This window comes from Roseimicrobium gellanilyticum, assembly GCF_003315205.1.
GTDB classification, from domain to species: domain Bacteria; phylum Verrucomicrobiota; class Verrucomicrobiia; order Verrucomicrobiales; family Verrucomicrobiaceae; genus Roseimicrobium; species Roseimicrobium gellanilyticum.
Genome location: NZ_QNRR01000015.1, coordinates 1 through 57514 on the forward strand (window position 1 = coordinate 1; position 57514 = coordinate 57514).

Here is a 57514-nt window from a genome sequence, read left to right on the forward strand (position 1 = left end):
GCCCAACGCACCTTTGAAGGTTTGGAAGCAGCCGTCGCGCAAGCACTGGACACGTTCTCACCAGAGCACTGCGCCAACTTTCTTCGTCATGCCAACTATGCGACAAATTAAATAGAAAATGCTCTAGAATTCCCTGCTCACCAGATATGCGCCTGTTTTGACTCACTACGACAAATTATTTCGAGCTATAAAATTTCAACTTGGTTTCCCCAGCATCAGTCTACGACGACCAAGGTGCGATCGGCATCGTATCGACACCCATGACCGACTTGTTGGATAAAGGAACGCACATCACGCATGCAAGTTGAACCTAAGCTTATATCCTTGATGAGAGACAACGTCTCAAAACGGGGTTACAGAGGGAGGAATGGTGCATCGATGGAGCAATTTGCACGAAAACTTTGTTTGCGAAGGCGCACTTGGTGCTATCTTCCCGGCAATGGAGCTGGCAACGGACCAGAGTGACACATCCGTACACACGAGTGTCTCCGATACAAAGTCGGCAACGACATCGACGGTTCTGGCATCCATCTCCGGACGCAGAATGCTCGATTTGGTGCCAGCACTACGTGCGTCAAAAATCATGGCACATTCCGAGTGGAAGCCCACAGGAACGGCCCGCCTCTCAAAGGTCAACCCCTGAAGCCAACATGATTGTCTCGTTCCTTTTTCGTCCATTCATTTTCAGGATTGAAGAAGGGCAAAGGAAGTGGCGCAAGCCCCGGGCAAAGCCATCATTTAGCCAGGCAGGGAAAAACTTTACCGACATGGTATTTGGACTTTACTTCACAAGGCTACCGAGCAAAATGCGCGCTCGAACCACTCCCCGCTGCGCCTTTGTGACTCCTGAAATCGACATCGAGAAAGTAGAGAATGCGATCAAAAAAATGAGCCTCGTGCGTTTTTCGATCTTCCTCGCCAAACTAGGCTTAGATGAGGATGAATTTTGTGATTCATGGGCGCCAGCGGAACGCCTGCGAGTGTTTAAAAAACTAAGGGCGAGTGGCGAGATCACATGGGAACAAGTGGTATCCAAATTGACCAACCCGAAGTCTTTCATAAAACAGACCCCTCAGGGGCCGGGGACCAGCCCAACATGCGTGAACGTGCTCGCAGATCTTCAGCGCTCTCATTCGTTGCTCGATGCAGCCATGTTCGCGCTGAAAAATCTGCAGAAGGGCTGCAACCTGAATATGCCCCCCGGACATGTGTAGCGCTGGAGAAAAACATTTTCCTTGCGCCCCGCCCCAGTCTCTTTACGCTGCGCGCCGCTTTTTTAACCACTCCTATGTAACCCCTCGACATGCAAGCTTCTGAAACCCCACAACAAAAATACCTCCGTACTGAGGCTGTGGAGAGCTTGTATTTCATAGGTGGCCCTCCTCAGGACGAGCAGAACATGTGGGAGGATCTCCTGGATATACTCAGGGGCGGTGTGTGGTTGGATATTGAGATAGTTCTCAGCGCACTCGAACACGAGCTGAATCTGCTCAGAGAAGGTACCGGCCAGCGTGACACCCGCAAGCGGGCAAGCTGCCTCGCCAAGCTGAGGCTCGCGATGATCTACGGGCAAATTCAATCCGCTCCCGAGATCAACCGCAATGATCCCGATACCGCCCTCTGGGAGTGGGTCAATGAAACGGCCCCGGTTTTTCCACTTTTCAGTGCACCAGGCCGCACTTTGGTAGATCTAGCCGTACTTCTGGAGTACGAGTTCGATTATATCCGGGACACCATCATCCCTGAGATAGTGAGGAAGACGAAGGCATTAAAGCGAGACGCCATTGAGATGGCAGTTGCCCGCCTGGCCACGCCCTATAGACAAATCAGGAGGGCCAAGCCAAACGTGCGGCGTCTCTTTGTCAGTTCAGTGCTTGTCCCCAAGAATACGCCTGCCAACGGAAGACCTCTTGCTGACGAGGTTCTACGGGACATGTACCCAATGTTCCAGAACTTCGGAAAACGCCGGTCACGGGAGCATTCACGCGACACAGTGGAGCAATCGTCAGATATTCAGTCTGCCTGAGCAGCATTTCTTTTGCAGCCTGACTACGGGCTCAATGGACGACACTCCCTTCCGGGCAGTTTGGTGCGTTCCATGATGCATCCATCCCGCTTGCGGCCATATGTGCCGCCGCCATCAGGGTGAGATACATCTTGGTATACCACCCAAGGTGCCTGTTGCTGAGCCCCCACTCGTCCCTGGAGTTTGCTGCCGTGCCCTGAAGGGGGCACGGCAGCTAAATTCACATGCAGCGTTTACTCACGGCTTCACGGCTGGCGAGATTTACCGCGAGAGCGATTGCTTCAGAAGGGCCTCCAACCGTCGCGACTTGTTGCGGGAGGCCGTATGCCAGAATGTCTTGAGCAGGGCAATCTGGCGCTGCAGACGCTGCCTGCGTTTCTGGGGACGGCAGCAGAACAGGAAGCTGTCCTTTGGACGAATAAGATAGTCGCTGTACCTGACACCCGGATCTCTCTCGGGATCGAAGAGAATCTTGCCCGAGTTTGGATCCATGGGCACGTGGATTTCTGTCTTTTGATCATGACCGAGTGCAGCCATGCGCAACCGGACTGCGACACCGATGGCGATGGTCAGCAGATAAAAGGGCTCCACCCCAAAGTTGGTGCGCTTGTCACTTGGAGTCTGCGGGATCTTCCCGTTGATATCTTCGATCACGTGAACCACAGGCATGCCGAGACACTCGTCTTCCTTCAGTTCCTCATAGGAACGCGTCTCCAACTGGCGCATGCGCTTATGCAACTCATTGATGATTTCGGGAGTTGCCACGCTTCCACTCTCCCCTGCCTCCATCCCTACGTCCTGATAGTTGTGCATGCGGGCAACGAAACGCATGTAGACAGTCGTGACATTCGCCATGAGAAACGGCAGCGAGTGGCGTGAACAGGACCAGAAGTACTCGAAGATAGAGTCGAGGAACCTGTTGTCAGGGTCGTTGCTGATATAAATCCTCTGCTCATAGCAGACGCGCCCCTCCTCCCTGCAAAAGTCACGGTAGCGCTGCGCCAATTCATCAGCATCCAGGGAGCGGATGGCATCGCGGGTCACGCTCTCGTTCACGAACACGCCCCAGCCCTTCTCCTCAGCGATACCCTTCAACTTGGTGAGGCATTCCACGACAATGAATACTTCAAAACAGAAGGCGAGATAACCCTGGTAACGGCTGCTCAAATCTGCACCGTGTCTGGTGGCGAGAGCGAAGCCCAGCATGGAGTGACGGGCAAAGACCTTGGGGTCATCACGACAGACCAGCAACGTGGTCAGCGCGTGGGTGTAGATTTCATTGAGCAAATCTTCCGTAGGCGTCTTCAAGGGCACCAGCGGGAGAAGCGGAGGGACATCTTTCCCCCGCGGCGTGCGGTGCTCCGCGAAGACGATGTGCCCCACCTCATGGATGAAATCCAGGTACGAAGCCACCACGCAGAGATGCGGCACATCCGACCGGATGATGGCAAGGCGGGAGAGATTCTCCGTGCCAAGCCAGAGTGAAGTCGCCACAATCTCCGGCTCGAAGTCGATGCGGTTGACCACGCCAAACACGTCAAACCGCGGCATCTCATCAGCGGGATGCTCGGCCTCATCGCTAAAGGTGTTTCGCGGAAGCGCGAAGCGTTTCACGAAACCCATGGCCGATTTCACCAGAGCATCGGCGCCTGAAATCAACTGGTTCAGACCGCCACGAAAGTCGACATCCATATCACGATGCGACTCCTCTGGGAACGCGTGATAAAGGCGCTGCTCCATGGCCCGGTGGAGAGCACTGACGTAGCGGGAGATCTGCGCCACGACTTCCGCCGGCACCTGCCGCAAAATCGGCGGCTCATCTCCGTCGGGATAGGGACCACCGAACAACTCGGGAATATGGTTCATCAGCGTCTGGTAGAGGCTGGAAAAGCAGTCATGCAGATCCAGCACCGTATCAAACACAAACGGATTGGCGAGGAGCGTGGAGTAATTCTGAAACAGATACTGCACGGTGCGAACCAATGAATTGGGCAGCAGATAGCTCTTGGGTCTATGGCTCAGGGCGCAGGGGCAAAAGCCATGCTTCTCCAGTTTACGGTCTCCAAGTACCTGCTGCCTGAACTTGATGATGGCGATCTGGTCCTCTGCTTCGCCACGCAGTACCTCCGGCGCATGATGGACCAGATTGTCGGTGTCGACCATGCGCCAGCGAATGATCGGCAGAATCTTTTGCAGGACCGGAAAATGTTCATGCAATTCACGCCTGAAAGCACCCCTGTCAGGGACAGGCACTGTGGGCCACGAGGTCAGGCCAACCAGATGGCGCGGCATCATGCCTCCCGCCCCCGCGGAGCTCATACTCATAATGAGCGACCGAATCTGCAAAAAGGCATCCCCAGTGCGCAGCAGACGCTTCGAATCTGCTGATGGGGAGCACTGGTGGATGAGGAGATCCGCATGACCCATGAGCTGCTGGTAGTATTTCTTGGGCCGGGGTGGAGAGCCGCCTTCCGCGTCGCGTCGCTCATCCATCTTCTTTTGCAACTCCTTCAGCGCTTCATCCAACTTCTGCTGATGTCCCACCGCGATGTTGGTAGACGACACCAGGTCAATGAATCCCCGAATGCCGCTGGACGCAGGCTCCATGAAGGCATCCGCCCTGACAGCCAAGGTCGTTCTCGTCCAGCGCAGGGCATGGCTGAAGACCACGCTCTCATCAAAATTGGCAGGGGCGCCTTCCTTCGTGTCGTTCAGAAGCTCCTTCGCCCCCTGAAGCCAGCGCTGTGACTGAATCTTCGTCTTGGACATGACGCCCAGGCGATCCAAATCTTCAAGTGTCAGGCCCTGGACCCTGGAGAGGATGGCGGCAGCGATGGTGAAGTTGTCGGTGGCGATGAGCATCCCAATCTCCTCCTGCCCCTGGAGATCCAGCAGAGTGATCCGCGTCGCCTTGACGGAACTGTCTTCGATTTCAAACTCGGCCAGATGCCCACCCTTGGCCTCGCTGTACAAGACATCCAATGCCGCCAGGCAATCCTTCACAATGGCACGGAAGATGGCCGTTTGGAATTCAATGCTCTGCCCCAGCAGACCAAGAACGCCAAGCTTGATGCGGCTAAAAAGAAGGAGTGGCGGAAGCCTCCGCGGCGCCTCCTGTGGCACAGGATTGTCCTGCGTCTCCAGCGCCTCTGTCCCATCCTTTGACTTGGGAAGCCCCTGTTTGACGAAGTCGATCACATCCACGATGCAATCGTCAAATTCCGATGGGGCATCACTGGTGTCTTTCAGGCTTTCCATCGTGGGAGCAAAGCCCACCGCGACTTCCTCCACGGTCGTTGAGCACTGCGCCGTAATAAAGTGGATCGGGTCCAAATCATCCAGCAGTGTCATAAGCAAAACATCCGCGTGACCCACCGGCAAATAGCCCAGAGGCTCAAAGAGGCAGGGCTCCACCTTTTCCCGCTCATCAGGATACGCGGCCGCTGAGTACTCATTCACCCGGCTTTTGAAGGTGTGGCAGATGTGCGCAATCTCCTTATGCACGCGCTCGAACGATTCATCGAGCCCATCACCGCCCTTGGGGGTATCCAGAACCGCCTGCCGTCGTGACCATTCTGCGTCATGGCCTGTGATTAGACAAACTACATCAGAATATTTGATCGAGCTGGCTTGTGGGGAGGTACGACTGGACATGATTGAGCGACCCGAGATGTGGCAAATTATTTTGCCGAATCAAGCATTAAACTCGCCCTTCCGTCTTGCACTGGACCATCGACCAACTCCAGCGGGAGCACGTCGCCAGTTTCACTGGCCACTCCTCGGCGCGCGCCAGGCCATTACACGGCATTTTCGGAGCAAAACGTGGATTCAGTTTCATCCGACTGGTGAGTAGAACATTTAACATCAACCGTGACCACAGGAGCCCTCCAGCATCTCGATGAGGTGGTCCAGTGTGGCGCGCTGACACTCTGCCCTGAGAGCCGTATAGTCGCGCAGCGCCACCTCGGCTTCCGGGCTCATGCCCGGTCCGTTTTTGGCAAGGCTTCCCTTCGCATGCTCCGCCCGGGCTGCGAACACTGATGCATGTCGGTGCTGCAGCCGGCATGGCACGGCGATTGAAGCATCCTCCCTGAGCGCGGGAAGCAGGCGTTTAAGTTCCTCTGCAGCCGTTTTCACGGGATCTTTGAAATGCGCAGGCAGCTTGCTGCCGTGAAGCCAGACGTGAGGTGACTGTCTCCCAGTGAATTCTACATCGTGGACAGCTTCACGCAGAGCAAGCTCAGCTCCTGAAGCTGCCCCGCATGCGGGATCCAGCACTCCAGATCTGCCGCCTCCTCATGCCACATGGCCCGCGCGGAAGGTCCTCTGGACATCTCGCGAGGGACATGGATGAGTGGGCTCCCACCATGGATGCGGACAAGGCCCCTGAGGACGACAGCTCTCCCGACTTCAGCGATCCCCAGGCCGGGTGGGATGAGGAAAAGCGCGCGCGATTGGAGCGTGTGAATGATGAGGCGATGCGCGCTGCGGTGGCCACGATTCAAAACTCCGGACGTGAGGGCAGAGTCGGCCGGATGGACTTCATGGGTGACCGGCACCGCATGTACATGGGCATGTACATCAAGCGTGATACCGGAGACCTGGAGCCATGGGCGGTCATCGGGGACCATTGGGACAAGTTCGGGAAGCTCGCACCCGAGGTGGTGTTCCTGGCGGAGGAGCGCTCGTGGACACTCGGAGCGGTGATTGGACCCCGCCTGGGTCTCCGCTTGTGGCCTTTGCTGAGCCCGCGAGCCAAGGCGAACTACCTCGCAGGCACATCGCTGCTGACTGAGATAGAAAAGCGACTCGTGCTGATGCCTGAATACTCGGACATGGAAGTGGATTGGGATGCGGACAGCCTTGCGGCCTTTGTCTGCAATGCGATCTACTACGAGAAGAATGATCGCTTCCTGCGCGCCGTGAGTGGCCGGGACCTGCGAGCCATGACCATTACACGCAACCGCGATGGCCAGCATGGGTGGGTAGCAGAAGACATCCCCGAGCCGGAGCGCAGGCTGGTGGATGTCTTCTACGAGTGTGCGCTCCGCTCCATGAATGTGCCGGTCTTGAAATACTGCCTGCAGCATGGCGCAGAGCCCAATCCCCTGCTGGAGACCCGGAAATACACCACCAGGTGGTCGACCGCCTTGTCCTATCTCATGGACAAGTACAACGACTCCACGGGTTACCGCACTCATCCCAAAGGATTGGTGGACCTCATCCTCCAGCACCACCCCGCCGGTGAGGGGCACCCTCTGGAGGGGCTGAACCGGCCACTGTATATGGCGTGGAGTAACAAAAGGCTGGATGCGGTGGACCGTCTTCTGGATCTGGGTGCGAAGTTCGAAGGTGGATTTTTCGCCCGCACACCTCTATCGCCCGAAGTGAAGGCACAGGTGCTGCCACCGTCTGTCTCCCGAATGGCGGTGAGCAACGAGTTTGGACTCTCCATCAGGGATCGAGCAAAGCTGAATGAGCTGTGGGAGGCGGTGAGCGATGCGATTCCCCTGAGCCCATGGCATGAGGTGCCCTGGTACGAGGGCGGCTGGTGCGCCTATAAGATGTTCGGCAATTTCATGGGGACCGTGCTGTATCGGAATGATCCCACCTACCTGCAACGCTTTCTGTCCAGGGGGATGCCGCTGAAGCTGACACTGCCGGATGTGGTCTACGCCATGCATCGCGATCCCAGAGAAGCCTTCTCTGCGGTGCTGCGAGCGAAGGGGCTCAACCCTGATGCTACCATCGCCCGCCTGCGGAGATGCATGTCGGTGCTGCGTCCGGCATGGCACGGCGATTGAAGCATCCTCCCTGAGCGCGGGGACCGGGCGGATTGCGATTCGTGGGGTGAGGTCTGCAACCCGGCCTCCTGGTCTTATCCCATGAAAACGCATGTACTCCAATCCCGTTCTGCGGCGCCGCTGATGCTGGTCATCACCGCGTGCCTGTGGGTGTGCATGAGTCTGCTGTCTCCCTGTGCGGCGGCGGACCCGGCGAGAAACTTCTGGTACACGGTGACCATCAGCAAGGTGAATACCACGGAGTCCTTTACCGGCTCCAGCGACCTTTCACCGGAAGAGTTCGCCGTGCGCGTGGCAGGCTCCACACCGGTGCTGCTGGAGAATCTGCGGGTGGAGGCGCTGATACCGGGCGATGACGCAGTGAAGTGGCACGCGGTGGTGGAGAATCCGAATGTGTACCTGATGCCACGCGCCGTGCTCTTCTTCCAGGAACTGCGCCGGGACCCACTGCTGGAGAGACCGGTGACGCCAGCAACGTTCCGCTCGGTGAGATGATGATGCGATGCGAGGGAAACGCTCGACGCTGGCGGAGTGGGGCTTGAGGTGAAACGCAAAGCAGCGAAGCAGCACCAACGGATGCGGAAAGGCATGCGCGAGACATGTCCTGGGTGTGGTGCTGAGAATTGTCTTTCCTGAAGAGGACGGTTTTGGTTTTCTAAGGACTGAGGCGCATCTCGCGCCCCCGCATGTCATGGATAAGGAAAGTGCTCCAGAAAACCATGCCGATATGGCTGCGGTGGCAGCCGCCATGGAGTTGCGGGACCGGAAGGAGTGGGCACTCATCCTACTGGTACTCAGTGTCGTCACGGCGCTGCAGCATCCTTTGGTCATCACCTTCCCGATTGCCGTCGCGTTCTTTATCGCAGCAGCAGTGATGCGCTTCCGGCGCCGGCGGGCACACCTCGTCACGGCTGCCGACGGCACCGTCTTTGTAATATTCAAGTGACGCGCGTCTACTGACTACTCCCCTCCCCTCACCCTGCCTTGTCGCGGCTCTGCATTTCAAGGTCCTCTTCCGCGGCGGTGAGACGCAGGAGGAGGTCCGCTTCTTCCGCCCACCAGGATTCCCGGCTGGTGTCCACACAGTGCTGATGGACGTCCAACAAGCTTTTCACAAACCTCACACGCCAGCGGGCGTGGTCGAGGTTGTCCTTGAGATGGAGACGGGGGTCCATCAGAGAGCACAGGGGTTCTGAGTGGGTTCGCGCGTGGAATTTCGTATGGTCTCCAGAGGGGTGATTATTTTTAATAAATATTGATAGTGCACATGTGTGCGGGAGTTTGGCGGGGGCGTGAGGAGGGCGCTACAGAAGCGCACAGGTCGTGCAAATTGCCACGGAGAATGGAGGCGATGCGCGTAGTCGCACGTGTGGGATGCAACACAGACGCAGGGGATCTTCGGAGAATGAGGTTGCCCGGTTCAAGGGCACAGTCATGCCAAGAGCATCTTAAACAAATCTGTGGCCGCATTTACGCCGAAGGCGTTGCACACTGTCCAGCCCAAGGTCAGGCCGCGAAGCGGGCGCCACCTTGGGTTAGCTGGCTAGCATTCGAACCCTGAATGGGTTCCACAGAAAAGCGGCTGACCAAGATGACCTTTCCACATGGCGCGGCGCTTTTGTGGAACGCTTTCAGCGTTCGGCATCTTGATTTCATCTCCCAAGGTGGCGCTTGCTTCGCAAGCGCCACCTTGGGCTGTACGATGTACAACGCCTTCGGCGTAGAGACGGCTATGCCAAAACTTAAATCGATCTAATGCGCAGGGGCGTCAGGTTCATCCTGCAAAGGACATGGAAACCGTGACGCACAGCATCTGGATCATGCGTGGGATACCTCCTTCGCGCCACCCGGCATCCCACCGCTACGGCCATGCTGGCGAGGAAGGGCGAACTTTGTATGACCACTTTACCGCGAGATGATTTCCTCCATGCCGCCTGTTTCAATTTCCTGGGCGCCATCGCCTCCGCCTTTCCCATGGAGGACATGGACTGACAGGACTTGATACACCACATCATGCCACATCATCCGCAGAAGACGACAGCACACGCCTCCCCCGCCCCTTCTCCAAACACCTTGCACCTTTCAAATGGAATCCTGTCATGAGCACGCGGCTGGGGAAATGGAAATGGGCGGTCGCACTCGCGGTGGTGCTCGCCGTGGCGGTGGTGCTGGCGCGGGACATCCCGGTGGTGGACTGGCTGGAGGAGATCGCACAGCCACTGCGGAATCTCGGCTGGCTGGGCGTGTTGATTTACATGGGCATCTATTTCGTCGTGGGCATGCTGTGCCTGCCCTGCCTGCCGCTCACGCTCACGAGCGGGTACATCTTTGGCCTGGCCGGTGGCTTTGTCGCCGTGCACACCGGGGCCACGCTGGCCGCGGCGGGTGGTTTCCTGGTGGGGAGATTCGCCGGGCGCAGGCATGCGGCGGATGCGCTGCGCCGCAGCAAGCGCTTCCACTTTCTGGAGAAGGCGATCTCGAAGGAAGGGTGGAAGATTGTGGCACTGCTGCGCATGCACGCGGTGCCCTTTGGCCTGAGCAATCTGCTCTATGGGATGACTTCGCTGCAGTTCCGCCAGTACCTGCTCGCCACCACGCTGGCGATGATTCCCGGCCACATCATCTATGTGTATCTCGGCAAAGTGGGCGGCCGCTACCTGGAGAAGGCGGAGCTGGAGAACATGGGCCCCGCGGAGTGGACAGCCGCCGCCTTGAGCATCGGCAGCGCGCTCCTGCTGGCCGTGGTGATCACGCGCATGGTGAAGCGGTATGGGAAGGTGAAGCCGATGGAGGAGCAGGAGCAGGAGCAGGCCGGCACGAGAGAGCACTCCGTGCCTCACTCGTGATGGAAGTGCGCGGCACGTGCCTGGCACAGGGCGGACTCGGCAGCGGCACACACGGTGACTTCCAGCTCAGCCATGTTCCCGGGAATCTCGAAGGGCCAGGCTTTTGCGATCACGATGCAGCCTTCATGCTCCGTGTAGGTGGACTCATCGAGCCCACATTCGAGGATGAAGTCCCGGAACAGCACAAAGGTCTCGTGACTCATGGGAGGGTCTGTCCGCACCACGAGATGCTTCCCATCGCGCTCAACCGAGATGACTTTCATGACGATGCGGCACCGCAGATGGTGGCGAGGCCGCGAGTAATGACGGGGGGTTGCTCCCCGTATCGTAAGATATTCTTTAGCGGAGCGCTAGCTCTGGATGAGGTGAAATTTGGAGCCGCAGAGACCGGCATGCACGATCTGGTCCGTGGCGCTGAGGTGCTCCCAAGCGCCCGGCAGGAGATCCAGCATGTCCGGCGAATGGAGTTCCACCGCCTCCACCACCTCCTGAAGCGTGAAAGGGGGCGGGAGAAGCGCGCATATTTCCAGAAGCCTGTCCGCGAAAGGGTCCTGCACCGGGACCGGAGTGGAGAGATTGGTCAGCATGGCGGGAGCTGGTGAATCATCCGGAAAAAAATTTCCAGACAATTAGTTTCTTCAGAAACGAATCACTAAGTACATGGTTGTCAAGCTCTCAGAATGCCCGACGGACCCGTCGTACTCCGAACAGCAAAGGGCACCCGCCTATTTAATTTGCAATGCGTAATATTGTAGTCGAAACCACCTTGCTTTGTCCAGCCCCCTTTGCGTTCAGGGAACTGGCACAGTGGGAAGAGTGGCCGTTTCTGGTTCCTGGATTTTTTTCCGAAACACCCGAACAAACCAGTGACAAGACTTTGCATGTGAGCACGATAGTCACAGGGCGAAAGCGAACCTTCCATGCGAAACTGGTGTCTGTGGAGTGGGACAAAGGCGCGAGCTGGATTTCCGCCGATGGACTATTTGCTTCAGGGGAGGTCTTCACGGAGGCGCTCCCTCACGGCGGGACGCACTTCATCCTCATCCTCCACTACCAGCCACAGGGGCTCACGGAAATCTGCCACGACTTGCTGGGGCTGGTGCATCGCCGGATGAGGGACAGCGTGGTCCGGCTCAAGGGGCAGCTGGACCATCAGTGGAGCATGATGATGGCGGCGCCGGGCGGTCACGCCACGGCCTGAAGCGGTCCCCAGCGCATCAGGGTAATCCGCGCAGTCAGCCTGCACATCAGTCGCCCTGGGCTTCCGAGCTGAAGAAGCTGGTCATCTCGGGGAGACGATCCACCTCCGCGATTTCCTCGACGAGGTCACCGGAATAGTGGGCGAAGATTTCCTCATCCCGGTAGAGCAGCAGATTCTCCCCCTGCTCATACCTGTCTGCCTCAATAAAAACCGGACCCGCCACTTTCAGGACCACTCGAAAGAATCTCATCAAGGCATGGAGTTTACACCCATTGCAATTCCAGGCAACGCTCTTCCTATGTCATCTCTGCGCGAGCATCCATCGAAAAGCCGAGCTGAATCCGTTGTACGCCCCGCGCTGCACCGCCCCTTTGCAATTCCGGCAAATCTGCCCACCCTGAACCCACGTTTATGTTATCTAAAGATTTCTAGGTATTGTGTCGATAAGGCCTGCCCGAAGCGAGTTGCAACTTGCACGTTGCGCCCTGTCATCTCATGATATGGACCATGAAGGTCTACCGGGTACTCCTCTGCAGCATGGGCGCCACCCACGTGGAGGCGACCCGTTTTGAGAGAGACACCATCGTGCGGTTTTTCCGTGGCGATGTGGTGATTGCAGAGTATCCCGCCTCTCTGGTGAAGGAGGTGGCTGAGACCGACCTGCCACCCTCAGGCGGCTGGCTCGTGGCCTCTGCGAGCTCAGACGACTGAGGCACAGGCCCTTCCCACTCCCGGCGACAGGGAAGCCGGGCACGAGCGTGAACTTCCGACACCCGTGGTGAATGGCTCGCAATTGCATCCACATCGACCAAAAATGTTATTGCCAATAACGATGCATATCGGTAGAAAAGCGCAAAGCGGAGTTTTGCCATGGACACCCCTGCAAAAAAAGCCGTGGACCTGCCACACGACGCCTGGCGCGTGCAGTTCCTGAAGCAGTTGCTGAGCGTGCATCGTCACACTCCCCAGCCCCACGGTGAAGCGTGGCAGATGCAGGAGGCGGCCTACCTTCAGCAGCTCGCCCTGGCGGAGGCGCGACTCATCCGCACCCCGGCCCGTGATGTGCCACGGTAGCGTGTGCCTGCCGGGTGAGCGATCCGGCTCGCAGGCCTGACGGATTCTCCGGCCGCTCGTGCACCGGGGCATGTCCATTCCCATCCCCTCCTGATGCTTCATGATGCGCCTGGGAAGGGAACGCGGGCACGCATGCAAAACGCCGTCCCCCTGCCTGCGCGCGGGCATCCGCCATGCCATGGTGCAGGAGGAGCGGCGCCGTTCACCTCATGTCGGGAGGGATGCCGGGGCTGAGGTACTCCGGCTGTCGAGGCAGGCCGCTCGTGCAATCTTCAATTTTCTCCACGGAGGCGGCGTAGTATTTGGCGACTTCCGTCCCATTTTTGAGGAACTCGATGGTGTTCCCCGCCTTGAGCCAGCGATCCGCCTTGATGAAGGATTGTACTCCGATGGTCAACGTCACTCTGTATGTCTTCATCCCCTTGCCACAAGTCCACTACGATTGATGTGCTGCTCTATTGCCCTGATTTGCAAAAGAAAGCAATTCCCTGATGCTCATATCAGGGTATACCCCTACGGGAAAAGTGACATTTTTTTCTCAAAGAGGTCACCGGCTGGCTCTTTTTCCACGCTCGCGTCGATTTCCCCTCACCTGCTGCCGCGTCCCCTAATCCCGGGAACGACTTTACTTTAGTTCAGATTCAGGTCGATTCCTGATGGCAAAACCAAGGACTTCGGTCAGTATGCCCGCCCGGATTTTTTCATGGAAAGCATTGTCATTGAGGTTCTGGTCTACTCTTCCCCCACCCTGATCTTCACGACCTTGGAGAAGTTTGGTGAGTGGCCACTCTTCGCGCCTGAGACCGTTTCTGAAACGCCGGAGCGCGTGCAAGGAAACCGCCTGAAACTGAAAACCCGCATCACCGGCAGCGAGCGCTGCTTCGAGGCGACCCTGCTACAGCGCACGGAAAAAAGCCTGAGCTGGGCCACGGAGGAAGGCACGCCCACCTCCGGCTCGGTGGTGGTGGAGACGCTGGCCGCCGGAAACCTGCGCGTGACATTCACCTTTCAGTACACGCGGGAGGGCATCGTGGAGAGTTTCTACGCGTCCACAGGGCTGGTGCAGCGAAGGCTGGAGATGGACCTGGAGCGATTCAAGCACGCGGTGGAGCGTGAGCACGAGCAGCGCGGTCTGTCGTGACTGGTGGTGGTTTGTGGATCCAGTCGCGGAGCGCCCAAGCTTCAGAATGGCTACGGTGTGAATCAAAGCTCCAGAGTCCGCAGCCCTGCTGCAGCGATGGCGACACTCGCTCGCGGGATGGCGCTTCCAGTAGAGCTTGGCGACTGCGTCGCGGTGCGGCGTGCAGCAGGCTGCACTTGAGGAAAGCGGCAGCAGGGCTTCCGCAGTCCAGGGCCTGCGGCACAGCTTCCACATCGCGACGCTGACGTTCAGGCGCACTACGGACCCAGATCAAAAGAGCAGCGCTGCGCCAGAGAATGACGGCACTACACACGAATGATCCGGACGCTGTGACGCGCAGCGTCCCTGGACTGCGCGCAGCCCTGCTGCCGCTTTCCAGAGTCTGCAGCCCTGCTGCAGCGATGGCGACACTCGCTCGCGGAATGGCGCTTCCAGTAGAGCTTGGCGACTGCGTCGCGGTGCGGCGTGCAGCAGGCTGCACTTGAGGAAAGCGGCAGCAGGGCTTCCGCAGTCCAGGGCCTGCGGCACAGCTTCCACATCGCGACGCTGACGTTCAGGCGCATGGGAGGCCGACTTGCGAAACATTCCCCCGTGCCATTTTGGTGTGAGAGGGTGCATCATCACTGCAGACGCCGACCGGAGGCCGGCGCTCCCAGGGCTCGGGGGTGGAACGTCAGGCCCAGCCGGATGGCCATGCTGGATGCGGGTGGACGAAGGCCCTTCGGGCCATCCGGATCATCGCTCCAGAGCAAAGCAGAGGCGGCGGGAGGTATCCTTGTCCGTGGATGTCATCCACCCTATGAACCATATGAGTGAGCCCATGACTCCCCCATCTATGAGATTCCATGATGCATCTGGGTATGCTGTCTCACACCAGTCATCACCCATCTTCATAGGCAGATGACTCTCCCGTCCCTCTCCTCTCCTCTCTGCAAAGGTGCCTGCACTCCTCACATGACCCGCCGCTCGGCCCAGTCGGGCGAGGGGCTGTCGAGGGTGTTGCGCTCGAGGGGCCGGTGGATGGAGGCGGCGGCTTCGAGGTCTGAGAGGGCGGTCTCGGCACGGGCGAGGTGGTCGCGGTAGCTGGCGTCTTCGCTGGCCCAGTGTTCATCGCGTGTCTCCGGATAGGGATGGCCGCGATGCTCCTCCACCAGATGACGGAAGAAGCGTACCCGCCACCTCGCGTGGGCGAGATCCTCGGGTGGTTCGACGGGCATTTCGTAGAGTGGTTTCACGACATTCAATCTTCGCATGTCACGCCTTGTGTGGACCTAGCGTTGCAAGATGAATGGACCCTCTTCATGGGTGATGCAGCGTACGGGAGGGGTGGCTATGCGGGATCATTTATTCTGGTTTACGCCCATGCGGGATTGGGACTACACTCCCGACATGAAGATCCCCTGGTGCCCTGTCTGCCTATTGAGGTCGTTCATTCTCACCAGCTCGATAGCCCTGTCATGGTTCCCGCTGGTAACCCAAGCCGCAGACGAAGCAAATGCCGCAGGCGCCATACCTGGTGAGGCAACACCCGCCGCACCATTACCACTTGCGAGTAGCGATGTGAAATCTGCCGGGGAACGCGAGCGCGTGGCAGCCCTGGAGGCGCGCGTGGAGAAGCTGGAGCAGGAGGTGCTCCGGCTGCGCACCGCAGTGCAGTCCGCCGCATCCACCCTGGCAGCAGCCGCAGGCAGTGATGAGAAGAAGAAAATCCCGCCGCCACCGGTAGTGCTCGACGAAAACGCAGGAGTGAAATCATCGGGCAGTACGCCATCGCTCATGACCGAGTTTGATCGTGAGCAGTTCCTCTCCCTGTCTGATGAGGGGCGCGCAAACTACCTGAATGAACTGCGCATGCGCAGTGAAGAGCTCCGCACGATGACTGCCGAGGGGCGTGCGAAGGTGTACAAGGAAATTCTGAACCGGGTGGTGGCCAGCGATCCCGGGAGGAAGCCCGACAACAGCAGCAGCAACACCCGTGGCAACGATGGCAACAGCAAGGCTGCAAGCACCACACCAAAATCTGCGGGCACCCCTTCGGCCAGTGAGAGCCGCAATTTCTTCAACTCTCTGTCGGATGAGTCTCGAAGGGAGTTCCTGGAAGAGATGCGCTCAATTGGTGAGAGGCTTTACGACGCATCCCAGGAAGAGCGCGCGAAGGCAGTGGCGGACTTGATGGATCGCCTGCGGGCCAAGGAGGCCGCGAGGAAGCAAGGTGGCGCGCCGCAGGGCAATGACAATGGCAACAGCAGCAGCGCTACCAGCCTGAATCCGGGAGGTGGCCGGGAAATCAAGATCTCCGGCAGCGCTCCCGCTCCCATGCCAGAGGTACCGAAGACGCAGCAACCACCGCTGCCGCAGCCCGAATCCTCCCCACGGCCGAAATCCGCCGGCCCCAGCGAAGACACCCGCGCCCGCTTCAATGCCCTGACCGAAAAGCAACGCGAGATCTTCTTCCGCGACATGAGGGAGTCGCGCGAACAGATGCGGTATGCTTCCCCAGAGGAGCGCCAGGTGATGATGGAGCAGTTGATCAAGAAGGCTGAGCAGGAAGGAAAAAAAGCCGAGGACGCTCCCGCAACATCACCCGCAAAGCCTGAGCCCACATCTCCAGCAACTGCGGAGGGAGAGAAGGCGGAGAAGAAGAAGTGACGAGGTGCGCTCTGATGCAGCAGATTTGGAGTGCTGGAGCTTGCTCTGCGTGAAGCTGCCCACGATGCAGAATACGCTGGGAGACAGTCGCCTCAGATCTGATATCAAAGGAAGATGAACCCGAGTCTTTATGTGAAGACGTCGGTTAGCCTGGAGCTTCATGCGACGAGGGTATCCATGGATACACGCACATGGCACAGGCCCAAGGATCGGGAACGCCTCGTTCCCGTGGGTGAAAGGTTTTATGGCGTGTATTCGCCAAAGCACGCTTTTGAAACCCAGAGGGTGCTCGACATGCAACATCACCAAGCATGGCGACCGCTGACGGGAACGAGGCGTTCCCGCTCCTTGGGCCTGCCGCAACACGCTGGGTGAGTTCGCCTCGTTTTAAAGACCTGTTTTCAATTCTTCGTGGAATGACTTCACGGCAGCAAGGCTGCTGACAGTCCTGTCCCACGCGGAGGCGAAACAAGCGTTCATGCATGGGACACTTCCATCCTGCGGGTATCCACACGCCACGCGCCGCCATTTCACGGAAGTGCTGCGATTCCTTTATGAAAACAATCCCCCCAAACTTCCATGAAGTCTCTGTCCTCTCTCTTTTCGGGCGCTTTGCACAGGCGCCATCCGTCGAGATATGATCACCGCTATGATCGCATGGGCTATCTGATTGCCGGCGGAGCGGGCATCTTGCAGGCCTTCCGTGCACGTGGATATCACAAGCTGGTGTCACTGGCGCTGGCGGGGTCGATGCTCTACAAGGGCCTCAGTGGTCGCGGGCATGCGAAGAGTCATGGGCACGGGCACGGCCATGTGCACGGACTCATCCCGGTGCGGACGCATGGGCATGGGCTCGGAGGCCTGCTCTCCCGCCGGAAATAGCGTGTGGCGTGCGGTGGGTGCAGGCAGCGTCGCTGGTTGTGATAGCAGCTTCGACTGTGAAAAGAAGCGCCTGGAAGTACACAAGTGTGAGTACATCTCTGCCCCACGGATGTTTCAGTCGCGGAGCGACGACCGTGTCTTGGATCGATTCAAGTTGAACTATAGCCGTTTTTACGCCGGAGGCGTTGCACATTGTCCAGCCCTGCATCGCTCATGAGCGTGAGGCTAAGAAACCGTGAAGGATTGCAGCAGGGAGATGGCGCAATGGACATCCGCTCATCGTACCAGTTCGCTTTGCGTCATGGAGTGCGGTGGCAAGAGCCTCCCTTGAGGCCGCGACACCGCCTTGAACGGAGGGATTCAGTCCAGACATGCCGGGGCATTTTGGCGGAGTCCAGCATACGAGCCTCCGTGGCGAGCGAGAGCACCTTGGAACTTGGACCGTGATTCCGATCCATGATGCTCATTCTCTCCGCTCAAGGCGGTGTCGCGCTAACGCTTGCCACACGCACTCCACGACGCAAAGCGCTCCTTTCACGTGCCAGATGAAAGCGCACCAAGGTCATTGCTGGATACGCCCGCAGTTCTCCATCCCTTATCCTGACGCACATGCGCGATGCGCGGGCTGGGCAGTGTACAACGCCTTCGATGTATTCCTGAGTTCGGCTACAGTATTAGCTGAAATGCTCTGACCCGGCCTTTCAAGGCCGGGTAGGCTGCCCAGGAAGCGACGTTGCAAAGCGACGCCCGAACCGGTGAATCCCGGGTGAAGTCATTCGGCTCGAGTCTCGCTCCGCGACTCAGTTTCCGCATGGTCATAGCTTTGGTTAAGAAGCTCCAGCCAAGAGCAACGTCTTCCAAATTCGGCTGAAGCAGAAGCTACTTTGTGAACTCCGTGCCCTGTCATCAGGCATGCGCTCCCGATGGTCTCACGAGAGTCATATTCCATAGGAGTTTGGCAGGGGAGCAAAGGTGGACCGTCAGGGTGAGCGGGCAGCCATGCCGGACGTGGGTGGACGAAGGGCCTCCGGCCTATCCTGATCCCTTGAGGGAGGGCAGGCGCGGGAAAGCGAAAAGGAAGAAAGAAAGAGAAGAGGAGCACAGACGGGAGCATGGCCGTTGCGCATCATGACACAGCCTTCTGCATCATGAGATATCCACTTCTACCCGCGGGCAGGAGAAGAGCTCCCCGTGTCAGGGCTGAAGCTTCGCGGGAACAGCGGACTCCGGTGGACGGGCATTCTGGAAGGGGCCGAGGAGGTGGTCGAAGTTCCTCCCCAGACGGCGGCGCTCCTCCTCCATGGCGAACCAGCGATTCTGCGCCTCGAGCGTGATGTGCACGCTGCCACTGTCCCGGCCGAAGGCGCCCCAGGCGAGCGCAGTGCGCCCGTAGCGGCTGAGGTAGAGAAATTTCAGATTCACATCATAGTGATGCCCGGCATCGAGCAGCCACTCGGCGGTGGAGCTGCGGTGCGTGAAGCGGGCGGTGGTATCGATATCACACCAGGGCTCATCGGGCGCACGAGCGCCGGCTGACGAGGCGGAGAAGTCATCCCGCGCATGCACCCATGCGCCGACGGTGAGACCGAGGCTGGCGGCATTCACCGGGCGGGGCGGAGATGGGAAGGCGGGAGTGTGCCATCTGCCGGGATATCTCCCATGACGATGGCTGGGCGGTGCGATGTCTGTGGGCATCCACACACCCTCCGGCAGTTGGATGAGAGCGGCGAGCTGCGCGCGGTCCTGTGCGTCATCCATGGAGGACCCAAAGCGGATGGCCCACATCTGGAGCGTGGTGATGACGCTGAACTTGATGGGCGTCTCGTAATCCTTCACGAGCATATCCACACCGTACTGCTGCCAGGGCACGGCATACTGGCGCACAGGAACGGGCCAGCGACGGGTGGGAGGCTCCACCCGCAGAAGATGCTTCAACCGGTCGATGAGCAAGAAGCCCTTCGCCGGTGTGCTCCCATGTGTGGGTGCGTGCGCCATGAAGAGCGCGGTGAGATCCATGTCACGATATGAGCCCGGGACCGTTGCGTGCCTGCCCGAGGGAGCACTGACACGGAAGACGCCGGGCGCGAGACGCGGGATCTGTGGTGTGTGCGTTTCCGCGGCTCCCTGCGATGCGGGCTCCTGCGCGGTGAGTGGGGCGAAGGCGCAGCCAATGAAAAAGAGGACGCGGAGGATGACGATGCTCTTCATGCGGAGTCGAAGGGCTCACGACTGTGATGGAATTACACGACACCGGGTCATGTTGCGCAATGGTATTTTGTGCCCAGAGGGAGGGAGGATGAAAAAACAATGATGATGCCGCGCGCGGGCGATTCACCCCATCATGCGGTGAGGTGGTGACGGTGAACTTCATTCTCCCCTGCCCTGCCCTGCCCTGCCCTGCGCTGAGCTGAGCTGGGCTGCGATGCTCTGGTTTGCCGTCTTTCCTCGCGAGAGTGACGGGGTTTCTGTCTTGACGATTTGGCAGTGTTCTGGAGCAATGGGCGCATGGAAACGCAGAACTTTACCCGTGGCGCAGCGTTCATGCTCGCGATGGGCATCGCCGTCACCCTCTGCTGGCTCACTGCCCCGTGCCTGCCTGGACAGAGCGCGCCCGCCAAGACATCGAAGGACGCAGCCAAGCCAGGGAAAGCGCGCACGCTGGAGGAGGATGCGCTGCACCTCTGCGAGAGGGACTACTCTGCCGACGTGGTCTGGCGCTACCCGGGAGAGATGAAGGTGCGGCTGAAGGATGGCTCGGTGGTGATGCGGAGACCGACCCTGAAGTGCATGCGGGCCCCAAACTCCAAGTCCGAGGATCCCGCGAAGCCAGCGTCGTGGCCCGTGACCACGTTCTCGATTCACCTCCAGCTGCGGGAGCCTGTGAAGGAGATGTACCAGAAGGGGGCAAACGGAGGTCTGCTGACGACGGCCAATGAGTACCGCATGGATGGCTGGGTGCGCTTTGGCAAGTTGGAGGAATCCAAGGGGCGGCGCACACTCACCTTCCTGCGCGAGGAAATTTTGCTCGACCCCAATGGCCAGCCCATCATCGCCATGGGCGGCGTGCCCATCTGCATCGGGACACTGCCCGGCACCGGGAGCCCCCTGGAGTACAAGCTGGAGGAAGACACGCTGACGCTCACCACCACGGCGGCGGATCTGGCGAAGTTCTTCATCGTGGATTCCTTTCCAGATCTACCAGACGGAAAGGTGGAGCTGAAGCTGGATTTGATATTCGCGGATATGGGGTGGTGATGGGGGGTATCTGTCGCCGCCCGGAGACAATCGTTCGCAACGCTCAGCCGACCGGCCCTTCATATCGCCTCCTACCATGACTGGCAGGCAAAAGAAAAACGGCACAGCGGTGATGGCCGCTGTGCCGTTTGAGTGGTCGAACCACGAAGGCCGGTCACGCTAGAATGCGAGAGGGCGACCTTTAAAATCGTGGTCGTGGCCAGGATGGAAGCAGGCTGGGCCACCGAGGGTGTGGTTGGTCCAACGTTTTTGGGATCCCGTCCGGCCAGCCGCGATGGCGATGTTCGCCACACGCGTGGGACCGGCGAGGTTCCTGCTCGCGTCTGCCAGCGCCGCCTCAATAGCGGCCGTGAGAGCCTCCGCGAGCGCTGCTCCCTGCTCGGGAGCCTGGCTCGTAAGGATGATTGAGATCGTGTACATGGGGTATTGCTGTTTCAGGGTTCAGATTGCCCACCTGTTCGCTCCGGGTCTTGACGCGATGCGATTGATGAACACCCCTTTCGCCACCCCAGGACGACAGCATTGCAAATATATTGATCAAATATTTTCCGCAAACGCTCCCAGTAGACAAATAAGCGGTTATTATGGCTTGAATTCGACTATTTCTCGCGAACTCGCACCATTTCCCGAAAAAATAAGGCGCACCACTTTCGATATCTATGGAATTCCGAAACAGGAAACACGAGATTTGCGCCAGGAAATGCCGAGATTTCACAGTGCATGGCGAGACTGCGTGTCCTGCCAAGGCGCCTGACAGCTCGCAGGGATCATAAGCAAGGTATTACTCCTTTGCACGAGGCTGCTTGATATGTACCCCCGTGTGAGAGTCTTTCTCGCCAGATGCATCAAATCTCACGCCCACCTTCCTCAATTGCGTTCTTAACGTGCCCCAACTGGCCTCCCCCAGCGAGACGGCGTAAGCAATTCCATAACGTGGTGCCTCATCAATACGATCAGGGGACTCGCGACCGCAATACCCCGATTCGGCGGCTCCCAAACCAGCAGCTGCTTGAAGCAGTGCTCCGATCTGCAATGCACTGCCGGGAACGGCCTTGATGGCGTTACGAAGGTCCAAATGCTTCCAGCCCTTGCTGAGATTGGGCAGAATTGCCTCGATGTCAGCTCGAAGTTGCAGTTCTTCGGGCCGGAGTTCTTTGTCCGGTTGCTGGGAGTGAGGCTGTACAAACGTTTGATGTTCGACGGGAGATGGCCGCATGGGAGACGGTGCAGTGAGGAATCGGCTTACGCTCTCTTCCGTCACCCTGCCATCTTCAAACCCACGCAATCCGCGTAGACGCCCCTTACCTACGTGGTGTGTGGTCATTGTGATGATGCGCCTGAGTTCCCGGCGATGATTGAAGTACACCGATTCAGCCCGTTCCAACGCACGTTTCTTGAGAGCGGCAACGGCCCCCTCATCCCAAACCAAACCGTTGCCGCCATTTCCTCCAACCTCCGAAGTTGCGGAGAGTTCTTCGCGCATCTCTTGGTCCGCATTGTAGGTCATGGCATGAATCGTGGCCTCGACGTTATGCTGGTTCACTGGTTCTACCCGGATGGTATGCCAGCGGAGGCGCTGCAAAAGATCATAGCGAACAGAATACGGTCGCGGTCGCTCGCCCGCTCGCTCTTTCAAGTTTTCAACGCCGGCCATTTTCGCCACCTCCTTGTCACTGGTGGCCGCTACGACGCGCACTCGAACGCCGGTGATGCGTCCTGGATACCCCAAGGGCTCGATTTCCTGAGTGCCACTCTCCAAGAAACGGAGCAAGAGACTCTGCGCCAGCGGCGGTAGATCAGCAAGCTCGTCCAGAAAAAGAGTGCCCAAGACCCCTGCTTCCTTGGTGAAGCACAAATCGAAACGGTTCGATGACTTGGGGTTCTCGATAAGACGCCCCGTGAAATGCATCAAAAGCTTCTGCTTAAACTGTTCCGCGACATCTGTCCCGTCCATCAGATTCTGCAGATGCGTCTCCACGTCGACCAGCAACTGAGGCAACGAGTGGTAGGATTGAGGATCCGATAGCATTCCATAAACTTGCTTGGGGTGGAGCAAATCCTGGATAGTTTCCATCACCCTTTTCACCTTCACAGAAGCCATCGCGGGATCCATTTTCGCGGTAAAATCGCTGATTTCACGGGCAGCGTCCCTTGCGTTCAACAGGGCCTTTTCGAGAGATAGCTTGCGCCGCTTATCAGGCTTGTCATAGCCAAGGACCTTACAGCCACAGGCCTGCAATATGATGCCTGGCAGATGAGACAGCGCGCCAGCCGATGAACCGCGAACCGCACCGTAGAGATATGCGCGAGCGTCGGCCTCTGTGATGCACCCGCAGTTCAATACGGCATGCCCAAGCTGATGTTCATCAGCACCATCGCCATCCACTTCGGCATCCCCGTCGTTGGCATCATACTTCCCGTCTACAACGCTCTCCACTGCCGCTTCAGCCTCCTGCTCCAGCCCCGCGTATCCCCGTCGCGAACTGCTCATGGCATGCTTCTCGCGCTCCCACGCACGCCGGATGGCGCGTGCGACATATTCCTTGCCCGTGCCGCTCTCACCGAGGATGAGCACGGGGTGGTCCGTGACCGCAGCGAACTCGATCTGGCCACGGTTCGTCAGCATTTCGTATCCACTGGCAAAGTCCTCGTGGAGACTGTGAATCAGCCGTGCAATACGAATCCCTGCACCACCGGTTTTGCCATGCTTGACCGTCCATGGTATGTGTGCTGGCAGCAGATTTACCTCTTTGAAAAGGTGATTTTCATCCTGGCAAAAAGGCTCCAGCAGCTCGCGAATCGGTGCTGGCGTCCCTTTCTTTCCGACGTTGGTGTAGTCCTGCTGCGTGAGGACGATGACGGCACGAGCTGATGTCAGATGCTCGAGGTAGCGATGGTAGAACATCACTCCTTGGATTTTTTTGTCAGCCAGCAGGGACTTGATGTCGACCTTTTCAGGCGTCTCCCTTATCCATCCCAGATGGGAAGTGATCGCTGAGTGCAATTGGTTTTCCTTCTCTGACCTCAGAGACCCAATGCCCTTCATGTCGAGCACAATGACGTGAAACTGGCCCAACCACTGCTCAGGATACTCACATGCCCTGTGCGCCAGACATTCCGGCTTCGCACATCTCTTGTTCTTTCCAGGCTTATCCTCGTTCGCTTTTTCCTCGATCGGGCATTGCTTGCAGCATCGCCCCACCACCCTCCGCCCAGCCGGAGTTAGCAGGAAGAGTTTTCGGAGTGCGGCATCGTGAGCGAGCATGATCTCCACGCCCTCAACAGGCAAGAGTTCATCGACAAACTGACAGTGCTGTGCTGCGAGGCTCCCGGCGCCAGATATCCACTTCTCTGATTCTTTCACCTGGTTGTAAATGTCGTCATCGACGATGAGGATGCGAAATGGGACCTTGCTGCTCATGGTGGAAGGGGAAGGTAGTGAACGGTAAGGGTGAGAGACAACGGCTCGTGTTGATTGGTAAACTCCTCATGAACACGGAGCGTGATCGGCAGGGTACCAATGTGCAGGGGTTCATCCTTGGGGTGCCGCCCCGGCGAGGTGGTTCCACATTCATAGACCACTGCCGTGCGAGTATCCGCCAGACGCTGTAACATCCACAGGACCGTGTTCAGCCCCTTGAACTGCACTTCGGGCGCCTCATCGGCAATGTGCCGGACCTTGTCACGAATTCTCTCCCATTGCTCCTCCCACACGGTGCTCCTGACGGTGAGCGTGGCATAGTCTGACCCGCCTTCCTGCACCACCTTCAGACCAATATCATTCCCGGGCTCGCTCCACTTCCGCAGGTTCTCCATGAGCTCTTCGATCAGTGTGACCCAGCGAGCATCTGCCAGGCGATTTTCCAAGGGGTCCAATGCCAGTTGGTACTGAGGGCAACTCAGCCAGGTCGTAGCGCGAAGGCTTTCCGTGAGTGAGCGCTCGTCGTATCCTGCCTGTCTCCATCTGGTCTCGCCGCCATTATCTTGGTACACGTAGGATGGCTCTGCCACCATCTGTCCTGCTCCCTGCGCAGCAATCTTTTGGATGTAAAGGTCCTCGGCACACTTGGGATGGTGAGCGCTGAGCCGGTCCGAGCGATTCTTCAACGAGTGGGCAATCGCATTCAGAGCGTGGAAGGTATTCTTCCGCCGCTCCTGTGCCTGGTGCAGATGCAGTACCGTGCCGAACAGGCTGTCCAGCTTTCGCGCCATCTTCAGAGCGGTCTCGATGACATCGCGACTGATCGTGTGATGGCGTTTGATCAACAGGTTCAAGCCGCATCCTCCCAGCATGATCCGGTGCTTGCCCTCCATGGTGAACGCGGGCGCCATGACCATGAGGACCTGGGCTGTCTCCAGCAAGGGCCAGACGCGGGCACGGTAGTCGGGAGACTTCACCCCTGAAACGGCTATGCGACGCAGGTCGCGGGTGATCGCCCTGTCACCAAAATGGATGACCTTGGCCGACGGAACGATGATGTCGTCTCTCCATGTCACGGTGGATGCGGCTTCCTCCAGAATCGGCACCTTCCACCCATCAAAGGCGAAGCTCTCGCGATCGAGGGGCGTCGTGGGGTGCCACTCTGCGTTCAGCCAGACGTAAGCGAGCGAAGAGGCATCCGCACACGCGAAGTTCCCGGGCGGACGGTCGGCGGAGAGCACAATGGCGGAGCGACCCACATTATCATCACATCGAAAAACGTGCTGTAGCATGGAAGCGCTGTTTGCGATGTTATAGGCGACCATCCAGGCAAACCTGCCCACGAGCTGGCTGTGCTGTGAACCGTTTCGTACAATCATTCTCACGTTGGTCTGCAACCGGGAATCCTGGCTGCGGAGCCCTGTAAAGAAAAAGGACAGGACGCTGTCGGGCATGGCCTCGCGCAGTCCACGCTCCAGCCAGTCTTCAATCATGGCATTGATCCGCTTCGCATCGAGCTGCGAGAAATCCCCCGACAATTCCGGCGGGCAACGCAGTGGCCACAGGGGCCTGGCTTCTTTCACTTTCCTCGAACTCATGACAGGTCAGCTTTACTGTCTGGATGCCAGCGGAGCGTGGCGCGCTCGATCCAGTCCAACAGCAGGTTCATGGCAATGCCGAGCGAACTGGCCACAATGATCAAAGCGTAGGTTTCCGGCGTGCGGTAGGCGGCCTGAAATTCATAGATGCGACGGCCAAGCCCCATGTGGCTGACTCCAATGAACATCTCCACGGCGATGACCAGTGCGAGGCAGTAACCGAGGGCGATGCGAATGCCCCCGAGGATGTGCGGCAGCGCCTCCCAGAACAATACCTCAGAGGTGATAGCCCAACCCCTGAGCCCCAAGAGGCGCGCGTGATAGAGGCGCGACTCATTCGCCAGCAGTGTGCCATTCACGGTGGCGACAAGCACGACCATCAAGCTGTTGAACGAAGCAAGGGCAACGATGCTGCTTTCTCCAACACCAATGGCCACGAGAAAAAGCGGGAACAGCGCTGCCGCAGGCACGGAGCGGAGGGCGTGTACGATGCCCTCCACCGCGCGATAGACACGCCCGTGCAAGCCCAGCCACAATCCCACAGGCACGCCTATGACAATGGCAATCGACAACGCGGCCAGCGCACGCCCCAGGGTGTGCAGCAGGTCTGGCAGCAGCTGCTCACCGGCAAGTGACCCGAACGCAGCAAGTACGGCAGCGGGCCTTGGAAGAATGATGGCATCCACCTTTCCGCAGCTCGTGATCCACCACCAGAGCAGGAGCAGCACCAGCACTGGAACTGCGGAGAAGAGGAGCGTTGGGAAACGGGAGCGCATGCCGGTGATATTCTCAGTCAGTGGTGCGAAGCATGTGCATGAGCCTTGCCTGGGCCGCTTCAAAGGCGGGAGTTTCCACCTGTCTCAAGTCCTGGAAGCCACCTTCCAGTTCGCCGATCACACGGACCGGTTTGCTACCGATGACAAGTATGACGTCGGCAAGAGCGAGCGCCTCCAGGGGATTGTGAGTCACATGGATGAGAGTCATGCCACGCTGCCGCACCTCCTGGATCAAGAGTGTGATGACCCTGGCCTTGGTCGCTTCGTCCAAAGCCGACAGGCTTTCATCGAGTATCATGCACTTCGGCTCCCACAGCAGGCAGCGGAGCAGCGCCAGGCGCTGGCGCTGCCCTCCTGAAAGGGCCTTGGGGAAGGCGTCGCGCTTGGCGGTCATATCAAAGGCCGACAAAAGCTGCTCGATGCGCTGCGTGGCACGAGCCGTCTGCCACCCAAGCTTCTGCAGCGTCCAGGCCAGATTCTGACCGACGGTGCGGTAGGGGAACACGGAATTCCAGGCGTCCTGATCTACATAGACGCAATCATGCGCGGCAGTGTAGGCTGTGTTTCGCGTCACCTTCCCCGCGTCGGGCTGCACACGCCCGCTGGCCATCCGTGCGAGTGTGGTCTTTCCTGAACCGCTGCCGCCCATGAGCACAGTGGTCTGCGCCTGCGGCAATGCGAGAGAGAAGTCACTGAACAAGCCGCCGTCATCCACACTGGCGTAACTCAGGCAAACCTGGCAAAGGGATATGGCGGGGACTTTTGACATGACCACTCACGGAGCAAGCAGAGGCGGGGCCTCGATTTTCTTTTGCATTTCACCTATTGTAAAGAGCAAATTCACAAAGGCCTGAACTGTATCCGATTTGGTTTCCGTGGAGGTGACGTCAGGCACCAAATTCACCTTCTGCGCCACCTGCTCCGAAATTTTTGTGTGCAATTGCAGCATCTTGCGGCACTCGGATGGGTTGGCACGAATCATGGCGATGGATTCATCCAGGGCTCCGACGAACCGGGCAAATGCCTCGGGGTGCTCCGTGGCAAACTTGCGAGAGACCACCGAGCAGGAAATCGGGCTGGGAGAAAGGAGGTCAGCAAAAATCGAACCGAAGATCTGCTGCGCCCCCTGATCCAGGGCCGTACTCAAGGTGGGCTCATAAGCCAGCAGGGCATCCACCGCTCCGGACTCCAGCGCGGAAAGGTGGCTGGGAGGAGGCAAGGGAACGAGCTGCACTGTATTGGCATCGATTCCATGTTTCTTGAAAGTAGCTTTGAGAAGACTCGCTGCGGTGGTACCCGGAAACACCCCGACCTTTTTGCCGGCGAGGTCCGTGAGTCCTTTGATCGGCGAACCCTTTTTCACCACCATGCCATCGTAGGGCGTGTCTTTCGTCATCATGCTGTGGAGGAATACACGGGCCTTCCCAGGAGACTGGGCCTCCAGATTCAGCACAGGCACCATGCTCACACCCGTGACGGCATCCACCTGGCCCGCCACCAGCGCGTTGATCATGTCATTGGCGCTGGAGAAGGAGGTATAAACCACCTTCACCCCGGCCTTCTCAAACAAACCTCGATCCTGAGCCACGTAAGAGGGCAGGTTCAACACCACGGGAGCATAAGCCACACGTACGACAAGATCCCCTGCCGAGGCAGCAGCAGCATCGCGGGTGCGCCACCACCAGGCAGCGATGGCAACCATGGCGACAAGAACGAGACTGACAAGGATGTGTGCAGTGCTGGCACCCTGCTTCCTGGATCTGTGGCAGACAGTATTCTGGCTATTCATATTCGTAGGGATATTCGTATTCAGTGTGACAGGGACAGCCTGGCGGCCCGCTTTTCGATGGCGTGGAGAAGGCGCCTGATGGTGGTGCGCATGAGAAAAGCCGTGATCCACCCTGCGCATGGCAGCCTGAGGAGACCCTTCAGCTCGTACTCGCAGGCGATGCTGACCCGCGTGCCTGCGGCATCCGGGAGATATTCAAACCGATAGTCCGCTGAGTGCGGAAGGCTGGCCGGTCCCCACGTGACAGGTCGGGTGAACATGGCCCAATGGAATCCTGGCTCGTAGGCAGTGATAAAACCCTCGAAGTGCTGGGGAAAGCCGAGAGCCGTGTGAATTTCAGTGACCCGTGCCCCTTCCTTCATCCTTCCCTCAATTCGGAAGCGTTTCAGCATCGGCACATGCACTGACAGCGGCCTCGGGTCATTTCCCGCTCTCCAAGCAATGTCCCGGGTGTATGGGATGATCAGGGACTCACTGACACGATGGGTGCGGCTCATGAAGGGTAGGATTGGCTTGCAGCCCCGTACCCCTTTCGACAAATGTCAAGTCGCCCACCATGGAATCACCTCAAAGCGTCGTGTAATCCCCTGTTTCTCAGGGATATTTTGCGAATATTAATCCGGCACGTTGGCTGCCAGTGCTCCGGATGCCTCTGCTGGTCCGCCCGCTTTCCACCATCGACCGCGAGCATTTCGCGGGAAATCGCGAGAAAGCATTCTCAGGCCATCTCCGAAAGACCTCTTGGTCTATCACAGCCTACTTGCGAGCCTGCCGCCACACGATGGGCAAATGCATCGCGCCGAAGTGCCATCATCACTCTGAACAGATCATCAAGGATGATGGTGGAATTGGGGTTTCTGTTCTTGACGATTTTCCGACGATGTGGAGCAATTGCGCTGCGCGGGCGGAGCACCTGCCTGCGCACCTGCCCACTGACCCTGACTCGATACCACCATGGAACAGAACGCGCATGTCTTCGATGCCAATGTCGATACTGATACCATCGACAAGACCATCTGGAACAGAGGTTCGTGGAGGTGTGGTGGAGCGAGTGTGGGGGCGCGGATGTGGATGCTGATGCTGACGTGGTCGCTGGTGGCAGGCATGGGCATCCCCCATGCGGAGGCACAGCCGGTGAGTCAGCCACTGCCTGCAGCCATGAAGGAGCGCATGTCGCGCACCGGTCCGCAGGGCGCCATCGTCATGTCCCATTCCCGTTCGCTGGATGAGGATGAGGCGTTGCTGCGCGGGACTTCGCCGGATGCACCTGCGGCGTGGTTCTCCACCTCACCGGTGAAGGTGCGCCTGCAGGATGGCACGGAGGTGTCGCGCCTGCTGGTGCTGCGCTGCCATACCATGCGTGCGAACCCCGGCGTCAGGAGCCGCACTCCCGCGCTGGTGGCCCAGTACAAGAATGAGGAGAGAGAATTCACCGCGCAACTGCATGCTGCACCACCGGACATGCTGACACGACCGCTCACCCAGGAAGCGCTGGGCAAGGAGGCGCAACCGCTCTCCACGACGGCAGAGCAGGTGGGCAAGGTGAAGCTGCAGCAGAGGCTGGGCAAACGCACGCTCTCATTCATCAAGGTGAAGCCCGCGACGGAAGGTGCGGCAGACCGCCAGCAATCCGTGGACACCCCCACGGGCGGCATCGCGCTGAGCTACGGGCTCCGCGAAGGGAAGCTCGTGCTCAGGGGCTCTGCCCCGGACCTGGCGAAGCTCTGGAACGCAGCGGCCTTTCCCGAGCTGGGTGAGGATTCCGGCATCAAGACGGCGATCTCATTTGAGAAAAAGGCAATCATGTCGGCAAAGTGAAGGATGGAAGGTGGTGGGATGCGGTATGAGTGGGTGTGATGGGAAATGGGGTTCACATGAGGAGAGGCGCGGCGAGGATCACTTGCACAGCACCTCCCCTCTCCCGGAGACTTTGAGGCGGGTCGGGGGGAAGTGTTCACCAGCGGCGTCGAATCATGGGAGCGGCACGCGGGGATGCAGGCAGCAGCCGGAACACCTGTCCCCGACGCAGGAACGGTACAGGGAGCCGCTCCTGAATGCGGTGTTGCTGGTATTTCCTTCCACTCGTCGATACCCCAAACTTTTGCTTGTCAACACCCCCGCGCGTCACTATGGCTTGGCCCGACACTCAAGTGGATTCTCATGCACAGCGGACGGTCGGACAATCTAGTACAGGACATACAGCGGCCGGGCACTCCACAATCGTCAGGTGGGGTGATTTCGAGTTCGGGTCCGGGCGCATGAATCTCGCAACACTCTACCGCGATTGAGGCACCCATCCAGTCACCTCGCGAATCACCATGCCACCTCCGCCGCTCGAAAAAGCGATGATTCTCATCGCGGTTTCCAAATACACGCCACCCTACGCCCCCCTTCCCGGGGCCTTGACCAGCGCGGCCCGTCTTGCGGCTTGGGCGCAGGCCCCTTCGGCAACCAGGAGTTACAAGGTCCTGGAGATTCATGACAGGAAGGAGCCCGTGACGATTGCCAGACTTCAAACTGAGATCACCAAGTTCCTGGAAAACCATGTCATCGACCGGCTGGTGGTCTATTTCGTGGGGCATGGCATTGTGAGGTCCGCGGCGGATCAATTCTGGCTCCTTTCGGACCCCGAAAATGAAGGTGTGGACGTCAATGCCTTCATGAGACGTCTCCGCACCTACGGAATCGGCCAGCAAAATGAACACCTCACTCAAGGGCAGCTATGCGTGATCGCGGACGCATGCCGGTCCACGGGCAAAGATGCCGTGGACTTTGTGGGTCACCCTATCCTCAACAAACGGTACAAGGAAGAAAAGTTGCAGGTGGATTTGTTCCAGAGCACCTCGCTCGCCGCGCAGGCCTTCCACGTCAATGCAAGTGGCGACGGAGGGGAACCCTTTTGTCTCTTTTCCGCCGTTCTCAGTGAGGCGTTGGAAGGCAAGGTGCCAGCGGTGATTGAGTCCGACCATCACCGCTATTGCCCGGCCATCGTGAACACCCGGCTCGCGGATTATCTGGAGGATGAAGTCCCCAGACGGGCCGCGAAGCTGAACGTGGAGATGGAACCGGACATCGACACGCGCATCCGCCCGGATCAAAACTACTACGATGTGCTCGACAAGGACGCGGTGCCAGTCGCAGAAAGTTTCGAGGTTGGGCTCGAATCAACCCGTTCGGGCGACGATTCCTGGGTAGCCCCAGAGCGTGTCGACGCAGAGGAACAAAGAAGGGTGAGGGATGCGAAGTCTGAAGAATTTGAAGCAGGACTTGGCAGAGCGGAGGAACTGGCCCAATTGGGTCACGCCATCGGTGGAGGCTTCCCCAGCGCGAAGGCTGCATGTGAAACGTCGACATCCAGTTCTCTGGCGATGCCACGCGATGAGTACCACTTGAGCTGGGTCAAGCCTCGTGAGCTCTGCCTTATCGAGACGCGTCCGGACCAGCGCAATCTGGGGACGCCTTTCTTCATAAGGCAAAAGGACGGATGGCTGCTGGTCCCGATGCTGGATTTCACGACGAGCGTCGTGCTCGACCGGTTCCCTGGCGATGTCTTCCTCATGAGGCTCTACAGAAGGGACATGCCTGGAAACGATGGAGAGAATGGCTTTCTGAACCCGATGAGTCCGTGGGACACGTCCCTGAGCACGCACGCAGCATCGACCACGATTCCACCTCTCAAAGTCGCTGATACCTGGCGCTTTGCTGATGCCATCCGTGTCGGCAGTGAGCAGGCGCCCAACAATGCCAACATCGCGGGTTATCTCTACGATCTGGCTGGTGACCAGCATAACATCCAGCGTACAGCGCACTATATGGCGGAAGACAGTGCGCTACCCATTGACCTGGCCATCCTCGCTGCGGAGCGTCTCTGGTGGAAGCAGAATGCCAGTGGAGGCTGGTCCGTGTTTGCCAACCTTCCCGAGGTACCGGCTGATGAAGAGGACGAACCAGCCCTGGACCGCCCCCTCTATACGCGGGACAGCTTCGCTGCCAGACAGGATGTTCCCGTTCAGGGGCTCGTTCCGATTTATCGCCAGGGCTGGGCCATGCTGGCGGAGGACGAGCGCGTGGAAACACCAGAGTTCCTGAAAAGCATTGCCAACAAACCGCTGAACCGTGCTGCCGTGCTCCTCCCAGACGACGCCATGGAGGTGCTGGCAAAGAACTTCAACTACGAGATCCACAATCTCTGAGCAGGCTGAAACGACTCTGCATTTTTCACGACATCATCCTTTCAAGCCAATAACATACCATGAGACTCATCTACATTCACGGCATCAACAACGAGGGAAAAAACGCAAAAGTCATTGAAGAAGCTTGGTCCGGCGCTTTGAAGGCGGCCTGGGGCGCGGGTGCAGTCGACTGGAGCAAGATCGAGGTGCGCACCGCCTACTACGGTGATACCCTGGCGACGGCCACGGATTCATGGGATGGCAACTCCGATGCCGTATCACCAATGGGGCCCGCCTCGCCTGACGAGGATATTGCTCCAGACGAACTCTTCGCCTTGTACAAGGATGTGCAGAAGAGATTCGAAATTTCCGATGACAAGGTGCTCGAGGAGATCGCGCTCACGGAGGGCGTGAATCGCGACGTGGTAGTCACGACCATGGCAAAGGGGCCGCACAAGAAGTGGTTGAAGGCCATCGTGCGTGTGATCGAAAAGAACTTCCCGGGCGCAGGACAAAAATTGGCGAACAAGTTCCTGAAGCAGGCAGGCGCCTATCTCGCCAAGCCGGGTTTGTTCGACGAGATCAATACCATGGTCAAAGGACAGGTCTTTGATCCCTTCAAAGACCTTTCACGCACAGTGGTGGTCACGCACTCCCTGGGGACGATTGTGGGCTATGTGCTTCTGAGGAAGATGCGACTGGAGGAGAAGCTGCCCCTGTTTGTCACCCTCGGTTCACCGCTCGGAATCGGCACGGTGCAGAAGCGCATCCAGGGCCCGTTCCTGAAACCTACGGTGGCGACACACTGGCTCAATGGCAGTGACCCGGAAGACTTCGTGGCCCTCCGCTCGGAACTCACGGCAGCCACGTTCGGCTCGGCAGAGATCGAGAATGTATCCAAGCTGGACAATGGATACGAGAATGCCCACAGCATCACCCAGTATCTCAGCCACCAGGAAATCGCCGGGCCGATTTTGAAGGCACTCAAGTAGCCGCCTGTACCCGTCGGGCTGCCCCATCGTCTACGATGGGGCAGATTCCCACCATCCCGAAGGGATGATAGCCTGTAGCCGGCATGAAAGCCACCCGCTTTGTCTCAGGTCACGGCTATCATCCAACTTAAAGCGTCTCAGCCCGCGCCTGGGCTATCCATCTTGAAAGAAGAGGAGCATGAGAAGACAGGGCGACGCAGGAAGGGTAGAGGTCAGTGACCATCATGGTGTATCCATTGCCATCGCTTGGCATCACAGCTCTGAAGGTGGTTGCGTTTGATGTGAGGTGCAGACCATCCATGGGCAGGAATGCCCCCACTCCTTGATGGGGTGCCGTGTCAGGGCGGACTGGTTTGTCGGGAGACATGCGACGCTTTTCCGGAACGAGGCGTCCACGATCCTTTGAAAGGCTCGACGCTTCACCTTGGAATGAAATGGCTCCTCGCTAGCCCTTCATCGTTCGCCTCGAGATCATTCGGCTGAAGCCGGAACGACTTTGGGGGAGGCCCGGTTTCCATCTGAAGAAAATTTTAACGCGTGCAGAATGCCCGTGTTGTAGGTTTTTGCGTCCCCTTAATGGGTCGCGTGCCTCTCCCATTCTTTGGGTGCGCGGCTCTTGGGACGCATCACTTCTCCACACCCCCAAAACCCCTCTTCATGCCTGGCCGGATTTCCCTGTGCAGTTGGTCTTTGCGTCTTTGTGTCGCCTTGTTGTTTTTCGTGGGAGCAGGAGGTGCGCTGCAGGCAGGGCCGGAGACGGTCGCGGGTGAGAAATCAGCGAAGGCGGTGACGATTCATGACCAGTGGAGTCTGCCGGGCATCATGGGTGGTGGGGTGAAGACGACGGATGAATACACGGAGGGGAATGTGTTTCTCGTGGTGCCGGTCATCAGCACCGTAGGGCGGGATGGATTGCTCAGTGGGGATGTGCTTTTCATCGAGCCGTACAGCTCGTGGGGTGAGCAGGGCGAGGTGGCAGCGAGCCTCGGCCTGGGATGGCGGCACTACTTCACCGCGCAGAGTGTGAGCGCGGTGACGAAGCATGATGGGCATCAGGCGGGCTTCCTTGAAGAAGGCGTGTATGTGGGGGCGAACTTCTTCGTGGATATGCTGGACACGCAATTCGGCAACCAGTTCTGGCAGCTTGGTGTGGGTGCGGAGGTGGGTACGAGATATCTGGAGATAAGGGGGAACTACTACATCCCGCTCAGTGACCGGCAGCTTGCCTTCGAGCAGCGCTCGCGGCAGACCTTCACCAGCAGCAGCACGAGCCTGAGCCAGCAGGTGACGGGGGAGCCTTTCGCCACGGGGAATACCATCCAGCAGGAGCTGAACACCACCACCTTCGCGACCACCACGACGAGCACGACGACGATTGAGCAGCTCTTCCGTCTCTATGAGGAAGGCATGGAGGGCTGGGATGTGCAGGCATCACTCCTGGTGCCAGGGCTGGACCGGTGGATGGATGTGTTCCTTATCGGTGGTTATTATTCTTTCGATAACCAACCCTTTGGTCCGCAGACGGGTGGCACAGGAAATGTGGAAGGCTGGAAGGCCGGACTGGAAGTGCGCCCGGTGCCTGCGGTGGTGCTGAATGCGACGTGGTATGAAGACGAGCGCTATGTGGGCAGTGACTGGCTGTATGGCCTGCGCCTTGAGATTCCCTTTGAGATGGGTGACCTGGGCGATGGCAGGGGCTTCTGGGATCGCGTGGGTGATGCCTTCACACCACGGCGTCGTCACCTCGCGGAGCGCCTCGTGGAGCCGGTGCGGAGGCAGAATGAAGCCATCAAGGTCGGCAATGAGACGGAGCAGAAGGTGGAAGTGGATACGCAGGTGCAGCGCGTGACGAAGGTGGTGGCGCAGAGCTCACAGCAAGTCGTGCTGCAGGAGGACATTGTCTTCGTGAACAATGGCACAGCCACCACGAATGGCATCGGCGCAGGCAGTGCGAGCGGCACGGGCACGGCGGAGCAGCCGTTTGATACCATCGTGGCCGGAGGCACCCTCGCGGGGAACAAATCTGTAGCGACCAACCGCGTGTGGAATGTGTATACGCAGGGTGGTGTGGAGTACGCCGTTGACAATGTCTACCTCCCCTCCATCTCCGGCCAGCAGGTGAAGTTCATCGGCAGCGGCACCCCCATCGCAGGGCTGGGGGGCAGGACCTTTGGCACGGGACCCAGACCCAGCGTGACGGCCGCGAACGGCTTCTTTGCCGGCAACGGAAAGTACATCGGCGTCTACGGATATGATTTCAACTCCACCCACGTCGGCATCTACGGATATGAGCAAAGCGAAATCGTGGGCAACCATTTCGAGGGGGACGCCATGGTCAAGATCGAAGCCGGCGGAACCTTGGGTGGGGAGAAGACACTCGTGAAGGACAACCTGTTCGCGAATGAATGGGGTGTGCAAATCTACACCAACTTTGGCAGCATCGAGGCGGACATCGTCAACAACGCGTTTGAAAGAACCTTTTTCGGCGTGAACCTGGGAGTCTCGCACGGCGGCCAGATCAAAGCCAACATCACAGGGAATACCATCAACTACACCGGTGCTGGCATCAACGTGGACAACTATGGATTCAGCTCCAGCTTCGGCAGGGTGGAAGCCACGGTGACGGGTAATACGATCCGCAGCGTCACGGATGAAAACTATGCGCGGGTGCTGAGATTCCGCAATGGTGGAGAGATGGACCTGACCTTCCAGGGGAACATCCTGACCGAACGCTGGGGCTATCTCATCGAGGGCCGCAGTGACAACGGACAATCCAGTTCCCTCAAGTTCCTGGGCAATCAGATCACCAACGGCACCCTTGTGGTGGATACTCACCCCACCGATGGCACCACCATGGACTTCACCGCCATCGGCAACGTCTTCACGAACTCCAACCTCCAGCTGACGGATGTGACCGGAGTGACGGTGACGGACAATGTCTTCTACAATCCGGAAAGGCCGACGACCGCCATCCAGATGGAGATCAACGGTGCCCACGCGCTTGATGCGGTGATCCAGCGCAACCAGATCTACAACCCGAAGGGTCGCGGGTTAACCCTCATCGCCACGACCAATGCCAGTGTGGTAGTCACGATCTCGGACAATGCCTTTACCGGTGCTACGGATAGTGGCGGTGTGCTCATCCACTCCAATGGCTCTGCGGAGGTGACAGCGCATGTGGAGAATAACACGATGACCGGCCTGGAATATGGCGTGAGCATGCGCTCGTGGAATGATGCCCTGGGCATCACCGCCTACGTCCGGGGCAATGAAATCTCCCACACCACTGGGGAAGCGGTGAGCCTCGCCACCGATTCCCAGGGATACATCTGGGCGGAGGTGGCGAACAACCACATCCTTCATGCAGGTGGCGATGGCGTGCAACTGTTTGCCACCGACACCTCCCACCTGATTGCCCATGTATCGGCGAACGCCATCACGGACGCGCAACGCCGCGGCATCTATGTGGAGGCACGCTATCTGGCGGACGTGCTGGTGAATCCCGCAGCCAATGTGATCACCAACAGCCGCGGGGCCGGCATCGAGTGGCAGTCGCTGGGCGAGGCCGTAGGCGGCATCATCCACTCGAATCTGTTCGAGGCCAACACCATCACCGGCGCCGGCAATGGTGGCATCGTGCTGGTGACCGGGAATGAAGGAGCACTGACGGTGAAGGGCTTCAACTCGAACACCATCACCAACACGGTTGCAGGATCTCATGTGTCGATTGACCGCCAGGACGCAGGCGCTTTCTCGGTGGAGGGCACGCTGAATAACACCGCCACGCCCACTCCCAATCCCACCGCGGGTGACACGCTGTTCTTCGGCGGCACTCCGACCGTGGATTTCTTCCTGAATGGCGCGCACATCACGCTGCCGGTGGTGGTGCCGTGAGAAATGAATATATGATTTTTGATGGATGATTTTGGATTGGAATGGCTGCTCGCAGGTGTCTTCAGTTCCTCTCGATATCATTCGGCTGAAGCCGAAGCTACTTTGGAGGAGCCGCAGTTCTCCATCTGAAGATCATTTTAGCTATTGCAGAATGCACGCGGCGTAAGTTTGGGCGTTCCCTTATTGGGTCGCACTCCTCTCCCGCGCTTTTGGGTGATGCGGCTTCGGGGACGTTTCACTTCACCTCACCACCACTCCCCTCTCCATGCCCGGCCGGATTTCCCTGTGCAGTTGGTCTTTGCGGCTTCGTGCTGCGCTATCGCTCTCGATGGTTCTTCTAGGAGGTGCGCTACAGGCGGGACCCGAGACGGTCGCGGGTGAGAAATCAGCGAAGGCGGTGACGATTCATGACCAGTGGAGCCTGCCAGGCATTCTAGGCGGCGGGGTGAAGACGACGGATGAATACACGGAGGGGAATGTGTTTCTCGTGCTGCCGGTCATCAGCACGGTGGGTCGGGATGGATTGCTCAGTGGCGATGTGCTTTTCATCGAGCCGTACAGCTCGTGGGGTGAGCAGGGTGAGGTGGCAGCGAGCCTCGGCCTGGGATGGCGGCACCACTTCACCACGCAGAGTGTGAGCGCAGTGACGAAGCATGATGGGCATCAGGCGGGCTTCCTTGAAGAAGGCGTGTTTGTGGGCGCGAACTTCTTTGTCGACATGCTGGACACGCAATTCGACAACCAGTTCTGGCAGCTCGGGGTAGGTGCGGAGGTGGGTACGAGATATCTGGAGATAAGGGGGGAACTACTACATCCCGCTCAGTGATAAGCAGCTCGCACTGGAGCAGCGCTCGCGGCAGACTTTTACGAGCAGCAGCACGAGCCTCAGCCAACAGGTGACGGGTGTGGCCAGCGACCCCTATGCGGCGGGGAATACGATTTCACAGGATGTGAATGTCACCAGCTTCGCCACGACGACGACAAGCACGACAACGATTGAGCAGCTCTTCCGTCTCTATGAAGAAGGCATGGAGGGCTGGGATGTGCAGGCCTCGCTGCTGGTGCCGGGACTGGACCGGTGGATGGATGTGTTCCTTATCGGTGGGTACTACAGTTTCGATAACCAGCCCTTTGGTCCGCAGACAGGTGGCACGGGGAATGTGGAAGGGTGGAAGGCCGGTGTGGAAGTAAGACCGGTGCCTGCGGTGGTTCTGAATGCGACGTGGTACGAAGACGAGCGCTATGTGGGCAGTGACTGGCTGTATGGCCTGCGTCTGGAGATTCCCTTTGAAATGGGTGACCTGGGCGATGGCAAAGGTTTCTGGGACCGTGTGGGAGAATCCTTCACGCCACGACGTCGTCACCTCGCGGAGCGCCTTGTGGAGCCGGTGCGGAGGCAGAATGAAGCGATCAAGATTGGCAATGAGACGGAGGATCAGGTGGATGTGAACACGTCCGTGAAGCGCGTGACGAAGGTCTCCATCACACCGCGGCGTATCGTGATGCAGGATGATGTGGTCTTCGTGAACAATGGCGGGGCCGTGGGCAATGGCATCGAGGCAGGCAGTGCGAGCGGAACCGGCACTGCCGAGCAGCCGGTGGATACGCTGCAGGCCGGGGCGGACCTGGCAGTGGCGAACTCGATTGCGACAAACCGCCTGTGGCATGTGTACACGCAGGGCGGGGTGGACTATACTACAGGCGCAATCATTCCTGCAGGTGGCTCAGTGAAGTTCATCGGCAGTGGCACGCCCTTCGTGGGCATGAATGGAAAAGTCTTTGGCACCGGAGCCAGCCCCACTCTTGCGGGTGCTTACATCAACAGCCTCGTTGGAGGCAACTACGTTGGGGTCTTCGGATACAACATCCAGAATGCGGCAATCAATTTGTGGAACTTTCAGACGGTCGAGATCATTGGGAATACCCTTCCCGGGTCCTTTCTGCAGTTCATCGATCCCACTTTCCTGACCGTAGAGAACAATACGATTTCCTATAATCCCATTTGCATCGCCGGCATCGTGGTGTCTGTCCACTCCGGGAATACGCAGGCCACGATCGAGAACAACACCATCGTGGGATATGCTGTCGACAATGGACAATTTACCGACAAGGGCATCGCCTTTTACGTGAGCGATACCGCCTCACTCACGGCGTCCGTCACGCACAATACCATCACAGGATTTAGAACTGGCATCTGGAGTCAGACCCATCTGGCCACCGCCAGCATGAATGCGACCATCACTGGCAATACGGTCAGTGGCGCCCTGAAGCATGGCATCAATATCTACAACGTCTTCGGCACCACGACAGCTTCCATTACGGACAACATCATCAACAACAGTCCAACCGGCATTCTCCTTGAGGACTACGAACAAGTAGGCCACCTGAACATCACGGCGCTGGGAGGCAATGAAATTCGAGACTCGACGTCTGCGGGCATTCACGTGGATGCAATGCCCGTCGTCGGCGACGCCAGCATCACGGTGAATGGCTTTGATGGGAACCTCATCTCAGGCACACCGGCAGGAGCACACGTACGCCTGGAGAAGAGTGGCACATCCATCCTCAGCGTGCTGGGCACGCTGAATAATACGGCCACGCCTACGCCGAATCCGGATGCCACTGGAGTCACGCTGGATGTGGAAGGCACACCGACACTCAACTTCCTGCTGAACGGAGTGCTCATCAATACGGCGGTGGATGTGCCGTGAGGAGGGGCGGGGTATTTGTGATTTTTGATGGATGATTTTTGATTTAGGAGTTTCGGATTGAGCGTGCTGTGGAATCGAAGTGGCGGGAGGTGGTGATGCCCGTGCGAGGCTCCGCACGGGAGCTCCCGGCCAAAGCGGTGCTTCGCACACGCACTCCAAAGCGCTTCGCGCAAGGTGGTGTGCGAATGGGTGGGGTCTCTGTCGGAGGTGAAGCCATCTCACGAGACGATTCGTGGAAGGCTGTGTGTATCCTTAGTGTGGCGTAAGTTTATTTAGAGCACTTTCATCAAAAAAGTAGCCATTTGGAAGATGAGTCGCGGAGTGAGGCCCGAACCGGTGAATCTTGGGTGAGGCCATGGGTTCGGGTGTCGCTCCGCGACACTGGATGACCTCCCACCCACCCGGCCTTGAAAGGCCGGGCTAAGATACGATCGTCGCTCCGCGACTGGAACATCCATGAACATCCATGAACATCCATGAACATCCATGAACATCCATGAACATCCATGTGCTCCAGATGATTCCATATCGGAGCTGTGCCTTGAACTGCTTCTCATCAAAGGCGGCTGAAAGCGGCTATGGCATTTTTCAGAATGCTCTACTCAGGATGTGCGCGGCCCGTCGTGATGCAATGGGATGCGTAGTGGGTGACTCGCACTCTCTCTGGGGTGGAACGTCAGCGTGAGCGGGTGGCCACGCAGGACGTGGGTGGACGAAGGCCCTCGGGGCTATCCGTGGATTTTAGATCTGAAATTTGAGATTTAAAATTGCGGGGAGAAGGGGCGAGGGCAGACGAGTCTCTTCGCACAGGTAGCGCTTGATTCTCCTGAGGATTACGATTTGCAGTGTCCCTGGTGCGGGCAGGGTGGCTTGCAACCGGCGTATCTGCGCCCGTTTGGCGACCGACCACTCTGGATCTGCGCGGAGTGCGATGCCTTGTGGGACCAGCCACACACTCCCAACCTCGATCACGCCAACCACTCTGTAGGCCTTGGCGGATGCATGGAGGCACACGGCGACACGGACGACTGGCACCTGGTGGTCCCGCGCGAAGTTTGAGGTGGGTGATTGCGTGACACGGCGGGCGATGGTGGTGCATGCTTTTTTCATGGCACGCGACGTGTCCAACTGGTATGCCTGGCGCTCACCTGTTCTTCACATGATGAGATTTGCATCCTCCATGGCCGTGACCGCTGCGTTGCTTCTGCTGACGCTGCCTGGCACGTCCTGCACCAGCACCTCTTTTTCATCTTCTCCCTCTGATGACGAGTCGGTTGACCAGCCGTTCTGGGGTGAAGGGGCGGCCGCGCGAGGGCAGAAGGTCATTCGGCTTGGCAATCCCAAGCGGCCGGCATGGGGCTGGGCGGATGTGCCGGTGGAAGTGGTGACGGTGGCAAAAACGCGGCTCAAGCCGCCGGCGTCCAGTTGGGATGTATCACACCACTGGCATGATGATGAGAGCACCTACGAAGTGCTCTGCCTCGACGATGATGACTCGGTGTCCTGCCTCTTCATCTGCACACGGGGCAAGTGGATGCTGATGGAAGGTGAGCAGGGCCTGCGGCAGACCTCGCTCATGGAGCATGACAGGCTCCAGAAATTGCGATATCTGTCTGCCGGGGATTTGAAAAGGCTCTGTGGTCGCATCGCGTATCTGGGCGCAAGGTCGGGCGGATATGTGCCGCATGCGGGGATACGCAATGAGGAGCGGGCTATCCGCGCCTGGTTGGGCGGTGAGGTGAAGGACGCTGACGTGCTGAGAAAGTACTGTGTGGATCCCGCTGTGGTGCAGGAGGGTGCCGCATACGTGATCACGTGGTACGTCCTCACGCGTGAGGGAAGCCTGGAGCTCTGGAATGCCCGTGCGCAAACGCTGGATGACGGCAGGCGTGAAATCGTTGGGATTACGTTTCGCGAAGTGTTGAAGAAGGGCTCCTTCCGCTGGGGGCTGGTGCCGTAGGTGGACGGTGGGGCGTGGAGGAGATGTGTTCCCGAAGTGTGCTGTAGGAATGTTGCATCGCGGTCTGGGAGTTTGGAGATGTGATGATGCGGCGGAGACGACTCTAAGCGGTGCTTCGCACACGCACTCCAAAGCGCTGCGCGCAAGGCGGCATGCGACAGGGTGGAGCCTCTGCCGGAGGTGAAGCCATCTCACGAGACGATTCGTGGGGGTTGTGCCTGACCTTAAAACATCTTGGACAAAGATGTAGCCGTTTAGAAGCTGAGTCGCGGAGCGACGGCCGAACCGGTGAATCTTGGGTGAGGTCATGGGTTCGGGTGTCGCTCCGCGACACTGGATGACCTCCCACCCACCCGGCCTTGAAAGGCCGGGCTAAGATACGATCGTCGCTCCGCGACTGCGGCATCCATGAGCTCCAAATGATTCCATATCGGGCTGTGCTTTGAGCTGCTTCTCATCAAAGGCGGCTGAAAGCGGCTATATCATTTTTCAAAAAAATGCTCTATCTACTCAGGGTGTGCATGGCTCGTCGCGATGTGACGGGATGAATGGTGGGTGACGCACTCTCTCTCTTGGGTGGAACGTCAGCGTGAGCGGGTGGCTACGCGGAGGAAGGGTGGACGAAGGCCCTCGGGGCTATCCTGTACTTACCTCACCCTATGCTGAAGTGGACTGCTCCACGGGCGACGCGGGATGAAGGCTCACTTGCTGAACAGGGCTGCATAGGTGAGTGGGAAATGCCGCTCGAGGTATTTCTTCCCATCGGATATCGGGGCGGTGGTCCACTCGTCTGTCAGCATTGCTCCCACGTTATCGTCATCGTTATTCTGCGGTGGTTGCGCTTTCAGCATTTCCGCCATGCGGGCATCGCCAGCCAGATGCAGGACTCTCCATGCGTTGCGCTGGTAGTCCGCTTCTGCCGCGTCCTCGAACTGGCCGGCAAAGACCCGGGAGAGCGCAGCGATATCGCCCGTGCTCGCGAGCAGCAGCGTGGGGTAGTAGTCATGGGGATGCGGCTGCAGGCCGGCAGCGCGGTGTTCCGCTTCCCTTTGCGCGGCTGCCTGCTTCCAGTGGGCGACGCACGGAGTGAAGTTCATCTTCATCAACGGCTCCTGAGGAAGGAGACGCACACGGCTGGCATGAATGAGGCCGGTGGTCCCATCCGGCAGCCAGACTTCCCAGTGGGTGGATGCGGGGAAGGGTTTCACGGCGAGGAATTTTTCCCCGGCCTTGACCGTGGCGATCACGTCGCCTTTCTCGTCCCGGACATTGCTGTAGCCATCTGGGTCTTCGATGGTCGCCATGGACTCGATGCCCCACTTCGCAGCATCGGCAGGTGGCAGCAGCGATTTGATCCACCTCTCCGTGGGACAGGAAATTTCGACAAGGCCAATGCCCGGAACGACGTCTGCGTAGGTGTAGACCTCCCGCTGCATGTAGGCGGCCTCACCACGTTCGCCGGCAGGAACGTCCGGGATGGGGAATGACTTCCCACCCGGCTCCACCCACGCATAAGCCTCTGGCATGCCCATGGCCAGGGAACCTTCACGCAGCACGTAGATGTGGGCGCGGTGCGAGGGAACCGCCAGGCGATGCAGCAGGGTGTGCCCCTCCAGGACGACCTTGTCATCGGATAACCGGACTCCCCTGCCCTTCTTCCCGAGGTCATCGTCCGAGAGACTCTTCAGGTACTGCATGATCCGCCGATCATCTGCAGTGAAGTGGTCTTCAGCGCCGGGCGCCGTGGCCACACAGAGGAGAACTGTGAAAAGGCAGAGCTTCATGACAGCAGACTGGTGGAGGGTTGGGATTCATCATCATCGTCCTCATCATCGGGACTCGTTGTGATAAACTTTGGGCTGGGGATGTATGTGAGACGAGGCTCTGGTGTGACAGCTATCGTTCTTGGTTCTTGGTTCTTGGTTCTTGGTTCTTGGTTCTTGGTTCTTGGTTCCTAGTTTCTGGTCCGAGGTATCGGCGACTGGTTTCACGCACGATGGAAAAAAGCACGAATTTCCCCTTGCCCGAGGAAAGTGCCGTCATAACATCACCCGGATACTGCATCGCGTAACTTTCGTGAGGCTCCTTCGCATCTGGACACGCGTGATGTGGTGCTTGTTCACCCGAAACAGATCACGCCATGACATTCCACATGACCTCCAAACTGGAAAAGCACATCCTGGCGACCTACCAGTATCTGCGCATCGGGCTGGCCGTGACTGGTATCATCTTTCCGGTGCTTCTCGCTCTGGGGGGCCGCTTCCACGGGCTCACCCTGGAGGGTTCCATGAGCGCCTACTACCATGCGAGCCCACAATCCCAGGCGGATGAACGGGTGAGCCGGGCGAAATTTGATATGGAGCATCCCAATCCAACGCAAGGGCAGCTGGAAGAGTGGATGGACAAGGCCCACACGCACCCCCATGAAGGGACCATGAGGGATTGGTTCGTCGGTCTCCTGTTTGTGGTGGGTGTCATGCTCTTCCTCTACCGCGGATTCACGTCGGCCGAGAACAATGCCCTGAACCTGGCCGGACTCTGCGCGGTAGGTGTGGCATTGTTTCCCACGAGCTGGAGAGCGAGCTTCGAGGGGCGTGAGCTGGATTTTCTCGGGTTCACCTTCTCCGTTCACGGAGCATGCGCGGTGCTGCTGTTTCTTTGCATTGCTTATGTGGCGATTTTCCGCTCGAAGGATACGCTGGACCTTCTCACGGATAAAAAGCAGCGCGAAAGGTACAGGAGACTCTATGTCATCCTGGGATGGGCCATGGTGGCCAGCCCGGTCGCTGCGTTCATCATGGTGAACTTGTTTGAATACAAGAAAGCCCTCGTCTTTGCCGTGGAGTTTTTCGGCATCTGGGTGTTTTCAGCCTACTGGGGTGTGAAGTCCAGGGAGCTTGCGAGAACACAGGCGGAGAGGAAGGCGGTGAAAGAAACCCTGGCGAGGGAGACCTGAGTCAGGCAGGTCCCCGCCTGGGACGGCTGCATTTCTGCAAGACGCCCGCGCGGAGACCCTGCGACCGCACGTGAGGCTGGCAATGCCTCACGGGGACGCCAGGCAGCCTGATAAGCTTTTTACGGACTGGGCGATGATCTGAAATGAGAAGCCGTGCCTGTTTATTCGGCGAGTTCCTTCACCTGGATGTGGCGGTACTCCATGAGGTTGCGGTCGGCTTCGAGGCCGAGGGGGCCTGACTCGGGAATCTTCAAGGGAGCGGGCAGGACTTCGCCATTGCAGGTGGCCTTGATGGCGCCGCCGGTGACGGTGATCTCGATGTCATTCCACTCCTGGGGCTTGTACTGCTTGAGCTCCTTGAAGGGACCGGCGACGAGGTAGTCGCGGCATTGCAGTTGATTCTTGATGTCGCGGATGAAGATGCCGCTGTCGGCATTCACGGAGGCGCGGAACTGGAGCTTGAGCACGAAATGCTTCGGGAGGTTTTCGAGCATCCAGAGCTGGCGGAGCTTGGGCCCCTTGGCCTTGTCCTCAGGGTTCACGGCGAGGATGCCGTCCTTGGCGCTGTAGCGTTCATCGGTGGCCTTGGTGGCGGTGCCGAGGTCGGGCTCTCCCTGGTAGTGCCAGCCGCTGAGGTCCTTTCCATTGAAGAGGCTCTTGAACCCTGGCTCGGGTGTCCAGTCCGTGGCAGCGGGCTCAGCGGCGTGGGTGAAGGTGGTGGCCGTGAGCAGGAGGGCGCTGGTGAGGAAGAACGTGAGGCGGGTGACGAGATGGGAATGTGAGGCTGATGCTATTTTCATATGGATAGAGAGGGATGGGAGTGGATGATCCGAGGCGTGATGTCGCGGGTGCGGCGAATGAACGGGAGTGGCACTAACTCATACGCAATCGCGGTGGCAAGCCTTAGAGCATTTCGAATGAAGAGGAATCCGTGGAACAGGGATGACGCTGAGGTGATATTTGATGCTACATCCTGACATAGGTGGATACCGATTGAAATTCATTGCCCCAGGAGATCCATATCTCGCACATCCCGACCTTGCGCCCAGCCCATCGCGCGTATAAGACAGAGACCGCTATGGGGCAGCACCCCCATCCTGCTGGGAATCCGGCATTACTCCAACGGAGTGGATACTCCATCCAAATGGTGAATGAATGGCCATTGGAGTGGAATTTCAAATACGGAAGGGAAGACCATTCTGGGTGGAATCATAACAACTCCACCCTATAAAAAAAATGGTTCCTCTCTCCACTGCAAAGATTGATACCACCGGCGAACTGATGAGCCGCCGGCACTTCCTCCACTCCCTCCTGAGCGGATTGACTCTTGGTCATGTCTGCGACGGCACCTATGCACACGCACCCTCCCGCTCCAGCTTTTCGCTGAGCAGCGATAAACTGGTGAGAGAGGCCACCCAACTCTCCATCCCTGGTGGCAAGCTGATGCCGGTGCCGAAGTTCCTCGTAGTTCACTTCACCTGCGGCATGTCCGGTCGCAGCTCCGTGGCCTGGTGGAACAAGCCCCAGGCGAAGGGGGTGAATGCCCACTTCGTGATTGAGCGCGATGGCGAGCTGCTCCAGTGCCGCCCGTGCAACCGCATGTGTGCACACGCGGGCCCTTCCATATGGAAGGGTGTCCGCGGCCTGAATGCATGCTCCATCGGCATCGAACTCGCCAATGCCGGCAATGCAGTGCAGCAAGGCCTGCTGTTCGGCAAGTACCGAGCCCCACATGGTGTCACCCGGGCCACGCACAAGAACGGCCTGACCGCGGATTGGGAGAACTACTCTGAAGCGCAGTTGAAGACCTGCTTCCAACTGGCTGCGATGCTTCACGAGGAGTACCAGTTCCAGGACATCGTGGGCCACGATGACATTGCTCCGCTGCGCAAGAACGATCCGGGGCCGCTTTTTCCCATGGAAGCTCTGCAGAATTTCTGCGGCCTCACACCAACCACGAAGCAATAGCGGCAACCGGTGAGTAACGCTCCTCCCACACCCGCTCTTTCACAAAAGCGCGGGTGTGTTCTTTGGATCAAACAGGGGCCAATCAATCACCGACAATGCGTTGAACACTCCGAACGCAGTCCTTGTCTGTGGAAATCCGTGCGCACCAACAACACAACCTTTTTCCAGTTTCTACTTTAGTAGAGTTTCCCGTCAGCTCCCGCATGGGAGCTATGGTCACCGGAATCCGGCAGAGATCTCTTCCACCAAAACAGTCACCCCATCCTACCCAAATCCATGATCTCACATACCTCCCCTGAAGGTCCCCACGGTCCAAGTCCGTCAGAGATGATTACAATCGCCCTCAAGGGCCTGGATCAACACAGCAAGGCCACGCGCTCCCAAGTGGTAGCCACGCTGAAAGCCTGCGGCCTGACGGTCAACGAGCAGGCCGCCGTGCTCGACCGCTGCCCCGCTCAGATCAACAACATCGCCAACGAAAGCATCAAGATGACCCTCAGCTTCTCGGACAAGTTCCTCAACGAACATGCCTATTCCGGCTTCAGCTTTCAGGATGTGATCGACGCCAGCGAAAAGGACCTCGGCATCAAGGAACGTGAAGTGGACGAAGTCCGTCGGGACATCCACCGCGACCGCGCTCGTGGCCTCATCAAGATCTGGATCAAGATGGGCCTGGTGACGGAGACTGCTCCGGAGCAGTATCACGTTTCACAGAAGCACATTGATGCCCGCCACTTCAACGAGACCCCCCCCGAAATCCGCATGCTGCGCCTGCTAGTCTCCCACACCACCAGCAGCCTGTGGATCGCGGAACTCAGCGAACAGGAGTTCCTCCGCTTCTACACACCGCTGAAGCATCTGTCCGAAACGCCCTTCGAAGATGCCGTGAACGCGGAGGAGAAGGAACTCAAGGGACAGTCGAAGAAGAAGAAGAAGGAGCGCGCTCCCGTGACTCCTCCCACGAATGAACTGGACGCCCACTATGGCATCGTGGGTGGTGTGTGGGAGCTGGAGTCTGGCCGCTTCCACGATGACATCCGCGTGAAGGACACCCTGGCATCTGCCGTGAGCGCGCAGATGGAGGGTCGTCTTCGCGGCTGTATCACCTCCATCTACGGCCCCATGGATGAGACCGGCATCAACAACCTGCGCGCCAAGTGGAGCGGCATCATCGAGGCACAGAAGAAGCTCTCCCTCGCCGCTCCCACCCGCCGTGGCCCGCGCTCGAAGAAGGTGACCGGTGAGATGGTCAAGCGCAAGTACGTCTTCGCCTATGCGCTCTGCCTGCTGGAGACGCCCCGCCCCCTGCCCCGCGAATAGTGGGGGCCTCACGATCCGCGTGAGGCTTCGCCGGCCTCACGCAAACAGCCAGTTCAAATCTTTTCATCAAACTTCAATCAACAAAAACTATGAGCACCAACATGAAAGCGACCTCCATTGTCACCGTCCTCCTCCTTAACGTGTTTGCAAACGGATGTCCTCTTCTGGCGGCGGAGCACCCGCGAGAGCAGGCCTCGATCAGGTTCCCAGGGCACAGCATCTCCGAGGTTCTGGGACAACGAGGCATTTCGTCTTCCCCGGGGACTTCAGGGACCTACGACACCGTGGATTCTGTCATGCACGATCGATCACCTGAAAGGGGGGCCATTTGTTCAGCACATAAAAACGGAACTCTCCAGTCCTAACTAGAGCATTTAAATAAAGCCATAGCCAATTCGAATTGACCTATGGCAGCTCGTCCCGGAAGGACGCTGGATGGTAGCCGGTGGTGTAGGGAGCCTCAGCGACCGCAACCACCGGATCTACGCACCAAACGTTCTTGCGTCCCGGACGGGACGTCGGAGGAGTGTCATAGACTTCCGGCACGGGGAAAAGACCATGGCCACCTCTTCCGCCGTCCCATCCGGGACGGAGTAGCTTTGGCATCCATGATCCGGTGGTTCCCGGCCTGATTACAGGCCTCCACCACCGGCTACCATCCAGCGTCCCTCCGGGACGAATTTGCCTTTATTCTCCTTATCGACGGCTACAGTCTCCGGGACGAATACGCCTTTATTCTTCCTGTCGACGGCTGCAGTCTCAATGAAAATGCTCCAACTCATCGGTGTAGCATCACTCTTTCTTGAAGTCAGGAGTCGTACGAGCCGTTCCCGGCCAGGGCGACACACCCGACTTCTACCAAAGCAAGAATGGATTGCGCAGGCTCTCCGGCCCGGCATGAACCCGGCTGCAGCGGGCTCATTTCCTCCCGGAGGATGCGGCCTTCACTCACACTCTCCAACTTTCTGAGGGACCCACGGGACGGAATCTCCCCCCCGGAGGGTCTCTCATGCATTGATGTCAGAGGCTGAGATTCCTCCGGGCCCTGATGACCTGCCTATGCGCATGAGTGAAAGACAGCAATGGAGATGAATAGGCGACTGTCAGCGCCAGATACGTATCGCGTGCCGGTCCGGAAGAAGGTGGAACGTCAGCCGATGCGGGTGGAGATGCCGGACGCGGGTGGACGAAGGGCCTCCGGGCTGCCCTGTCCTGTCCTGTGCTGAGGTCGAGCGATGCAGCATCAAGGCAATTTCGATGTCGCCGTTCTTGAATGATGGAGGGCGGTCGTGGTAGCGTGAGATGTCCGTGAAATCTCCGGAGAAAGGAAGTCCCGTGCATTCAGAGTCCGCAGCGCAGTCACAGGAACAAACGCAGAAGGCGGGGGAACTACGCGCTCGAAAATTACGTGCGCTTGATTTGTTATTGGTGGGCACAGTGGTGTGTGTGCCCTCGATCATTGGTACCCCTGGGGAAAGGTTCCTGCCTCCTCCGGTGTTGGATGCTCACGGGCACCCCATGCTGAATGCGGAGGGTGAAACGATACGGAAGCCAACACCCTCTTACTATATAAAGATCGCACTACTGCCTTGGAACATCGGCATGTATCTGGGTACGGGCTTGATGGTGGCGGCAGGGGTGGTGAGATTCCGCCGTGCATCCGCGAACACGGCGCCGGCAGCGGCCGACACACATGCTCGCGATGGACAAATCTGATGGCCAAGGGGCGTGACAACCGTGACCAGGCAACTCACCTGCCGTGAGGATGGCGAGCCCACACATTTCTTCCCAGCACCCATGAGACCCTATGAACGGTACTTCATCGCAGCTCTCCTCGCTTTCATTCTACAATCGGCGGTGCACTATGACATGCCCCACTTCGGCGATTGGAGGGATGTCGTGAAGTTCCAACTTACGAAAGACTGGCTGGCAACACTGATGTCACTGACATCGCTGGCTCTTTTGATCACCGGGGGCGTCAAATACAGGACAGAGCGGCAGGCAAAGAAGTGACATTCCACGCAAAGGTGACACTGACGCCGGTCTAGGGCGGTTTAAACCAAGTCGTGGCCTTGGATCAGGGGTGACTTGCCGCACCGCGACCAGCGGTCGCAGCCACAGCGGTTGGGGTGGCGCGCCCCAAGACGAAAATGGCTACTCTGTAACTTAAACCGCTCTAGCGTCAATGCGAGTGGGCGGCGATCATATTGGAGGTGGGCGAAGGGCCTCAGGCCAATCCCCTGCCCTGCCCTGCCCTGCCCTGCCCTCCTCCGATCATGCGGCCTCTGCCTGGGAGAGACCGTCGCGAAACTCCTGCTCGCTCTGGATGTGAAACTGCAGGGGGGATGACCGCAACTCATTCTGCAGGGCCTGCTTTGCGAAGCGGAGAGCTTGGAGCGTTCTCCTATCCCCTGTCACCAAGGTGTTCGCGGTATCGATATTCAGATGCATGCAGATCATGCTGTCTTCGCAATCGTTGGGATCGATGTGAAGCACGGCTGGAGTCACGTCCTCTTCGCTCGAGAGCCTCGTGCGGCTGGAAGCTGCCCGCAAGTAGTGCGCAGCACGGTAGTAGTCGTAGACGCTTCTCATGAATTGGGAATAGCCCACACGCATCAGCAGTTCCCGACGCTCTGGGCGGTCCGCCTCAGGCAGGGCCGCGAGGTATCCATCCGTCATGTTGCGGATATCATTGCTCGCGAGCGTCCACATGTCCTCTTCCCTGATGAGATCGCTGGCGGCATAGGAGAAATTGATGAGGATCTCCCGTGCTTTGATCGTGATGGACTCGACGTACTCGCTCTGAATCTCATCCAGCATCCGGAAGGTATTCCCTGCGGCATCCTGGCAGCTCACCATTTCTCCCGAAGGAGCCTGGACCTGCTGTGCATAGAATTCCTCCAGGGTGTTGCTCTGCGACAGGACCTCAAGCACGCGCTCGAAGAGGAGCTTGTCCTCCAACCGGCTGGGATGCAGCAGGCTTCCCAGTCCGCAGGAGATGGCATGCACGGCATAGGGATCATGCAGCATGCGGGGCACCTGGCATTTCAGGACATTGCCACGGACACGATCAAATTTCCCCGCCTCCTCCAGGTGGCTGAAGATCTCAAGAAATGAGATGGTGGAGATGGCGATGTCGCGCTGACCTCGTGCTTCCACCAGCCGGGCCCGGGGGATGGACTGGAGTGCGCATGTATCGAGGATATGCATGGGAGGACGGTTCAACGTATTGAGCTCCCAATCAAGCGCGCAGGATTCACGCGCCGATTTTCCAATGCGCGGGGGGGCTTCGAGTCCTTCATCCCGTGTGCCAACGCGTCGCCAGCGGCAGGAGGTTCGCGAGGGGTGGTGCTACGCGGGGAAGAGGTGGAACGTCAGTCCCCTTCAGGTAGCTATGCCGGACGCGGGGGGACGAAGGGCCTCCGGGCTGCCCTGACGGATTTCAGATTTGAAATTTGAAATTTGAAATTTGAGATTTGAGATGGTGGGGAGAACGAGGATGAGGTGGAGCAGGAATGGGGTGCGCCCGGAGGTCCCGGAAATGCGGGGAAAGTGAAATGGCAATTCACTTTTCCTGACATTCGGTAACACCGGTCCGGTCGCTCAAAAGGGTTGCGGTGGAGGGTGTGTTTGCTATGATGTTCACGTGAACACTTCCATATGCAGTCACCTTCCTTGCCTCGTCCTGCCGCGGACGTCGCGGGCGTGGGGGTACTCCTAGGCTTTCTTCTTGGGAGGCTTGGGGCCGGCGGCTTTTTTCCCCTGGTCGGGGATGAGCGAGCGGAGCCAGTCGGCGAGGGTCTTTCCCTCGCGCCTGGCGGCCTCCATCATGGCAGTGGCCTCTTCTTCGGTGGCGTAGAAACCGACCATACGCTTTCCGGCTTTTCTCTGGTTGGGCATGGTGGTGACGAGACACCGTCTGAAAAGATTCTTCAACATTTTTCTTGCGGGTGTCTATGCACCCATGTTATTGGTGTCTATACACCTACTATGAATGCAATTGTGTATGTCAACACGCCGCTGGAGGCCCCGGAGCATGCGGCCCTGGCAGCTCTGGCACGCCGGGAGGGTCGGGCCAAGGGACAACAGCTCCGGCTGCTGGCCATCCAGGCGATGCGGGACCGGAACCAGGGGAGGAGCAAGAGCAGGAGCAGAGGCATCATGCCCGCGGGCTCTGACTCGTATGTGCCACACGCGCCGGCTCCCCTGCCCTCGTGCTCGTGTTCCTCTTCCCCCTGCTCGTGCTCGTGCTCGGATGCTGGAGCGGCAGGCTCGCCGAAGGTGCAGCTGGCTACGGCCTCTGATTCCAGGACGAGAAGGAGTACGAGCACGAATACGAACACGAACACGAGCCCCTGCACCGGCACGGGGACGGATGCGAGAGCTGCCCTGCAGAAAGGAGGCCGCGCCCGTGGCTGAGTCTCTTCACAGTGGCTGCTATGCCGTCTCCGCGCGCGAGGTCGCGGCGGTGCGGCTGGGGGTGGGACGCGGGGCGCGGCATGAGATCATCCTGCGCAGCGGCGTGCGGCTGCCGGTGCCGTATGCGCAGGCCACGCTGCTGGCAGACAAGATCTGGGATGGTGTGTGGCCGGATGGCGCCACGCGATGCCCACGCAAAAAAACGCGGATCACCACGCGCTCCCGTGCCCGTGCCCGTGCGCCATCGCAGGCTGCGAGCGGACCCATCCGGCAGGCCATCATCCACACCCTCACGAGGGAAGCACAAACTCCGAGCTCAAGACAGACACGCCCACACCATGAATGCTGACATCACCCATTTGAAGACCCGTGCTGAGCAGGCTGTGCCCATGTGGCCGAAGCGCAAACCCGGCCCCGTGGGACGCTGGAGCCCACTGTGGCCGGTGTATGCGGACCTGCGGCGCAAGGGCTTCACCATCCGCGAGGCCATCGACTGGCTCATCCGCGAAGGCGCGGTGCCGGCGAACGACCGGAAGAAGGCGGAGTACGGCCTGCCCATGGTGGACTCCCGCCGTCGTCGTGGAGAGGTCCCGGCCAGCGGAGTGGAGCCCGGGCTGAAACCCAGGAAGAAGACATCTGCCGCCACTCCCACCGCCGCCCTCGCCACCAAATCCCCACGACGCACGCTCTCCGTGGCCCAGCCAGTCGCCAGGCAGGATGCCTGACACCTGCAGTCAGGCTGGAACCCCAACCTCCGCAGTTCCTATCCATCCATCATTCCATCATTCCATCATTCCATCATTCCATCATTCCATCATTCCATCATTCCATCATTCCATCATTCCATCATTCCATCACTCCATCACTCCATCATTCCCTCTCATGTCCTCCTATACCCTATTGCAACTTCTCCATGCGCTGGATCCCCTTCATGCGCCGTGGCCAGTGGCGCTCCTCATGCTGCTGGCGGCCATCTTCCTCGGCCGTCGCCTGTGGAGGATGCTGTGGAGGGAGAGCTGAGGGTTGATTGTCTATGGTTGATGGTTGATAGCCTGAGAAGCGCGAGGCCCCAACTGACCGTGCCAGCACCTGATGCGAAGCGTCGAGGGGGGCGATGCCAATGCAGCAAGGATGAAAGCCCTCCGCAGACCTCAGGCTATCAACCATCAACTCTCAACCATCAACCTTCCCCCCTTTGCCCCGGAGGGACGTACGCTGAGCGATATCCGGCGGTGAGGACCTTGCGTTCTGGTCTTCATCCGCTGCGGAAGATGGGCAGGTGAGAGAGGCGACATCAGACTCCTGCGTCGTCGTCATTTCCAGGAGCCGGTCGCCGTCCTGCCCCACTTCATCCCCGGGCCACGACGCCCCACACAAGCCAGCGCCCTCCGGGGCATCCCCCCTCTTTGGGGATTTCAGATTGGAAATTTGAAATCTCAGATTCGGACAGCACGCCCCCAAGGGAACCCTTTCACCCCACAGATACTACACCATCCTATACCCTACTACACCCTCGCTACACCCATGAGCACGCCCCAGGATTGGAATGATGATGATGATGCCGCCGCTGCTGCTGAACATAACGAAATGGAAGACGCCTTCGAAGATGCGGACGAGCACAACTATGATGATGAGGACGACGGCGACGGCGATTACGATTACGACTACGAGGATGATGATGAGCCGGTGGTCGATAAGGAAGGCCGGCCTGAGGATCTCGCTGCGCCGGGAGGCTGTCTCTGGACGGTAGTGGCCGCCCTGGCGGTCTGGATGGCCGTGTCCCTTGCGGTGCTGTGCTTGTGCCTGTGCATGGCACCCGGCGCGGGGAGGTGAGCGCGCAGAGCTGCATGCCACATGTCACGGAGCTTTCCACCTTCAACCCTCTTTCTTCACTTCAATATCCAACCTTTGTCCCTTATGCAAAACACGACTGAAACCTTTTCCTCCCCTCCCCTTTCCACCACGGCAGCTGAGACGCCCGTGAACATCGCAACGACTCCATCTCCGCCTGCATGCGCTGAAGGGACAGCCGCACCCGCCGGCACACTCACCACCCTCCCGGGCAAGCCTTCCGCGCTCATTCGCGTAGCGCTGGCGGACCTGCGGAAGGTGGAGGCGCTGCCGGATATCTATCGGGTGAATATGGATGTGTGGCATCGCGAGCATCGTGCAGATGCGGTGTGCGAGGTGTGCCTGGCAGGGTCCATGATTTCACAGAGCCTCGGCGCCCAGCCGGGAGAGCATCGGGGGCCGGAGGACTTCGACCAGGAGACGACGTGGAAGCTTTATGCGCTGAATGAATTCCGCGTGGGCAATGTATACGATGGCCTGACCTATCTGGACCGTTCGGACCTGTGGCTCGGCGCGGACACGCGGACTATCACGGAGTACACCACGAGTCCGTCGGGATTTCACCGGGATATGCAGAAGCTGGCGGGCGACCTGGAAGCGGTGGGGCTGTGAACGGTGAGCGGTGCGACGGTAAGCGGTAGGACGGTGGGGTTCCAAGGGGAACATGACGTCGCCCGTTGCTTGCCATCCGATGCCGCAAAGAAGCGGGGCCTACTGAACCCGTCACACCGTCACACCGTCACACCGTCACACCGTCACACCGTCACACCGTCACACCGTCACACCGTCACACCGCTCACCGCTCACCGCTCACCGCTCACCGCTCACCGCACCCCAATGTCCTCGCGCTTTGCACTTCCCGCCACTGAGGCAGCATCTGATGCACACACCGTCGCCTACCACCAGACGCATACCGTGTATGGATTGCCGGCGTGCCCGCTGTGTGGCTGGCGCTCGATGATTGTGCGCAGCTACGGCCGCCACCGGGAAGGACGCAGCTACTATGTGGTGTGCGACCACTGCGCAGAGGTGGAGGGAAACGGCAGCCTGGAAGGACCCGTGTGTGAGTCCGCCGAGCTGGCGGGGAAGGCATTCAATCAAGCGATGCGGAAGTACGCTGAGTCCTTCATGCGCGGTGATGGCGGGGAGTATTGAGATGCGAGGGCTTCGGGCCGGAGGCTTCAGGCTTGGACCTTGGAGCTTGAGGAGGAAGCAACTTGTGAAGGGGCGAATGACGATGATGATCAAGATGAGCAACAAGGCGAGGTGGAGTGACCCTTGGGCGCGCGGGATTTCGCGCGAGGTTCTGACCTGCGTGGATGGGAGCGCGTCTTCCGCTGGCAGGCATGATCTTTGGGAAGCGGGGGCCTTCGAATGCGTGCCAGCAGCCATGCTTCGTGCTGTGCCTGACGCTCCACCCGTTGGCACGGCTTCGTGCCGTCATGTCGTGGGCCTTGGCACGGGTTTTGTGGAACGCTTCCAGCGTTCTCATCCCGCGCTCGGTTCACCCAGGGTGGCGCTCGCGATGCGAGCTGACCCTGGGCTGCGCAGTGTGCAACGCCTTCGGCGTACCACGAAGGCTGTGCAGCAGGCGGCGGCGATGGTTGCACCCGCTCGCAAGGTCAGGCGTCCTGACGGTTTAGCGACTTCGTCGCGGCAAAGCGTCCAGCAGGCTGCACTTTGGGAAAGCGGTCCCGCTCTGCGCATGTGCGTCAGGATTAGAAACGGCGTGATATACACAGACAGATTCGAACGCTGTGACGCGAAGCGTCCCTGGACTGCGCGCAGCCCTGCTGCCGCTTTCCCGAAGTGCAGCCTGCTGCACGCTCCACTGCGACGAAGTCGCCAAGCGTTATGGACACATCTTACCACGAGCCAGTGTCAACATCGCCACAGCAGGCTGTGGACTCTCCAAAGCGGCAGCAGGGCTGCGCGCAGTCCAAGGTGGCTTCGCCACACAAGTTGCCCTATGGGCGGGGTGGTGAGGCTGTTGGAAGGTGAGGTCGGCCCAATCAAGAGAAGCTACATCAAATGCTCGACGACTTATCCTCACGTTCATGCGCACAGCGGGACTTTGCACGTGCTATGCCTCCGGCGTAACGGGAGGCGGGTGCGAAGCGGCAGAAGGTGGAGCGTCAGGCACAGCGGGTGGTGTGGGTGCTGGCAGGTGGTGGAAGGCCCTCGCTTACCAGAGCAATTGGATGCGCATGAGAAGGATGAATCTGGGTGTGATGGTATATCCACACATGATATCTCCTCTGCTACCAAGTCCTCACACTGAGGGGGCAGGAGTGCCCCCCGATCCTTGGGGCTCGGGCTGCGCCCTCGCCAGCGAGCCGATGACTACTGACTACTGACTACTGACTACTGACTACTGACCACTGTCCACTGACTACCAACATGAATACGCCGATGCACGAATACCGAGGCAGGCACGCGCCACACCAGCCGTGTCCGCAACTCCACCTGCACTCCCCTACTCTGGATGCGGTCATCGAGAGGCTCTGCCTGGTGAATGATGTGAGCTGCATGCATGAAGCCATACGCCTGGTGGATGCGATGCGCCCGCCGATGGCCATCACAACGATGGGCGATCTCTTTGCTCACGTGGATGCGTTCGAGGACGAGAACGAGAACGAGGAGAGGGATGATGGATGCGAGATCTGCGGGGTGCGCTGCTCCAGCACGGCGCATGCGCCGTATCCGGGACTGTGTGTGCGCTGCACGGCGAAGGTGCAGCATCTGCAAATGCAGAAGCGCCCCCCGCAGCAGAAAGGAGGTGGGGAGTTGCGATGAATCGGCTCACCAA

The 57514-nt window shown here is 58.9% G+C and carries 55 protein-coding genes (1 of these 55 cut by a window edge); 33 read left to right on the top strand and 22 right to left on the bottom strand.

What is annotated here, in order from left to right:
• Window positions 1–650: 650 nt before the first annotated feature.
• Both DES53_RS27960 and DES53_RS27965 read left to right on the top strand, forming a co-directional pair.
• The gene (locus DES53_RS27960; protein ID WP_113961646.1) at window positions 651–1214 is read left to right on the top strand and encodes a hypothetical protein; all 564 of its coding nucleotides are present in this window, start codon (window positions 651–653) and stop codon (window positions 1212–1214) included.
• A gap of 89 nt (window positions 1215–1303) precedes the next feature.
• Entirely contained in the window at window positions 1304–2026 is a 723-nt protein-coding gene (locus tag DES53_RS27965) for a hypothetical protein (protein WP_113961647.1), read from the top strand.
• Between the two features lie 261 nt (window positions 2027–2287).
• Here DES53_RS27965 and DES53_RS27970 read toward each other — a convergent pair whose 3' ends face one another.
• Both DES53_RS27970 and DES53_RS33265 read right to left on the bottom strand, forming a co-directional pair.
• Window positions 2288–5680: a hypothetical protein gene (locus tag DES53_RS27970; protein WP_113961648.1), complete on the bottom strand. Its 3393-nt coding sequence runs from the start codon at window positions 5678–5680 to the stop codon at window positions 2288–2290.
• A gap of 210 nt (window positions 5681–5890) precedes the next feature.
• A complete protein-coding gene (locus DES53_RS33265; RefSeq protein WP_113961649.1) occupies window positions 5891–6163 on the bottom strand; it encodes a hypothetical protein in 273 nt (90 codons plus the stop codon).
• 161 nt (window positions 6164–6324) lie between these two features.
• Between DES53_RS33265 and DES53_RS27980 the strand changes: the two genes are divergently transcribed.
• The 3 genes from DES53_RS27980 to DES53_RS27990 all read left to right on the top strand — a co-directional run bounded on the left by DES53_RS27980 (window position 6325) and on the right by DES53_RS27990 (window position 8776).
• Window positions 6325–7830 (top strand): hypothetical protein, encoded by a 1506-nt coding sequence (locus tag DES53_RS27980; protein WP_211325720.1) that lies wholly within the window; start codon window positions 6325–6327, stop codon window positions 7828–7830.
• A gap of 81 nt (window positions 7831–7911) precedes the next feature.
• A complete protein-coding gene (locus tag DES53_RS27985; RefSeq protein WP_113961651.1) occupies window positions 7912–8325 on the top strand; it encodes a hypothetical protein in 414 nt (137 codons plus the stop codon).
• A gap of 196 nt (window positions 8326–8521) precedes the next feature.
• Window positions 8522–8776: a hypothetical protein gene (locus DES53_RS27990; protein WP_113961652.1), complete on the top strand. Its 255-nt coding sequence runs from the start codon at window positions 8522–8524 to the stop codon at window positions 8774–8776.
• Between the two features lie 28 nt (window positions 8777–8804).
• Here the strand turns inward: DES53_RS27990 and DES53_RS27995 are convergent, their stop codons facing one another.
• The gene (locus DES53_RS27995) at window positions 8805–9005 is read right to left on the bottom strand and encodes a hypothetical protein (RefSeq protein WP_113961653.1); all 201 of its coding nucleotides are present in this window, start codon (window positions 9003–9005) and stop codon (window positions 8805–8807) included.
• A 649-nt stretch (window positions 9006–9654) separates the two neighbouring features.
• Here DES53_RS27995 and DES53_RS33620 point away from each other — a divergent pair.
• Window positions 9655–9822, top strand: a complete 168-nt coding sequence (locus tag DES53_RS33620; RefSeq protein WP_211325721.1) for a hypothetical protein — start codon at window positions 9655–9657, stop codon at window positions 9820–9822.
• Window positions 9823–9929: 107 nt separating this feature from the next.
• Window positions 9930–10676, top strand: coding sequence for a TVP38/TMEM64 family protein (locus DES53_RS28005; RefSeq protein ID WP_113961655.1), 747 nt, complete (start codon window positions 9930–9932; stop codon window positions 10674–10676).
• Here DES53_RS28005 and DES53_RS28010 read toward each other — a convergent pair.
• Together DES53_RS28010 and DES53_RS28015 are read right to left on the bottom strand one after the other, a co-directional pair.
• The gene (locus DES53_RS28010; RefSeq protein WP_113961656.1) at window positions 10667–10939 is read right to left on the bottom strand and encodes a hypothetical protein; all 273 of its coding nucleotides are present in this window, start codon (window positions 10937–10939) and stop codon (window positions 10667–10669) included. The genes DES53_RS28005 and DES53_RS28010 overlap by 10 nt on opposite strands.
• Window positions 10940–11026: 87 nt before the next feature.
• Window positions 11027–11263 (bottom strand): hypothetical protein, encoded by a 237-nt coding sequence (locus DES53_RS28015; RefSeq protein ID WP_113961657.1) that lies wholly within the window; start codon window positions 11261–11263, stop codon window positions 11027–11029.
• Between the two features lie 296 nt (window positions 11264–11559).
• Here DES53_RS28015 and DES53_RS28020 point away from each other — a divergent pair, with 296 nt between their 5' ends.
• Entirely contained in the window at window positions 11560–11877 is a 318-nt protein-coding gene (locus tag DES53_RS28020) for a hypothetical protein (protein ID WP_147263665.1), read from the top strand.
• 46 nt (window positions 11878–11923) lie between these two features.
• Here DES53_RS28020 and DES53_RS28025 read toward each other — a convergent pair whose 3' ends face one another.
• On the bottom strand, window positions 11924–12127 hold the full coding sequence (locus DES53_RS28025; protein ID WP_113961659.1) for a hypothetical protein: 204 nt from the start codon (window positions 12125–12127) through the stop codon (window positions 11924–11926).
• Between the two features lie 245 nt (window positions 12128–12372).
• Here DES53_RS28025 and DES53_RS28030 point away from each other — a divergent pair, with 245 nt between their 5' ends.
• Both DES53_RS28030 and DES53_RS28035 read left to right on the top strand, forming a co-directional pair.
• A complete protein-coding gene (locus DES53_RS28030; protein WP_147263666.1) occupies window positions 12373–12588 on the top strand; it encodes a hypothetical protein in 216 nt (71 codons plus the stop codon).
• Window positions 12589–12747: 159 nt separating this feature from the next.
• The gene (locus DES53_RS28035) at window positions 12748–12951 is read left to right on the top strand and encodes a hypothetical protein (RefSeq protein ID WP_113961661.1); all 204 of its coding nucleotides are present in this window, start codon (window positions 12748–12750) and stop codon (window positions 12949–12951) included.
• A 202-nt stretch (window positions 12952–13153) separates the two neighbouring features.
• Here DES53_RS28035 and DES53_RS28040 read toward each other — a convergent pair whose 3' ends face one another.
• Entirely contained in the window at window positions 13154–13369 is a 216-nt protein-coding gene (locus tag DES53_RS28040; protein ID WP_113961662.1) for a hypothetical protein, read from the bottom strand.
• Between the two features lie 285 nt (window positions 13370–13654).
• Here DES53_RS28040 and DES53_RS28045 point away from each other — a divergent pair, with 285 nt between their 5' ends.
• A complete protein-coding gene (locus tag DES53_RS28045) occupies window positions 13655–14092 on the top strand; it encodes an SRPBCC family protein (protein ID WP_113961663.1) in 438 nt (145 codons plus the stop codon).
• 950 nt (window positions 14093–15042) lie between these two features.
• Here the strand turns inward: DES53_RS28045 and DES53_RS28050 are convergent.
• Complete coding sequence (locus DES53_RS28050; RefSeq protein WP_147263667.1) at window positions 15043–15327, bottom strand: hypothetical protein; 285 nt, start codon at window positions 15325–15327, stop codon at window positions 15043–15045.
• 154 nt (window positions 15328–15481) lie between these two features.
• Here DES53_RS28050 and DES53_RS28055 point away from each other — a divergent pair, with 154 nt between their 5' ends.
• On the top strand, window positions 15482–16741 hold the full coding sequence (locus tag DES53_RS28055; protein ID WP_147263668.1) for a hypothetical protein: 1260 nt from the start codon (window positions 15482–15484) through the stop codon (window positions 16739–16741).
• A 579-nt stretch (window positions 16742–17320) separates the two neighbouring features.
• Window positions 17321–17623 carry a hypothetical protein gene (locus DES53_RS28060; protein WP_113961666.1) on the top strand — a complete coding sequence of 101 codons (303 nt, stop codon included), beginning with the start codon at window positions 17321–17323 and terminating at the stop codon, window positions 17621–17623.
• Window positions 17624–18817: 1194 nt separating this feature from the next.
• Here DES53_RS28060 and DES53_RS28065 read toward each other — a convergent pair.
• Window positions 18818–19831, bottom strand: a complete 1014-nt coding sequence (locus DES53_RS28065; protein ID WP_113961667.1) for a hypothetical protein — start codon at window positions 19829–19831, stop codon at window positions 18818–18820.
• 297 nt (window positions 19832–20128) lie between these two features.
• Between DES53_RS28065 and DES53_RS28070 the strand changes: the two genes are divergently transcribed.
• On the top strand, window positions 20129–20878 hold the full coding sequence (locus tag DES53_RS28070; RefSeq protein WP_147263669.1) for a hypothetical protein: 750 nt from the start codon (window positions 20129–20131) through the stop codon (window positions 20876–20878).
• A gap of 159 nt (window positions 20879–21037) precedes the next feature.
• Here DES53_RS28070 and DES53_RS28075 read toward each other — a convergent pair whose 3' ends face one another.
• The 7 genes from DES53_RS28075 to DES53_RS33280 all read right to left on the bottom strand — a co-directional run bounded on the left by DES53_RS28075 (window position 21038) and on the right by DES53_RS33280 (window position 28959).
• Window positions 21038–21298, bottom strand: coding sequence for a hypothetical protein (locus DES53_RS28075; RefSeq protein WP_113961669.1), 261 nt, complete (start codon window positions 21296–21298; stop codon window positions 21038–21040).
• Window positions 21299–21659: 361 nt separating this feature from the next.
• On the bottom strand, window positions 21660–24299 hold the full coding sequence (locus DES53_RS33625; protein WP_113961670.1) for a sigma 54-interacting transcriptional regulator: 2640 nt from the start codon (window positions 24297–24299) through the stop codon (window positions 21660–21662).
• On the bottom strand, window positions 24296–25897 hold the full coding sequence (locus tag DES53_RS28085) for a hypothetical protein (RefSeq protein WP_113961671.1): 1602 nt from the start codon (window positions 25895–25897) through the stop codon (window positions 24296–24298). The genes DES53_RS33625 and DES53_RS28085 overlap by 4 nt, the downstream gene beginning before the upstream one ends.
• Window positions 25894–26673 carry an ABC transporter permease gene (locus tag DES53_RS28090; protein ID WP_113961672.1) on the bottom strand — a complete coding sequence of 260 codons (780 nt, stop codon included), beginning with the start codon at window positions 26671–26673 and terminating at the stop codon, window positions 25894–25896. The genes DES53_RS28085 and DES53_RS28090 overlap by 4 nt, the downstream gene beginning before the upstream one ends.
• A gap of 13 nt (window positions 26674–26686) precedes the next feature.
• Complete coding sequence (locus tag DES53_RS28095) at window positions 26687–27442, bottom strand: ATP-binding cassette domain-containing protein (protein ID WP_113961673.1); 756 nt, start codon at window positions 27440–27442, stop codon at window positions 26687–26689.
• 6 nt (window positions 27443–27448) lie between these two features.
• Window positions 27449–28375 carry an ABC transporter substrate-binding protein gene (locus tag DES53_RS28100; protein ID WP_170157479.1) on the bottom strand — a complete coding sequence of 309 codons (927 nt, stop codon included), beginning with the start codon at window positions 28373–28375 and terminating at the stop codon, window positions 27449–27451.
• A 107-nt stretch (window positions 28376–28482) separates the two neighbouring features.
• Window positions 28483–28959 carry an SRPBCC family protein gene (locus DES53_RS33280; protein ID WP_170157480.1) on the bottom strand — a complete coding sequence of 159 codons (477 nt, stop codon included), beginning with the start codon at window positions 28957–28959 and terminating at the stop codon, window positions 28483–28485.
• Between the two features lie 457 nt (window positions 28960–29416).
• Between DES53_RS33280 and DES53_RS28105 the strand changes: the two genes are divergently transcribed.
• The 6 genes from DES53_RS28105 (at window position 29417) to DES53_RS28130 (ending at window position 40231) form a co-directional block, all read left to right on the top strand.
• Window positions 29417–30280 (top strand): hypothetical protein, encoded by an 864-nt coding sequence (locus tag DES53_RS28105; RefSeq protein ID WP_113961675.1) that lies wholly within the window; start codon window positions 29417–29419, stop codon window positions 30278–30280.
• Window positions 30281–30780: 500 nt separating this feature from the next.
• The gene (locus tag DES53_RS28110) at window positions 30781–32655 is read left to right on the top strand and encodes a hypothetical protein (RefSeq protein WP_113961676.1); all 1875 of its coding nucleotides are present in this window, start codon (window positions 30781–30783) and stop codon (window positions 32653–32655) included.
• A 59-nt stretch (window positions 32656–32714) separates the two neighbouring features.
• Window positions 32715–33626 carry a hypothetical protein gene (locus DES53_RS28115; protein WP_113961677.1) on the top strand — a complete coding sequence of 304 codons (912 nt, stop codon included), beginning with the start codon at window positions 32715–32717 and terminating at the stop codon, window positions 33624–33626.
• Between the two features lie 657 nt (window positions 33627–34283).
• Window positions 34284–37520 (top strand): inverse autotransporter beta domain-containing protein, encoded by a 3237-nt coding sequence (locus tag DES53_RS28120; RefSeq protein WP_170157481.1) that lies wholly within the window; start codon window positions 34284–34286, stop codon window positions 37518–37520.
• A gap of 265 nt (window positions 37521–37785) precedes the next feature.
• Complete coding sequence (locus tag DES53_RS28125) at window positions 37786–38346, top strand: hypothetical protein (protein ID WP_170157482.1); 561 nt, start codon at window positions 37786–37788, stop codon at window positions 38344–38346.
• A 79-nt stretch (window positions 38347–38425) separates the two neighbouring features.
• Entirely contained in the window at window positions 38426–40231 is a 1806-nt protein-coding gene (locus DES53_RS28130; protein WP_147263670.1) for a right-handed parallel beta-helix repeat-containing protein, read from the top strand.
• 741 nt (window positions 40232–40972) lie between these two features.
• Here the strand turns inward: DES53_RS28130 and DES53_RS33285 are convergent.
• Window positions 40973–41341, bottom strand: a complete 369-nt coding sequence (locus DES53_RS33285) for a hypothetical protein (protein ID WP_170157483.1) — start codon at window positions 41339–41341, stop codon at window positions 40973–40975.
• A 49-nt stretch (window positions 41342–41390) separates the two neighbouring features.
• Here DES53_RS33285 and DES53_RS28135 point away from each other — a divergent pair, with 49 nt between their 5' ends.
• Window positions 41391–42191 carry a hypothetical protein gene (locus tag DES53_RS28135; protein WP_147263671.1) on the top strand — a complete coding sequence of 267 codons (801 nt, stop codon included), beginning with the start codon at window positions 41391–41393 and terminating at the stop codon, window positions 42189–42191.
• A gap of 701 nt (window positions 42192–42892) precedes the next feature.
• Here DES53_RS28135 and DES53_RS28140 read toward each other — a convergent pair.
• Window positions 42893–43975, bottom strand: coding sequence for a hypothetical protein (locus DES53_RS28140; RefSeq protein WP_113961682.1), 1083 nt, complete (start codon window positions 43973–43975; stop codon window positions 42893–42895).
• A gap of 368 nt (window positions 43976–44343) precedes the next feature.
• Here DES53_RS28140 and DES53_RS28145 point away from each other — a divergent pair, with 368 nt between their 5' ends.
• Complete coding sequence (locus DES53_RS28145) at window positions 44344–45147, top strand: hypothetical protein (protein ID WP_113961683.1); 804 nt, start codon at window positions 44344–44346, stop codon at window positions 45145–45147.
• A gap of 161 nt (window positions 45148–45308) precedes the next feature.
• Here DES53_RS28145 and DES53_RS28150 read toward each other — a convergent pair whose 3' ends face one another.
• A complete protein-coding gene (locus DES53_RS28150; RefSeq protein ID WP_113961684.1) occupies window positions 45309–45947 on the bottom strand; it encodes a 3-keto-disaccharide hydrolase in 639 nt (212 codons plus the stop codon).
• Window positions 45948–46383: 436 nt separating this feature from the next.
• Between DES53_RS28150 and DES53_RS28155 the strand changes: the two genes are divergently transcribed.
• Window positions 46384–47115 (top strand): N-acetylmuramoyl-L-alanine amidase, encoded by a 732-nt coding sequence (locus DES53_RS28155; protein ID WP_113961685.1) that lies wholly within the window; start codon window positions 46384–46386, stop codon window positions 47113–47115.
• 276 nt (window positions 47116–47391) lie between these two features.
• Window positions 47392–48435 carry a hypothetical protein gene (locus tag DES53_RS28160; RefSeq protein WP_170157485.1) on the top strand — a complete coding sequence of 348 codons (1044 nt, stop codon included), beginning with the start codon at window positions 47392–47394 and terminating at the stop codon, window positions 48433–48435.
• A gap of 405 nt (window positions 48436–48840) precedes the next feature.
• Here DES53_RS28160 and DES53_RS32635 read toward each other — a convergent pair whose 3' ends face one another.
• Window positions 48841–49041 (bottom strand): hypothetical protein, encoded by a 201-nt coding sequence (locus DES53_RS32635; RefSeq protein ID WP_147263674.1) that lies wholly within the window; start codon window positions 49039–49041, stop codon window positions 48841–48843.
• Between the two features lie 1191 nt (window positions 49042–50232).
• On the opposite strand from DES53_RS32635, the gene DES53_RS28170 reads away from it, so the two are divergent.
• Window positions 50233–50448 (top strand): hypothetical protein, encoded by a 216-nt coding sequence (locus DES53_RS28170; RefSeq protein WP_113961688.1) that lies wholly within the window; start codon window positions 50233–50235, stop codon window positions 50446–50448.
• Window positions 50449–50709: 261 nt separating this feature from the next.
• On the opposite strand, the gene DES53_RS28175 is transcribed toward DES53_RS28170, so the two are convergent.
• Together DES53_RS28175 and DES53_RS28180 are read right to left on the bottom strand one after the other, a co-directional pair.
• Window positions 50710–51645: a hypothetical protein gene (locus tag DES53_RS28175; protein WP_113961689.1), complete on the bottom strand. Its 936-nt coding sequence runs from the start codon at window positions 51643–51645 to the stop codon at window positions 50710–50712.
• A gap of 507 nt (window positions 51646–52152) precedes the next feature.
• Window positions 52153–52335 (bottom strand): hypothetical protein, encoded by a 183-nt coding sequence (locus DES53_RS28180; protein ID WP_113961690.1) that lies wholly within the window; start codon window positions 52333–52335, stop codon window positions 52153–52155.
• A 511-nt stretch (window positions 52336–52846) separates the two neighbouring features.
• Here DES53_RS28180 and DES53_RS28190 point away from each other — a divergent pair.
• From DES53_RS28190 to DES53_RS33295, 8 genes are all read left to right on the top strand, one after another.
• A complete protein-coding gene (locus DES53_RS28190) occupies window positions 52847–53203 on the top strand; it encodes a hypothetical protein (protein ID WP_147263676.1) in 357 nt (118 codons plus the stop codon).
• Window positions 53193–53579: a hypothetical protein gene (locus DES53_RS28195; protein ID WP_113961693.1), complete on the top strand. Its 387-nt coding sequence runs from the start codon at window positions 53193–53195 to the stop codon at window positions 53577–53579. Before DES53_RS28190 ends, DES53_RS28195 begins: the two co-directional genes overlap by 11 nt.
• A gap of 157 nt (window positions 53580–53736) precedes the next feature.
• Window positions 53737–53874 carry a hypothetical protein gene (locus tag DES53_RS33290; RefSeq protein ID WP_170157486.1) on the top strand — a complete coding sequence of 46 codons (138 nt, stop codon included), beginning with the start codon at window positions 53737–53739 and terminating at the stop codon, window positions 53872–53874.
• 504 nt (window positions 53875–54378) lie between these two features.
• Window positions 54379–54687 carry a hypothetical protein gene (locus tag DES53_RS28205; protein ID WP_113961695.1) on the top strand — a complete coding sequence of 103 codons (309 nt, stop codon included), beginning with the start codon at window positions 54379–54381 and terminating at the stop codon, window positions 54685–54687.
• Window positions 54688–54771: 84 nt separating this feature from the next.
• Window positions 54772–55317: a hypothetical protein gene (locus DES53_RS28210; protein ID WP_113961696.1), complete on the top strand. Its 546-nt coding sequence runs from the start codon at window positions 54772–54774 to the stop codon at window positions 55315–55317.
• A 225-nt stretch (window positions 55318–55542) separates the two neighbouring features.
• On the top strand, window positions 55543–55860 hold the full coding sequence (locus DES53_RS28215) for a hypothetical protein (RefSeq protein ID WP_113961697.1): 318 nt from the start codon (window positions 55543–55545) through the stop codon (window positions 55858–55860).
• 1245 nt (window positions 55861–57105) lie between these two features.
• On the top strand, window positions 57106–57501 hold the full coding sequence (locus DES53_RS28220) for a hypothetical protein (RefSeq protein ID WP_170157487.1): 396 nt from the start codon (window positions 57106–57108) through the stop codon (window positions 57499–57501).
• Window positions 57498–57514 carry the 5' end (the start) of a hypothetical protein gene (locus DES53_RS33295; RefSeq protein WP_170157488.1) on the top strand. It continues 166 nt past the right edge of the window, so only the first 17 of its 183 coding nucleotides appear in the window; its start codon is at window positions 57498–57500; its stop codon lies off the right edge, out of view. The genes DES53_RS28220 and DES53_RS33295 overlap by 4 nt, the downstream gene beginning before the upstream one ends.

Coding starts and splice junctions, on each gene's coding strand:
- DES53_RS27960 (WP_113961646.1), top strand. CDS start 651: ATGATTGTCTCGTTCCTTTTTCGTCCATTCATTTTCAGGATTGAAGAA.
- DES53_RS27965 (WP_113961647.1), top strand. CDS start 1,304: ATGCAAGCTTCTGAAACCCCACAACAAAAATACCTCCGTACTGAGGCT.
- DES53_RS27970 (WP_113961648.1), bottom strand. CDS start 5,680: ATGTCCAGTCGTACCTCCCCACAAGCCAGCTCGATCAAATATTCTGAT.
- DES53_RS27980 (WP_211325720.1), top strand. CDS start 6,325: ATGCCACATGGCCCGCGCGGAAGGTCCTCTGGACATCTCGCGAGGGAC.
- DES53_RS27985 (WP_113961651.1), top strand. CDS start 7,912: ATGAAAACGCATGTACTCCAATCCCGTTCTGCGGCGCCGCTGATGCTG.
- DES53_RS27990 (WP_113961652.1), top strand. CDS start 8,522: ATGGATAAGGAAAGTGCTCCAGAAAACCATGCCGATATGGCTGCGGTG.
- DES53_RS27995 (WP_113961653.1), bottom strand. CDS start 9,005: ATGGACCCCCGTCTCCATCTCAAGGACAACCTCGACCACGCCCGCTGG.
- DES53_RS28005 (WP_113961655.1), top strand. CDS start 9,930: ATGAGCACGCGGCTGGGGAAATGGAAATGGGCGGTCGCACTCGCGGTG.
- DES53_RS28010 (WP_113961656.1), bottom strand. CDS start 10,939: ATGAAAGTCATCTCGGTTGAGCGCGATGGGAAGCATCTCGTGGTGCGG.
- DES53_RS28015 (WP_113961657.1), bottom strand. CDS start 11,263: ATGCTGACCAATCTCTCCACTCCGGTCCCGGTGCAGGACCCTTTCGCG.
- DES53_RS28025 (WP_113961659.1), bottom strand. CDS start 12,127: ATGAGATTCTTTCGAGTGGTCCTGAAAGTGGCGGGTCCGGTTTTTATT.
- DES53_RS28030 (WP_147263666.1), top strand. CDS start 12,373: ATGATATGGACCATGAAGGTCTACCGGGTACTCCTCTGCAGCATGGGC.
- DES53_RS28035 (WP_113961661.1), top strand. CDS start 12,748: ATGGACACCCCTGCAAAAAAAGCCGTGGACCTGCCACACGACGCCTGG.
- DES53_RS28040 (WP_113961662.1), bottom strand. CDS start 13,369: ATGAAGACATACAGAGTGACGTTGACCATCGGAGTACAATCCTTCATC.
- DES53_RS28045 (WP_113961663.1), top strand. CDS start 13,655: ATGGAAAGCATTGTCATTGAGGTTCTGGTCTACTCTTCCCCCACCCTG.
- DES53_RS28055 (WP_147263668.1), top strand. CDS start 15,482: ATGAAGATCCCCTGGTGCCCTGTCTGCCTATTGAGGTCGTTCATTCTC.
- DES53_RS28060 (WP_113961666.1), top strand. CDS start 17,321: ATGAAGTCTCTGTCCTCTCTCTTTTCGGGCGCTTTGCACAGGCGCCAT.
- DES53_RS28065 (WP_113961667.1), bottom strand. CDS start 19,831: ATGAAGAGCATCGTCATCCTCCGCGTCCTCTTTTTCATTGGCTGCGCC.
- DES53_RS28070 (WP_147263669.1), top strand. CDS start 20,129: ATGGAAACGCAGAACTTTACCCGTGGCGCAGCGTTCATGCTCGCGATG.
- DES53_RS28075 (WP_113961669.1), bottom strand. CDS start 21,298: ATGTACACGATCTCAATCATCCTTACGAGCCAGGCTCCCGAGCAGGGA.
- DES53_RS33625 (WP_113961670.1), bottom strand. CDS start 24,299: ATGAGCAGCAAGGTCCCATTTCGCATCCTCATCGTCGATGACGACATT.
- DES53_RS28085 (WP_113961671.1), bottom strand. CDS start 25,897: ATGAGTTCGAGGAAAGTGAAAGAAGCCAGGCCCCTGTGGCCACTGCGT.
- DES53_RS28090 (WP_113961672.1), bottom strand. CDS start 26,673: ATGCGCTCCCGTTTCCCAACGCTCCTCTTCTCCGCAGTTCCAGTGCTG.
- DES53_RS28095 (WP_113961673.1), bottom strand. CDS start 27,442: ATGTCAAAAGTCCCCGCCATATCCCTTTGCCAGGTTTGCCTGAGTTAC.
- DES53_RS28100 (WP_170157479.1), bottom strand. CDS start 28,375: ATGGTTGCCATCGCTGCCTGGTGGTGGCGCACCCGCGATGCTGCTGCT.
- DES53_RS33280 (WP_170157480.1), bottom strand. CDS start 28,959: ATGAGCCGCACCCATCGTGTCAGTGAGTCCCTGATCATCCCATACACC.
- DES53_RS28105 (WP_113961675.1), top strand. CDS start 29,417: ATGGAACAGAACGCGCATGTCTTCGATGCCAATGTCGATACTGATACC.
- DES53_RS28110 (WP_113961676.1), top strand. CDS start 30,781: ATGCCACCTCCGCCGCTCGAAAAAGCGATGATTCTCATCGCGGTTTCC.
- DES53_RS28115 (WP_113961677.1), top strand. CDS start 32,715: ATGAGACTCATCTACATTCACGGCATCAACAACGAGGGAAAAAACGCA.
- DES53_RS28120 (WP_170157481.1), top strand. CDS start 34,284: ATGCCTGGCCGGATTTCCCTGTGCAGTTGGTCTTTGCGTCTTTGTGTC.
- DES53_RS28125 (WP_170157482.1), top strand. CDS start 37,786: ATGCCCGGCCGGATTTCCCTGTGCAGTTGGTCTTTGCGGCTTCGTGCT.
- DES53_RS33285 (WP_170157483.1), bottom strand. CDS start 41,341: ATGAAAAAAGCATGCACCACCATCGCCCGCCGTGTCACGCAATCACCC.
- DES53_RS28135 (WP_147263671.1), top strand. CDS start 41,391: ATGATGAGATTTGCATCCTCCATGGCCGTGACCGCTGCGTTGCTTCTG.
- DES53_RS28140 (WP_113961682.1), bottom strand. CDS start 43,975: ATGAAGCTCTGCCTTTTCACAGTTCTCCTCTGTGTGGCCACGGCGCCC.
- DES53_RS28145 (WP_113961683.1), top strand. CDS start 44,344: ATGACCTCCAAACTGGAAAAGCACATCCTGGCGACCTACCAGTATCTG.
- DES53_RS28150 (WP_113961684.1), bottom strand. CDS start 45,947: ATGAAAATAGCATCAGCCTCACATTCCCATCTCGTCACCCGCCTCACG.
- DES53_RS28155 (WP_113961685.1), top strand. CDS start 46,384: ATGGTTCCTCTCTCCACTGCAAAGATTGATACCACCGGCGAACTGATG.
- DES53_RS28160 (WP_170157485.1), top strand. CDS start 47,392: ATGATCTCACATACCTCCCCTGAAGGTCCCCACGGTCCAAGTCCGTCA.
- DES53_RS32635 (WP_147263674.1), bottom strand. CDS start 49,041: ATGCCAAAGCTACTCCGTCCCGGATGGGACGGCGGAAGAGGTGGCCAT.
- DES53_RS28170 (WP_113961688.1), top strand. CDS start 50,233: ATGAGACCCTATGAACGGTACTTCATCGCAGCTCTCCTCGCTTTCATT.
- DES53_RS28175 (WP_113961689.1), bottom strand. CDS start 51,645: ATGCATATCCTCGATACATGCGCACTCCAGTCCATCCCCCGGGCCCGG.
- DES53_RS28180 (WP_113961690.1), bottom strand. CDS start 52,335: ATGCCCAACCAGAGAAAAGCCGGAAAGCGTATGGTCGGTTTCTACGCC.
- DES53_RS28195 (WP_113961693.1), top strand. CDS start 53,193: ATGAATGCTGACATCACCCATTTGAAGACCCGTGCTGAGCAGGCTGTG.
- DES53_RS33290 (WP_170157486.1), top strand. CDS start 53,737: ATGTCCTCCTATACCCTATTGCAACTTCTCCATGCGCTGGATCCCCTT.
- DES53_RS28205 (WP_113961695.1), top strand. CDS start 54,379: ATGAGCACGCCCCAGGATTGGAATGATGATGATGATGCCGCCGCTGCT.
- DES53_RS28210 (WP_113961696.1), top strand. CDS start 54,772: ATGCAAAACACGACTGAAACCTTTTCCTCCCCTCCCCTTTCCACCACG.
- DES53_RS28215 (WP_113961697.1), top strand. CDS start 55,543: ATGTCCTCGCGCTTTGCACTTCCCGCCACTGAGGCAGCATCTGATGCA.
- DES53_RS28220 (WP_170157487.1), top strand. CDS start 57,106: ATGAATACGCCGATGCACGAATACCGAGGCAGGCACGCGCCACACCAG.